The organism is Actinophytocola sp. (genome assembly GCF_036555685.1).
Lineage (GTDB): Bacteria > Actinomycetota > Actinomycetes > Mycobacteriales > Pseudonocardiaceae > Actinophytocola.
The window spans coordinates 56,318-111,758 of the sequence record NZ_DATBKY010000041.1; the positions used below are offsets into that span (position 1 = coordinate 56,318).

Here is a 55,441-nt window from a genome sequence, read left to right on the forward strand (position 1 = left end):
GTGGCCGGCGATCGCGTAGGACAGCGTGGACTTGCCCGAGCCGTTCGGGCCCATGATGGCGTGCGTCTCGCCCGCCTTGATGGTCAGGTCGACCCCGGACAGGATCTCCTTCGCCGTCTCGTCGGTGTTGACCGAGACGTGCAGGCCCTTGATCTCCAGCGTGGCCATCTCGTGCGTTTCTCCTTGTCGCGTAAGTCAGTTCGTGGTGGTGGTGACGTCCACGTGGACCTCACCGTCGCGGATCTCGACGGGGAACACGTCGACCGGTTCGGTGGCCGGCGGCGAGGACGGCGCACCGGTGCGCAGGTCGAAGCAGGACCCGTGCAGCCAGCACTCGATCCCCTTGGGCGTGAGCTCGCCCTCGGACAGCGCCAGCTCGGCGTGCGAGCACTCGTCGCGCAGCGCGTGCACCTGCTCGCCCCGGCGGACGATCACGACCTCGACGTCGTCCACCTCGACGGCGAACGGCTTTCCGTCGTCCAGATCGGACAGTGCACACGCGCGGATCATGCCCCGACCGCCTCGAGCTCTTCCTCGATGGCCGCCTCGAGCCGCTCGCGGATTTCCGGGACGGCGATCTTCATCAGCAGCTCGTGGAAGAAGCCGCGCACGACCAGCCGGCGCGCCGAGTCCTCCGGAATGCCCCGCGCCTGCAGGTAGAACAGCTGCTCGTCGTCGAACCGGCCGGTGGCGCTGGCGTGGCCGGCGCCGGTGATCTCGCCGGTCTCGATCTCCAGGTTCGGCACCGAGTCGGCGCGCGCGCCCTCGGTGAGCACGAGGTTCCGGTTGAGCTCGAACGTTTCGGTGCCCTCGGCCGCCGCGCGGATCAGCACGTCGCCGATCCAGACCGTGCGTGCCTCGGCGCCCTGCAGGGCGCCCTTGTAGACCACATTGGACTTGCAGTGCGGCTGGGCGTGGTCGGCGAACGTGCGCAGCTCGATGTGCTGGCCCGCGTCGGCGAAGTACAGCCCGTTGAGCTCGGCGTCACCGCCCGGGCCCGCGAACACCGCGGTCGGGCTGACCCGCACGAGGTCGCCGCCCAGCGCCACGAGGTGGTGCCTGAGGGTGGCGTCGCGGCCGAGCTTCGCGTGGTGCGCGGAGACCTGGACCGCGTCGTCGGCCCAGTCGTGCACGCTGACGACCGTGAGCTTCGCGCCGTCGCCGACGAGGATCTCGACGTTGTCGGCGACCGTGCCGCTGCCGCGGTGGTCGAGCACGACCACGGCCTCGGCGAACTGCTCGGCGCGCACCTGCAGGTGCCCGTAGGCGACCTGGCCCGCGCCCGGCCCGGTGATCGTCACGGTGGTGACGCCCGCCTTGGTCTCCTTCGGCACGGTCACGACCGTGGCCTTCGTGAACGAGCTGTAGGCCTGCGCGGCGATCCGGTCACCTGGGGTGCCGGCCGCGCCGAGCCGCTCGTCGTCGCGGCCGACGGTCTCGGCCCCGGCCTCGCCCGCGACCTCGACGGTCAGCTCGCCGGTGGCGGCCGCCGTGCCGTCGTGCAACCCGCGCAGGCGGCGCATCGGCGTGAAGCGCCACACCTCCTCGCGGCCGCCGGGGACCTCGAAGGCCTCGACGTCGTAGGAGGTGAACCGCTCCGCGCGGGACGCCTCGGGTACCACCACACCGTGCGAGTGCGGTGTCTGCGTTGCCTGGCTCATTTAGCCGACGGCCCCTTCCATCTGCAGCTCGATGAGCCGGTTCAGCTCCAGCGCGTACTCCATCGGCAGCTCGCGCGCGATCGGTTCGACGAAGCCGCGGACCACCATCGCCATCGCCTCGTCCTCGGTGAGACCCCGGGACATGAGGTAGAACAGCTGGTCCTCGCTCACCTTCGACACCGTGGCCTCGTGGCCCATCGCGACGTCGTCGGTGCGGATGTCCACGTACGGGTAGGTGTCGCTGCGGCTGATCTGGTCGACCAGCAGCGCGTCGCACTTCACCGTGGACTTCGAGTGGTGGGCGCGCTTCGCGACCTTGACCAGGCCCCGGTAGGAGGTCCGGCCGCCGCCGCGGGCCACCGACTTGGACACGATCGTCGAGGACGTGTGCGGCGCCAGGTGCTCCATCTTCGCGCCGGCGTCCTGGTGCTGGCCCTCGCCCGCGAACGCGATCGAGAGGACCTCGCCCTTGGCGTGCTCGCCCATGAGGAACACCGACGGGTACTTCATGGTGACCTTGGAGCCGATGTTGCCGTCGATCCACTCCATGGTCGCGCCCTCTTCGGCCTTGGCGCGCTTGGTGACCAGGTTGTAGACGTTGTTCGACCAGTTCTGGATGGTCGTGTACCGGCAGCGGCCGCCCTTCTTCACGATGATCTCGACGACCGCGGAGTGCAGCGAGTCGGAGGTGTAGATCGGCGCGGTGCAGCCCTCGACGTAGTGCACGTAGGCGCCCTCGTCGACGATGATCAGCGTCCGCTCGAACTGGCCCATGTTCTCCGTGTTGATCCGGAAGTAGGCCTGCAGCGGGATGTCGACGTGCACGCCCGGCGGCACGTAGATGAAGCTCCCGCCGGACCAGACGGCGCCGTTGAGTGCCGAGAACTTGTTGTCCCCGTGCGGGATCACGGAGCCGAAGTACTCACCGAAGAGCTCCGGGTGCTCCTTGAGGCCGGTGTCGGTGTCGAGGAAGATGACGCCCTTCTCCTCGAGGTCCTCACGGATCTTGTGGTAGACGACCTCCGACTCGTACTGCGCGGCGACACCCGCGACGAGGCGCTGCTTCTCCGCCTCGGGGATGCCGAGCTTGTCGTAGGTGTTCTTGATGTCCTCGGGCAGGTCCTCCCAGCTGGCCGCCTGCTTCTCGGTCGAGCGCACGAAGTACTTGATCGTGTCGAAGTCGATGCCGGACAGGTCCGCGCCCCAGTTGGGCATGGGCTTGCGGTCGAACAGCCGCAGCGCCTTCAGCCGCGACTCGAGCATCCACTCCGGCTCGCCCTTCTTGCCCGAGATGTCCCTGACGACGGCCTCGGACAGGCCGCGTTGCGCGCTCGCGCCGGCTGTGTCGGAGTCGGCCCAGCCGAACTGGTACTTGCCCAGCGAGGCGAGCGTCTCCTCCTGGGTCAGCGGCGGCGAGCCCGCGCGCTCCGGGGCGGTGGTCATGAAGGCGTCCCTTCGGTCGTGGTGGGAGCGGTCCGGTCGGGGCCGGTGGTGATCGGCCCGGTCGCGCCCGGCTCGGCGGAGTTCGGGCCGCCGAGCGGTACGTGTGTGGTGCACACGGCGTCGCCGCGTGCGATGGTCGCGAGGCGCTGGACGTGGGTGCCGAGCAGGTCGGCGAACGCCGCCGTCTCCACCTCGCACAGCTGGGGGAACTCCGCGGCGACGTGGGCGACCGGGCAGTGGTGCTGGCAGAGCTGCTCCCCTGTCCCGACGCGCCGCGTCGACGCAGCGTATCCCTCCCGCGTGAGGGCGGCCGCGAGGGCCGTGGCCCGGTCGGTGACCTCGTCGTGCCCGGTCACGGCGGCCCGGTGCCGGTCGACCAGCGTGGCCGCCCGGCGCTCCGCGAAGGCACGCACGGCGGACTCGCCGCCTGCCTCCGCGACGAACCGGATGGCCGCGATGGCCAGGTCGTCGTAGGCGTGACCGAAGCGGGCCCGGCCGGTCTCGGTCAGCAGCCAGAGCTTGGCCGGCCGGCCGCGACCGCGCTGACCGCGCCGGGGGGCGTCGCGGAACTCGGCCTCCCCGTTGGCGACCAGCACGTCCAGGTGCCTGCGCACGGCGGCCGGGCTGAGCCCGAGGGTCTGCGCGACCGCTGCCGTCGTGATCGGTCCCTCCTCCAGCAGCAAGCGCGCCACACCATGCCTGGTGCGGCCCTCGGCCTGCTGCTCGTTTTTCACAACATCAGTGTGTCGTATTTCCGTCCGCCCCGCAAAGGAGGGGCCACCGTGAGGTGAGCGGGCTCACGGTCACCCCCGGTCGATAGTCTTGCGACGTGGTGGCGGGAGACACGGAGCGTCGCGGCCACGGCGGGGAGGTCAACGGCCATCCCGCCGTGCCGCCGGGTTCGAGCGATCCACTGGACGCGCCGCTGGACGAGCCGCTGGACGACCGCGAGCGCAAGCAGCTGGACGTCGTGCGCCGGTTCGGCACGGTCGGCTCGCTGCTTCTCGCCGTGGGCTCGCTCGGCGCGGGCGCGGCCCCGGTGTTCAACCCGGTGTGGAGCCTGCCGTTCTTCAGCATGTTCAGCCGGATGCCGACGGTGTCGATCGCGCTGGCGTTCACCGGCGTGTTCATGATCGTCTTCGCGTGGCTGGGGCTCGGCAGGCTGTCGCTGCCCGGCCGCGAGCGGATGGTGTCCTCGCAGCAGATGGCCCGCACGCTGATCATGTGGGTCACGCCGCTGGTGTTCACCGTCCCGATGTTCTCCAAGGACGTCTACAGCTACCTCGCGCAGAGCGAGATCGCCGCCCGCGGCCTCGACCCGTACACGACCGGGCCTGCAGAGGCGCTGGGCAACGCCGATCCGCTGACCCGCGCGGTGCCCACGATGTGGCGGGACACGCCCTCGCCGTACGGGCCCCTGTTCATCACGATCGGCAAGGGCATCACCTGGATCACCGGCGACCACGTGGTCATGGGGGTGGCCTTCCACCGGCTGCTCGCGCTGATCGGCTTCGCGATGATCGTGTGGGCGCTGCCGCGGCTGGCCCGGCGGTTCGGCATCAACCCGGTCAGCGCGCTGTGGCTCGGTGCGGCCAACCCGCTGGTGCTGTTCCACCTGGTCGTCGGCGTGCACAACGAGGCGCTCGCGATCGGCCTGATGCTCGTCGGGATCGAGCTGGCGCTGCGGCGAATGCCCAGGGTGACGCCGGACGGCCCGTTCCCGCCGTGGCAGCAGGGCGAGCTGCTCTGGTACGCCGTCGGCGCCACGGTGATCACGCTCGCCGCGGCGGTGAAGATTCCGGCGGCGCTCGCGCTCGGCTTCCTCGGCGTGATGATCGCCCGCCGGCTCGGGGGGCGCTGGACGCACCTGTTCGGCACGGCGGCGGTGCTCACGGTGCTGTTCCTGACCGTCCTCACGGCCGCGTCGCTGGGTAGCGGCCTGGGCTACGGCTGGACGGCGACGCTGAACACGGCGAACTCCATCAAGAGCTGGATGGCGCCGATGACCGCGCTCGGGTTCGGCGCGGGCGGGCTCGGCATCCTGCTGGGGCTGGGCAACCACATCGACGCGGCGATCACGGTCAGCCGCATGGTCGGCACGGTGCTCGGCCCGCTGCTCGCGGCGAAGCTGCTGCTGGACAGCTTCCGCTGGCGGCTGCGCCCGATGATCGGGCTGGGCGCGGCGCTCGGTGCCGTGCTGGTTTTCGGTGCGACGGTGCAGCCGTGGTACCTGCTGTGGGCCGCGCTGCCGCTCGCGGTGGCGGCGGGCAACATCAGGTTCCGGACGATGGCGACGGCGATCAGCGCGGGGTTCGCCGTGGCGTTGCCGCCGACCGGGACCACCTTCGACGGGCGTACCTACCAGCTGCCGTACACCTACATCGCGGCCGGGATCGTGGTCGTGCTGGCGCTGTTCCTGGTGCGCAAGCACATCCCGAGCCGCCCGCGGAGCGACGGCGGCCGCAAGCGGCGCGGAATTGTCGGTGCCGCGGCCTAGCCTGCGGCCATGGCCAGCTTCACCGAGTCGGACATCCGCTACGTGATCGCCGAGTACCGGACGTTGGACGAGCTGCTCGACGGTCGAGCACGATCCGACGGCAACCACCAGCCGAGGGACGACACGAGCCGGGGTTCCGCCCGTGTTCGGAGGGCCGAAACGGCGTCCCGGGTCCGTGCGCTGATCGCGGATGGCCGCCTACCGCAGCCGACCTACGTGCTGCCCTCCGGCGAGGCGCGCTTCCCGCCGGACTACTTCGCGCTCGTCGACGAGGCCGGCGGGGTCGACGCGCTGCCCGCCCGGTTCCGCGCCCGCTACCTGGCCGCGGCCACGGCCTCCCCGGCACCCGCGGCCGACGCGGACGAGGACTGGGCGGGCTATCTGTCCGGCCAGTTCGGCGTGTGCCTGCGGTCGGTCACGCCCGAGGCCATGGCGGAGAAGAACCGGCTCATCCGGCTGATCGAGCGGCTCGTCGCCGCGCCGGCGGAGGCCGACCCGGCGTGGCGGTCGGAGTTACGCACGGCGGTGGACGCGCTCGACGCACTCGAGCGGCCGTTCACCGACTTCGACCGGGAGCGGTGGGGCGACACCAGCCGCGGCCGGCACATCGACGGCGTGCGGGCGCGGTACCCCATCGTGTTCGGCAGGGGCGCCGAGGGTCGCGAGCCGGTGGGCAACGCCGCGTCATAGCCTTACCGCGTGAGCGCCAGCAGCCCTGATCCCGTCGTCGACGTGTCGGGCTTGGTACGGCGATTCGGGTCGACCACCGCGGTGGACGGGCTGGACCTCCGGCTGGCGCGCGGCCAGGTGCTCGCGCTGCTCGGACCGAACGGCGCCGGCAAGACGACGACCATCGAGATCTGCGAGGGATTCCTCCGCCGCGACGCGGGTTCCGTGCGCGTGCTCGGCCTCGACCCCGCCACCGACAGCGAGAAGCTGCGCCCGCGCATGGGCGTGATGCCCCAGGGCGGCGGCGCGTATCCGGGGGTGCGCGCGGAGGAGATGCTCGCGCTCGTCGCGGCCTGCGCGGCGAACCCCATCGAGCCGGCCTGGCTGATCGGGGTCTTGGGCCTGGACGCCGCCCGGCGGACGCCGTACAAGCGGTTGTCCGGCGGGCAGCAGCAGCGACTGTCGCTGGCGTGCGCGCTGGTCGGCCGCCCGGAGCTGGTGTTCCTCGACGAGCCGACCTCCGGGTTGGACCCGCAGGCACGCCGGCTGGTGTGGGAGTGCGTGGCGGCCCTGCGGGCGGACGGCGTCTCGGTGCTGCTCACCACGCACGCGATGGAGGAGGCCGAGGAGCTGGCCGACCAGGTCGTGATCATCGACCGGGGCCGGGTCGTGGCCGAGGGCAGCCCGCGCCAGCTCACCGCCGAGCAGCCGGACTCCGCGCAGCTGCGGTTCCGCACGAAGCCGGCGCTGGACACGAGCGAGCTGTACGCCGCGCTGCCGGCCGACTGCCGGATCGACGAGCCGACACCGGGCGCCTACGTGGTGTCGGGCCAGGTCGACCCACACGTGGTGTCGACGGTGACCGCCTGGTGCGCGAAGCAAGGCGTGCTGGCCGAGGAGCTGCACGTGGGCCGGCGGAGCCTGGAGGACGTGTTCCTGGAGCTGACGGGACGAGAGCTGCGCTGATGACCACCTTTCCCGCCGGCACGTTCACCCCGGCCCCCGGGCGCGGCCGGATCGCGCGCATGCTCACCGCGCACGTGCGCACCGAGGCGCTGCTGACCCTGCGCAACAGCGAGCAGATCCTGCTGACGCTGCTGATCCCGCTCGCGCTGCTGATCGGGTTGACGCTGCTGGACGTCTTCGACGTGCCCGAGCCGCGTGTCGACTCGGTGGCCCCGCGGATCTTCGCGCTCGCCGTGATGTCCTCGGCGTTCACGGGGCAGGCGATCGCGCTCGGCTTCGACCGGCGCTACGGCGTGCTCAAGCGGCTCGCGGCCACCGCGCTGCCACGCTGGCTGCTCGTGAGCGGACGGACCATCGCCGGGCTCGTGGTGGTCGTCGTGCAGCTGGTCGTGCTCGGCGTCGTCGCGGTCGTGCTCGGCTGGTCACCGTCCCCGGCCGGCATCGGCTGGGCCGTGCTGCTGGTCGTCGTCGGCACGCTGGCGTTCGGCGCGCTGGGGGTGCTGCTCGGCGGCGCGCTCAAGGCCGAGGTCGTCCTCGCGCTCGCGAACATCGTGTGGTTCGTGCTCCTGCTGGCGGGCGGCATCGCCGTGCCGGCCGCGTCGATGCCCGGCGCGCTCGGCGACATCGTGGGCTACCTGCCCTCCGGTGCGCTCGCGGAGGGCATGCGCACGGCGCTCGTCGACGGCGCCGTGCCCGGCTGGCCGGTGTTCGCCGTGCTGGCCGTCTGGGGCGCCGCCGCGGGCCTGCTGGCCGTGCGCACGACCAGGCTCTCCTGAGCCGGCCGGGAGTCCGCCACCGCGGCGCACGGAGCCCCATCAGGGCTCTCAGGTGGCGCTCCACATACGATCGGACGGTGCCGTTCGCGTCCCTGAAGGCCCGCATCGACCGCCTGCCCAGCCCCAGCCGCCGCCTCCAGCTCGGCGTCGCCGTCGCGGTCGTCGCCACGCAGGCGCTCATCGCGATGACCGGGGCGATCGTGCGGGTCACCGGATCCGGGCTCGGCTGCCCGACGTGGCCGCAGTGCCTGCCGGGCAGCATGGTCCCGGAGAGCCATCCCGAGTACGCCACGCTCAACCAGTGGATCGAGTACGGCAACCGCCTGTTCACCGGCATCGTCGGCCTCATCGCCGTCGCCGCGTTCGTGCTGGCGCTGCTGAACAAGCCGCGCGACCGCCGCTACCTGCGGCTGGCGATCGCCATGCCGGTCGGCGTCGCGGTCCAGGCCGTGCTCGGCGGTATCACCGTGCGCATGGACCTGCTGTGGTGGACCGTCGCGATCCACCTGCTCGCCTCGACCGTCATGGTCTGGCTCGCCACCCTGCTCGTGCACGCCATCCCCCGCGAGGACGCGCGGCCCGGGATCGGCAGCCGCACGATCGGCCGCTGGCTCTACGTCCAGACCGCACTGCTCGCCGGCATCCTCGTCACCGGAACGATGGTCACCGGTGCCGGCCCGCACGGCGGTGACCCGGACACTCCGCGGCTCGCGATCCCGGTCGAGACGCTCGCCCACGTGCACGCGTCGTTCCTCTACGCGTTCCTCGGCTCGCTGGTGCTGCTCGGCTTCTGGCTGCGCGGCGTGGCGGACCCGCCGTGGCGCCGCTACCAGGTGCTCGCCGGCGTCGTGCTCGCGCAGGGCACCATCGGCCTGGTGCAGTTCTGGACGGGTGTCCCGGAGCTGCTCGTCTGCCTGCACGTCCTCGGCGCGATGTCCGTCATCGTCGCGACCGCGTCGCTGTGGTGCGGCATTCGCGGCTACGGCCGGGCGTCAGATGTTCATGAAGTCGAGCCCGTCGCGGTGGCGAACCGTCCGCGGACCACATAACGTGTGGAAGGAACCTACGGCTACGTAACCGTAGGTTACGTTGAGAGGCCGCGTCCCGGCCGAGTTACGAGGTCCCCAAGCTCATCACGTCCACGTTGGCGCCAACGCGCGAAGAACCCCGTCCCAAGCCGAAACCCATGATCGGCCGCCGGCGCTCGCTGCCGGAGGCATTCGTCGTCAAGCTGTTCATCCTCATCCCCTTCCTCGCGCTCGTCGCGGCCGTCCCGATGCTGTGGGGATGGGGTCTCGGCTGGACCGACGTCGGGCTCGCCGCCGCCTTCTATCTCGTCTCGTCCCTCGGCGTGACCGTCGGCTACCACCGCCACTTCACCCACGGCGCCTTCAAGGCGACCCGGCCGCTGCGGATCGCGCTGGCCGTCGCCGGCGGCCTCGCCGCGCAGGGCTCGGTCGTCGCCTGGGTCGCCGACCACCGCCGCCACCACGCGTTCTCCGACCGCGAGGGCGACCCCCACTCCCCGTGGCTGTTCGGCACGTCCCCCGCCGCCATCGCCAAGGGCTTCTGGCACGCGCACATGGGGTGGCTCTTCGAACGCGACCAGACCAACGCCGAGCGCTTCGCCCCCGACCTGCTCGCCGACCGAGACATCCGCTTGCTGGACAAGCTGTTCTTCCCGCTGACGTTCGTCACGATGGTGCTGCCGGGCGTGCTCGGCGGGCTCATCACGTGGTCGGTGTGGGGCGGCGTGACCGCGCTGTTCTGGGCCGGCCTCGTGCGGATCGCGTTCCTGCACCACGTGACCTGGTCGGTCAACTCCATCTGCCACATGATCGGCTCGCGGCCGTTCCAGAGCCGCGACCGGGCGGCGAACTTCTGGCCGCTCGCGATCCTTTCCATGGGCGAGTCCTGGCACAACTCGCACCACGCGGATCCCACCTGCGCGCGGCACGGCGTGCTGCGCGGGCAGCTCGACATCTCCGCGCGGCTCATCTGGATCTTCGAGAAGCTCGGCTGGGCCTACGACGTCCGCTGGCCGAAACCGGAACGGCTGGCCGCGAGACGGACCGCCGCCGCGCGTTAGGGTCCCGCAAGCCTGGACGTGGGAACCGCCTGGACCGAACGCGGAGGATGACGTGGCTGAGGCTGTCGTGGTGCGCACCACCGGTGGACCGGAGGTGCTCGAGCTGGCCCAGGTCGACGTGCCGGCGCCCGGTCCGGGCGAGCTCCTGGTCGACGTGGCCGCGGCCGGCGTCAACTACATCGACATCTACTTCCGCGCGGGCGGCTACGCGAAGGAACTCCCGTTCACGCCGGGCAACGAGGGCGCCGGCACGGTCCGCGAGGTCGGTCCGGACGTCGACGGCATCGCGGTAGGCGACCACGTGGCGTGGGCCGACGTGCCGGGCTCGTACGCGCAGCGGACGGTCGTGCCGGCGGCCAAGGTCGTTCAGGTGCCCGGCGGCATCGACGACGAGACCGCCGCGGCGGCGATGCTCCAGGGACTGACCGCGCACTACCTGGTCACGTCCACGTACCCGGTCAAGCCGGGCGACACGGTGCTGGTGCACGCCGCCGCCGGCGGAGTCGGCCTGCTGCTCGTGCAGGCCGCGAAGTCCCGCGGCGGCAAGGTGATCGGCACCGTGTCGACGCCCGAGAAGGAGGCGCTCGCCCGCGAGGCAGGCGCGGACGAGGTCATCCGCTACACCGAGACCGACTTCGCCGAGGAGATCGCTCGGCTCACCGGCGGCGTGGGTGTCGCGGCCGTGTACGACGGCGTCGGCAAGGACACGTTCGACCGCAGCCTCACCTGCCTCGCCACGCGGGGAATGCTGGTGCTCTACGGCGCGTCCAGCGGCCCGGTGCCACCGGTCGACCCACAGCGGCTCAACTCGGGCGGCTCGCTGTTCCTCACCCGCCCGACGCTCGGCCACCACATCGCCACGCCGGACGAGTTCCGCTGGCGCTGCGACGAGCTGTTCTCGGCGATCTCGGCCGGGCGCATCACCGTCCGGATCGGCGCCCGCCACCCGCTCGCCGACGCCCGCAAGGCCCACGAGGACCTCGCCGGCCGGCGGACCACGGGCAAGCTCCTGCTGATCCCGTGAACCGCCGACCCGAGCGGATCAGGCCGGAGTGACCTTCACGGCGTCGATGACGAACACGAGCGTCTCGTCCTGGAGCTCGTTGCCCGAGCCGGCGTAGGCCAGGTCCGGCGGGGCGACGATCAGCCGCCGGCCGCCCTGCTTCATGCCCACCAGGCCCTGGTTCCACGCCTCGATGAGCCCGGAACCCACGGTCGGCACGTCGAGCGGCTGTTGCCCGTAGGAGGTCTCGACCTCCTTGCCGGTCGACCAGGCGGTCAGCGCGTAGTGAGCCTGCATCTGGGCACCCTTGGCGGCCTCCGGGCCGGTGCCCGGCTTCAGGTCCTCGACGATCAGCTTCGTCGGCGCGGAGCAGTTCTTCGGCACGGTGATCGTCGGGTGCTGGTTCGCCGGGCCGGTCACCTTGATGTCCTTGGCGGTGCACTCCACCGCGGTGCTGACGCCGGAGCTCTCCGGTGCACTCGTGGCCGATCCGGGGGCCGACTCCGGCGCCGACGACTCGGGTGCCGACTCCTCGGGCGAGGTCGGCGGCGGGAAGCTCACGACGTCCCCGGGCGGCTCGCTGGATGCCTGCTCGCTGTTGACGCATCCGGCGAGGCTGGACACGAGTGCCACCGCCACGAGGACCTTGCTCACGTTGCGCATGGTTCGCGAGCTTAAAGGTCGCGTTCCGGCGACGATCAGCGGCTGGCGGTAACCGGCCTGATCACTCTTTTCGCCTATTTCTCCGGCCCGTACTCAGCGGTAGAGTAACTCCCCGCGCTCGATCAAATACACAGAGCACTCGTCCGATCGGGCGCCCGCCAAGGAGGTGAACCAGCTTGCCCGCGGAAGCCAAGGGCCTCCGCAAGAACCCGATTCAAGAGATCTTCTGGACCAGAACCGGACTTCTACTCCTGATCTTGTTGGTGATTTCGGGCTCGGCGATGATCGCCACCAGCGGAATGGCCCCGGGAACAGGTAGGAACCTGCTCACCGCCGTTGCCACCGGCACTCTCGTCTCGGCCGTCGTCGGCTTCGGCCAGACGCTGATCACGGCCACCGCCACCCAGCGCGCGATGCTCACCCCGCTGATCGACGAGAGCCGCCAGGCGCTGCGCGACCTGTCAGCCGAGTACCGAGAGATGAACCAGGAGTTCTTCCCGACCCACATCTTCGAGCCGACGGCCGAGCCCAATCCCGCGCTGAACCGGCTGATGATGCAGGATCTGCAGGCCACCCGGCAGTACCTGTTCCGGGGCTTCTCCGGCCGCCACGCGGCCGCCCGGCTGCTGCTGTCGCGGGCCGAGTGGGAGTTCCGGGCCGTGGTCGCCGACCCGCGCAACGCGAGCGCGATCAGCGGACGGGCCCGCTACCTGCTGCGGCACTCCCCTGCCGAGGCGGACTACGACACCATCCACGAACGGCTGCACGAGGACATCCGCATCGGGCTGGTCGGCCTGTACCTCGCCCGCAGCCGCTGTTCCAGGCTCGAGGTCACGGTGATCTCCGACCCGCCGACCGACCGGCTGGAGATCTTCGACGACAGCATCTGGGTGACGCTCTACAGCGACGCCCGGGCCACCGCGGAGTACCCGCGCACGTTGCGGTTCTCCGAGGGGGCGTTCGTCTACACCATGCAGCGCGCGGAGTTCGCCCGTAACTCCGCGTCACCGCACGCGCACCACCTGGTGATCACGCCGGACACCTCGCGCCAGGACTTCATCAAGCAGTTCCAGAAGATCACCGGCAGCCAGCTGACCGAGGAGCAGTTCCTCGAGCTGAGCGCCGAGTTCTACAACTTCCTCCGGGAGTTCGCCGTCACCGCCGAGTTGGGGAGCTGATATCTCGTGCCCATCAGGGTCTCCGCCCTGGGCGAGCTGGCCGAGCAGCTGAGATCGGCCGAGTTCGACCTGTCCCGTCGCTGGGACACCATCGACAAGTGGTTCGAGGCCTGGGCCGAGCGGCCCGGGCTTCGGGCCGACCTGCGCCGCCACCTGCTGGAGTTACCGAACGAGCAGGCGGCCGCGGTGATCAAGCGGTCCCGCGAGACGACGACCCACTTCGCCTGGTGCCTGCGTGACGTACCGAGCGAGCCGTTCACGTTCTGGCTGCACGAGTACAAGGAGCAGCGGGACTGGCGGCAGGGCTACGCCGACTCCGTGCACAACCACCGCTACCACTTCTGCACGACCATCCTGCGCGGCGGCTACCTGCACGAACGCTATGCCGCGACGATCAACCCGGGGACCGAGCTGATCAGGTCGGCGGAGCTGGTGACCGCCACCCCGTGCCCGGTCGGCTCGTCCGCGTTCCTGCTGGCCTCGGACTTCCACCGGATCCCCCGCGCCACCGACGGCACCATGACGTTCCTCGTGAAGTCCCGCCAGGTCACGCCGTGGAGCCTGTCCTACGACCCCGACACCCATGAGAGCCACCGGCACGTGCCGGTCGAGACGAGGCTGGAACACCTGGCCAGCCGTCTGTGACCGCCCGTGCCGGCCTTGCGGAGGCAGTTCGACAGCAGACACGAGCCGTGCGCGGCGTTTACCATCACACCCGGCGCCCGCCGGTCGGGGCGGGGCCGCTGGGGAGGCTCGATGCACACCGAGGACGCCGCACCGGCCAGAACGACCACCCAGGCCGTGGCGCCGGGGGCCCTGGCCTGCGTCGACGCGCAGGTCCGTGAGCTGTGTGCGCGCTACGCGCAGCGGCTGCCCTTCCACGGCTGGCACCACGTGAGCTTCGTGCGGGCCAAGGCCGTCCAGTTCGCCCGGGTCAACGGCGCCGAGGCCAGCGTCGTCGAGACCGCCGCCCTGGTGCACGACGTCAACTACCTCGTCCGGCGCAACTCCGCCGCCGCGGCCGGCGAGGGGCTGCGGCTGGACGTGCTCGCCCGGGCGGGCGTGCGGGCGGACACCGCGCGCTGGATCGACGAGATCGTGGTCGAGGCCGAGATGGCCAACCGCGGCCCGGACATCTCGGTGGAGGCGCAGGCGCTCTCCGACGCCGACACCCTGTTCAAGGCGTTGCCGGTGACCCCGGTCATGCTCTCGCACCGCTACCTCGCGGAGAACGGCATCACGCTGCGCGAGCTGGCGGACAAGATCGTCGGCGAGCAGCAGGCCGCACACGACGAGGGCTACTACTTCTACAACCCGGAGGCGGCCGCGGCCTACTCGCGGTGGGCGTCGACGAACCTCCTGCTGTGGCAGCACATCCGCGAGTCGCTGGACGACCACGACGTCGCGGAGCTGCTCGACGCCGTGACCGCGCTCGGCATCATCGGGGTGCCGCCCGCGTAGTGGCGGCCAGCAGCTCGGTGAGCCGGTCGAGGCCCTCGCCGAGGCCCCGCCGCATGCCCGAGGAGAGCACCGAGTCGCGGATCTCCTTGCTGGGCCAGCGAATCGTGTTGGTCAGCGTGGTGCGGCCGGCGTGCTCGGTGAAGACCAGCGTGCCGACGGACTCGTGCGCGGCCCGCGCCTCGCAGTCCACATTCGACTCCGTGGCCACGATCCGCTCCGGTTCGACGATCTCGAGGTACGTACCGCGCAGCGTCATCGTCGTGCCGCCCGGGCCGCGCATGAGGTAGTACCAGCAACCGCCCGGACGCAGGTCGATCTCGCAGACCTCGAGGCGCCAGGCGTGCGGGCCGAACCAACGCTTGAGGAGCTCGGGGCGGGTGTGCGCCTCGAACACGAGCCGGCGGGGCGCGGCGAACTCCTTGGTGACCAGGATCTCGCGGTCGGTCGGCGTGGTGATGATCACCGGTCCTCCTGCAGCTCGTCGAGCAGCGACTCCAGCCGCTCGTAGCTCTCGGCCCAGAACCGGCGGTAGCCGGCGAGCCAGGTCGTGGCCTCGCGCAGCGGCTCGGCCTCGAGCCGGCAGGGGCGGCGCTGCGCGTCGCGGCCACGGGAGACGAGTCCCGCGCGCTCCAGCACCTTCAGGTGCTTGGAGATGGCCGGCTGGGTCATCTCGAACGGTTCGGCCAGTTCCTTGACCGATGCCTCGCCGTGCGCGAGCCGGGCGAGGATCGCGCGGCGGGTGGGGTCCGCGAGCGCGGCGAACGTCGCGTCGAGGCGGTCGAGGTCGTCGAGCCGGGCGAGGGTCGCGGTCAGTTCCATCACCTCCGGGTTCAATAACCGGACGGTAATGCTGCCGTGCGCGGCGGGTCAACTACGGTTGACCCATGGTCGCGGCGGTCCTGATCGACATCGACGGCGTCCTTACGGTGTCGTGGGAGCCGGTACCCGGCGCGGTCGAGGCCCTCGGCCGCCTGGACGTGCCGTACGCCCTGGTGACGAACACGACCTCACGCACCCGCGACTGGATCGCGACGACGCTGGCCGACGCCGGCTTCCCGGTGGGTGTGGACGACGTCTTCACCGCGCCCGCGGTGACCGCGGCGTACCTTGCCGAGCACCACCCCGGCGCGCGCTGCGCGCTGCTGAACAGCGGCGACCTCGGCGACGACCTCGCCGGCCTCGCGCTCGCCCCGCTCGATGGGTCCACTGTGGACGTAGTGGTCGTCGGTGGCGCCGGGCCGGAGTTCGGCTACGCGGAGCTCAACGCCGCGTTCGGCCACCTGCAGCGGGGTGCCGCGCTGGTCGCGATGGCGCGCAACCTCTACTGGCGCACCTCCGAGGGCCTGCAGCTGGACGGCGGCGCGTTCCTCCTCGGCCTGGAGGCGGCGGCGGGCACCGAGGCGACCGTGGTCGGCAAGCCGTCGCCCGAGTTCTTCACGACCGCGCTGGCCGCCTTGTCCGCATCACCCGAGCAGGCGCTCATGATCGGCGACGACCTCGAAGCCGACGTGCTGGCCGCCCAGCGCGCGGGCCTGACGGGGGTGCTCGTGCGGACCGGCAAGTTCGAGCAGAAGACACTCGAGGACTCCGCCGAGAAGCCCGACCACGTGCTGGACTCCTTCGCGGACCTGCCGGACCTGCTGCGCGAGCTGGGCTAGTGGCTCAGAACGGCCAGCCGAGCACCGGCAGGCCGAGCGCCGAGTCGACGGCGAGCGCGACGAACACCAGCGTCAGGTAGGTGTTCGACATGTGGAAGAGCTTCATCGGCTTGCCCGGCTCGCCGCGCCGCACGGCCGCGTACAGCCGGTGCGCCACCACGAGGAACCAGGCGCCGGAGATCAGCGCGAAGCCCGCGTAGACCAAGCCCGTCGCGGGGACGAGCAGCATGGTCCACACGACCATCACCCACGAGTAGACGACGATCTGGCGCACCACGCGGTCGGCGGTGGTCACCACGGGCAGCATCGGCACGCCCGCCTTGGCGTAGTCGTCGCGGAACTTCATCGCGAGCGCCCAGAAGTGCGGCGGCGTCCAGAAGAAGATCACGCCGAACATGACCAGCGCCGGCCACTCGATCGACCCGGTGACCGCGGACCAGCCGATCACCACCGGCATGCAGCCGGCCGCGCCGCCCCACACGATGTTCTGCGCGGTCCGGCGCTTGAGGATCATCGTGTAGACGAAGACGTAGAACAGGATCGCGCCGACCGCCATCGACGCGGCCAGCAGGTTCGTCGTGGGCCAGAGCCAGGCGAACGAGGCCACGCCGAGCGCCACGCCGAAGATCAGGGCGTTGCGCCGGGGCACCCGGTGCTTGGGCAGCGGGCGGGAGCGGGTGCGCTTCATGACCGCGTCGATGTCGGCGTCCGCCACGCAGTTCAGCGCGTTGGCCGAGCCGGCCGCCATGGTCCCGCCGAACAGCGTGGCGAAGACCAGCCACGGGGACGGGATCCCGCGCTCGGCGAGCATCATCGCCGGCACCGTGGTCACCAGCAGCAGCTCGATGATCCTGGGTTTGGTCAGCGCGAGGTACGCCGACAGCACGTCCCTGCGGCGTCGGGCGCCGCTGACGGCACGACCCGACTCCGCGGCAGCGCTCACCGGCGGCATGTAGCTCCCTGATTGGTCTGTCTGGGCAACGTCCGAATCGTAGCCGCGTGACCATGACCGGCCGTTCGCGGGTGCCTTCGTTAGTCTTGGCGCTGACGAGGTACTACGAGGTAAGACACGCGCGTCGCACCGGTCGAGGGGGCGCGACACGCGGGCCGCTCGCACGTTTCACGCAGTCGAGTAAATGGGAGCCTTGGTCCGTGTCCATCAGCAGTGACGAAATCACCCGCCTGACGACTCCGCACGTCCCGGACGACTGGACGGATCTCGACAAACGCACCGTCGACACCATCCGGGTACTTGCGGCGGACGCGGTGCAGGAAGCGGGCAACGGCCACCCGGGCACCGCCATGAGCCTCGCGCCCACCGCGTACGCCCTGTTCCAGCGCGTCATGCGGCACGACCCCAACGACCCCGAGTGGATCGGGCGGGACCGCTTCGTGCTGTCCGCCGGCCACTCCAGCCTCACGCTCTACCTGCAGCTCTTCCTCTCCGGCTACGGCCTGGAGATCGACGACATCGCCCAGCTGCGCAAGTGGGGCTCCAAGACGCCCGGCCACCCCGAGCACGGCCACACCCGCGGCGTGGAGATCACCACCGGACCGCTCGGCCAGGGCATCGCCTCCGCGGTTGGCATGGCCATGGCCAACCGCCGCGAGCGCGGGCTGTTCGATCCCGACGCGCCACCCGGCGAGAGTGTTTTCGACCACTTCATCTACGTGATCTGCTCCGACGGCGACATCGAGGAGGGCGTCTCGTCCGAGGCGTCCTCGCTCGCCGGCCGCCAGGAGCTCGGCAACCTCGTGGTCATCTACGACGACAACAAGATCTCCATCGAGGACGACACGAACATCGCGCTGTCCGAGGACACCGCCAAGCGCTACGAGGCCTACGGCTGGCACGTCCAGGTCGTGGACGGCGGCGAGGACGTGACCGCGATGCTCGCCGCGATCGAGGCGGCGAAGGCGGAGACCTCGCGGCCCTCGTTCATCCTGCTGCGGACGGTCATCGGCTATCCGGCGCCGAACAAGATGAACACCGGCAAGGCGCACGGCGCGGCGCTGGGCGCGGAAGAGGTCGCCGAGGTCAAGAAGATCCTCGGCTTCGACCCGGACGAGAAGTTCGTCGTCGAGCCCGAGGTGCTCGCCCACGCGCGGATGGTCGCCGAGCGCGGCAAGCAGGCCCGCGCCGAGTGGGAGGTCCGGTTCGACGCGTGGGCCCGGGCCAACGCCGAGCGCAGGGAGCTGCTCGACCGGGCGACGGCCTACCGGCTGCCGGAGGGCTGGGCGAAGAACCTGCCGAGCTGGGACCCGGACGAGAAGGGCCTGGCCACCCGCAAGGCGTCCGGCGAGGTGCTGAGCGCGCTCGCGGACGTGCTGCCCGAGCTGTGGGGCGGCTCCGCGGACCTGGCGGAGAGCAACAACACCACGATGGCCGGCGCCGACTCGTTCGGCCCGCACAAGGCGTCCACAAAGGAGTGGAATGCCTCCCCGTACGGTCGCACGCTGCACTTCGGCGTCCGCGAGCACGCGATGGGCTCGATCCTCAACGGGATCGTGCTGCACGGCCCGACCCGCCCGTACGGCGCGACGTTCCTGGTGTTCAGCGACTACATGCGCCCACCGGTGCGGCTGGCCGCGCTGCAGCAGCTGCCGGTCACGTACGTGTGGACGCACGACTCGATCGGCCTCGGCGAGGACGGCCCGACCCACCAGCCGATCGAGCACCTCGCCGCGTTGCGGGCGATTCCCGGCCTCGTGATGGTTCGTCCCGGTGACGCCAACGAGACCGCCGCCGCGTGGCGCGCGATCCTCGAGCAGCACTCGCAGCCGGTCGGCATGGCCCTGACCCGGCAGAACCTCCCGGTGCTCGAGGGCACGAAGGATCTGGCCGCGGAGGGCGTGCGCCGGGGCGGCTACGTGCTCGCCGACGCTTCCGACGGGGCACCGAAGGTGGTGCTCATCGCCACCGGCTCGGAGCTGCAGATGGCGGTCGAGGCGCGGAAGATGCTCGAGGCCGACGGCGTTGCCACGAGAGTGGTGTCCATGCCGTCCGTCGAGTGGTTCGACGCGCAGGACCAGGCCTACCGCGACGAGGTGCTGCCGCCGTCGGTGCGCGCCCGGGTCGCCGTCGAGGCCGGCGTGGCGCAACCGTGGTACCGGTTCGTCGGCGACGCGGGTGAGATCGTCTCGATCGAACACTTCGGCGCGTCGGCGGACTACCAGACTCTGTTCCGCGAGTTCGGCTTCACCTCCGAAGCGGTGGTGACGGCGGCTCGCACCTCGCTACGGAAATTGGAGGGGTGACGAATGAGTGAGCCACGCGGCTCCCGACCGCACCCAAGGGGAACGGGACGCAACCCAGCCACAGGTACGTGCCGAAGCACAGGGCGACAAACGATGGTGACCACAAGGGTTAATTCCGGAGAGGCGGAACTGGCATGAGTGACAAACTCGCGCAGCTGTCCGAGGCCGGGGTGTCGATCTGGCTCGACGACGTCTCCCGCCGCCGGCTCAACACCGGCAACCTCGCCGAGCTGATCCGCGACAAGCACGTGGTCGGCGTGACCAGCAACCCGACGATCTTCGCGAAGGCGCTCGCCGACGCGGAGGACTACGACGACCAGGTGCGCGAGCTCGCCGATCGCGGCGCCGACCTGGCCGCCGCGGTCAAGGAGATCACCACCACCGACATCCGCAACGCCTGCGACCTGTTCCGCGACGTCTGGCAGGCCACCGGCAGCATCGACGGCCGGGTGTCCATCGAGGTCGACCCGCGGCTCGCGCACGACGCGGACAAGACCGTGGCTGAGGCGCTGGACCTGTGGAAGACCGTCGACCGGCCGAACCTCTACGTGAAGATCCCCGCCACGGCCGCGGGCATCCCCGCGATCACCCGGACGCTGGCCGAGGGCGTCAACGTCAACGTCACGCTGATCTTCTCGGTCGAGCGCTACCGCGAGGTGATGGACGCGTACGTGGCCGGGCTCGAGCAGGCCGCGGCCAATGGGCACGACGTCGCCTCGATCACCTCGGTCGCCTCCTTCTTCGTGTCCCGTGTGGACACCGAGGTCGACAAGCGGCTGGAGAAGATCGGCACCGACGAGGCGAAGGCCCTGCGCGGCAAGGCGGCCGTGGCCAACGCGCGGCTCGCCTACGCGGCGTTCGAGGAGGTCATCGCCGGCGAGCGGTGGCAGGCGCTGGCCGCGAAGGGCGCGCACCCGCAGCGTCCACTGTGGGCCTCGACCGGCGTGAAGAACCCGGACTACGCCGACACGATGTACGTCGACGACCTCGTGGTGGCCGACACGGTCAACACGATGCCGGAGAACACGCTGCACGCCGTCGCCGATCACGGCAAGATCACTGGCGATACCGTGACCGGCACCGCGGGCGAGGCACAGCAGGTGTTCGACGACCTGTCCGCGGTCGGGATCGACGTTCCCGACGTCTTCCGCACGCTCGAGAGCGAAGGCGTGGAGAAGTTCGAGAAGTCCTGGGAAGAGCTGCTCGAGTCGGTCCAGCAGCAGCTGAACGCGGCACACCCGGCAGGGAGCTGAGCACACAGATGACACAGCCGGACGAACGGCCCGAACAGGTGGCCGGGACGGCACAGGAGCGGCTGATGGCCGAGGCCACGCCGCTGATCGAACAACTCATCGGCGACAAGGTCGCGTCCGGGCTCTTCGCCCAGAACCCCACGCTGTGGGGTCCCGAGGCGGAGCCCGAGGCGTCGATCAGGCTGGGCTGGACCGCCCTGCACGAGACGTCCGTGCCGGTGGTGCACGAGATCGAGGCGCTGCGCGAGGAGCTCCGGGCCGAGGGCCTGGACCGGGTCGTGCTCGCCGGCATGGGCGGCTCGTCGCTCGCGCCGGAGGTGATCGCGAACACCGCCGGCGTGCCGCTGGTGGTGCTCGACACGACCGACCCGGGCCAGGTCGCCGACGCGCTGGAGGGGGACCTGTCCCGCACGGTGCTGGTGGTCTCGTCCAAATCGGGATCCACTGTGGAGACCGACAGCCACCGCCGGATCTTCGAGGAGGCGTTCGCCGCGGCCGGCATCGACGCCGCGTCCCGGATGATCGTCGTCACCGACCCGGGCTCGCCGCTCGAGAAGACCGCGACCGAGGCCGGCTACCGCAAGGTGTTCCGGGCCGACCCGAACGTCGGCGGGCGCTACTCCGCGCTCACGGCGTTCGGCCTGGTGCCCTCCGGGCTCGCCGGCGCGGACCTGCGCCCGCTCCTCGACGACGCGCACTCGTCGGCCCCGAAGCTCGGCAGCGACGTCGAGGACAACCCGGCGCTGGTGCTCGCCGCCGCCCTCGGCGCCGCGCACATCGGCGGCGCGGAGAAGGTCGTGCTCGCCGACACCGGCTCGGGCATCAGCGGCTTCGGCGAGTGGGCCGAGCAGCTGATCGCCGAGTCCACCGGCAAGAACGGCACGGGACTGCTGCCGGTGTCGGTCGAGAGCCCGGAGGCACCCGGCTTCGCCGACGCGAGGTCGGACGCGACGCCGGTCGCCATCGGTCCGCCGCCGCAGGGCGTGCTGCTCGCCACCGAGGGCACCGTCGGCGGCCTGATGCTGGTGTGGGAGGCCGCGATCGCGATCGTCGGCCGGCTGCTCGGCATCAACCCGTTCGACCAGCCGGACGTCGAGGCCGCGAAGAAGGCGGCGCGGGCGCTGCTCGACGGGCCGGCCGTCGACCCCGGCGCGCCGTCCTTTGTGGACGGCCCGGTCGAGGTCTACGCGCCGGCGGGCCTGCTCCCGGACGGCGCCGCCACGCTGGGCGACGCGCTCACCGCGCTCCAGGGCGCGGTCCCGGAGTTCGGCTACCTGTCGGTGCAGGCCTACCTGGACCGCATCGCGGACGCGTCCGCGATCGTGCTGCGCCCCGAGCTCGCCCGGCGCACGGGCGTGCAGACGACGTTCGGCTGGGGCCCGCGGTTCCTGCACTCCACCGGCCAGTACCACAAGGGCGGCCACCAGAACGGCGTCTTCCTGCAGCTGACCGGTGCGGTGACCCAGGACCTCCAGGTGCCGGGCCGGCCCTACACGCTGGGCACGCTGCAGCTCGCACAGGCGCTCGGCGACGGCCAGGTGCTGCTCGAGCGGGGGCGGCCGGTGCTGCGGCTGAACTTCACGGACCGGGCCGCGGGCCTGGCACACCTGGTGAAGGCGGTTCAGGAGGTCGGCTCGTGACCCGCAGCTGGACCAACCCGCTGCGCGACGAGCGGGACAAGCGGCTGCCCACCATCGCCGGGCCGTGCGGCCTGGTGATCTTCGGGGTCACCGGTGACCTGTCGCGCAAGAAGCTGATGCCGGCGATCTACGACCTCGCCAACCGCGGCCTGCTGCCGCCCGGCTTCTCGCTCGTCGGCTTCGCCCGGCGGGACTGGGCGGACGAGGACTTCAGCCAGGTCGTCTACGACGCGGTCAAGGAGCACGCCCGCACGCCGTTCCGGCAGTCGGTCTGGGACCGCCTCGCCGAGGGGTGCCGGTTCGTGCAGGGTTCCTTCGACGACGACGTGGCGTTCGACAACCTCGTCACGACGGTGACCGACCTCGACCGCATCCGGGGCACGGCCGGCAACCACGCGTTCTACCTCTCGATCCCACCGGCCGCGTTCCCGAAGGTGATCGAGCAGCTCGCCCGCACCGGGCTCGCGGCCCCGGCGCCGGACCAGTGGCGCCGAGTGGTCATCGAGAAGCCGTTCGGCCACGACCTCGCGAGCGCGAAGCAGCTGAACAAGATCGTCAACGAGATCTTCCCCGAGGAGTCGGTGTTCCGCATCGACCACTACCTCGGCAAGGAGACCGTGCAGAACATCCTGGCGCTGCGCTTCGCGAACCAGCTGTTCGAGCCGATCTGGAACGCCAACTACGTCGACCACGTGCAGATCACGATGGCCGAGGACATCGGCCTCGGCGGTCGCGCCGGCTACTACGACGGCATCGGCGCGGCACGCGACGTGATCCAGAACCACCTGCTGCAACTGCTCGCGCTCACCGCGATGGAGGAGCCGATCTCCTTCGAGCCGAAGGCGGTCCGCGCGGAGAAGGCGAAGGTGCTCGCGGCCACGACGCCGGTCGGCCCGTTCTCGGAGACGACCGCGCGCGGCCAGTACACCGGTGGTTGGCAAGGCGGGCAGAAGGTGCCCGGCCTGCTCGAGGAGGAGGGCTTCGCCAAGGACTCGACGACCGAGACCTTCGCCGCCATCGAGCTCGCGATCGAGACCCGCCGCTGGGCGGGGGTGCCGTTCTTCCTGCGCACCGGCAAGCGGCTGGGCAGGCGCGTCACCGAGATCGCCGTGGTGTTCAAGCGCGCTCCGCACCTGCCGTTCGACGCGACGGCCACCGAGGAGCTCGGCGAGAACGCGATGGTGTTCCGCGTCCAGCCGGACGAGGGTGTCACCATGCGGTTCGGCTCGAAGGTGCCCGGGTCCAAGATGGAGGTCCGGGACGTCAACATGGACTTCAGCTACGGACACTCCTTCACCGAGTCCTCCCCCGAGGCCTACGAGCGGCTGATCCTGGACGTGCTGCTCGGAGAGCCGTCGCTGTTCCCGATGAACGACGAGGTCGAGCGTTCGTGGGAGATCCTCGACCCCATCATCAAGGCGTGGCACGCCCACGGGAAGCCGGAGCCCTACCAGGCGGGCACCTGGGGCCCCGAGTCGGCCACGCGCATGCTCGCCCGCACCGGCCGGCACTGGAGGCGTCCGTGATCATCGACCTGCCCGCCACCACGACGTCGCAGGTGAACAGCAAGCTGGTCCACCTGCGCGAGCAGGGCGGCGCGAACACGATCGGCCGCGTGCTGACGCTGGTGATCGTCACCGACGACGACCAGCGCACCGAAGAGGTCATCGACGCGGCCAACCACGCGAGCCGCGAGCACCCCTGCCGGGTGATCGTGTTGGCGCGTGGGGCGAAGAAGGCCGCGCCGCGGCTGGACGCGCAGATCCGCGTCGGGGGCGACGCGGGCGCGAGCGAGGTCATCGTGCTGCGGCTCTACGGCGCGCTCGCGAACGAGGGCGCGTCGTGCGTCGTGCCGCTGCTGCTGCCCGACGCGCCGGTCGTGGCGTGGTGGCCGTTCGAGGCGCCGGACGTACCCGCCGACGACTCGATCGGCAGGCTCGCGACACGCCGGATCACCGACTCCGCGACCGCGCGGAACCCGACGAAGGCGCTCGTCGCACGCGCGCAGTCGTACCGGCCCGGCGACACCGACCTCGCGTGGACGCGGCTGACGCTGTGGCGCGCCGTGCTGGCGTCCGCATTGGACCTGCCGCCGTACGAGCGGGTCTCCGCGGCCACGGTCGCGGGCGAGGGCGACTCCCCGTCCGCGGACCTGCTCGCGGCGTGGCTCGCGGCCCGGCTGCGGATGCCCGTGCAACGGCTGAAGGCCCGCTACGGGGAAGGCATCGTCAAGGTGGAGTTCCAGCGCCGGTCCGGCCCGGTCGAGCTGCACCGCCCGGACGGCACGGTCGGCGAGCTGACCCAGCCGGGCCAGCCGCCGCGGCGGGTCGCGCTGCAGCGCCGTCCGGTGCGCGACTGCATCGCCGAGGAGCTGCGCCGGCTCGACGCCGACGAGATCTACGAGCAGGCGTTGAAGGCCCTCCCGAAGGTCGAGCGCCGAGCCCGGGGCACGAGCACCGCACGGAAGAACGGCACCAACGCCGCGGCGGCACGCAAGTCGTCGTCGAGCTCGTCCACGACCGCGGCGAACGAAACGCCGGCCAAGTCCGGTTCGCCGGCCAAGAACACGACGGCGAAGACGGCGAAGACCACGAAGACCAAGGCCGGGGCCAGGTCGTGAGCGCGCCTCAGGTCGTCGCGTACGGCAGCCCCGAGCTGCTCGCTGCGGCGACCGCGGCGCGCCTGGTGACCCGCCTGGTCGACGTGCAGGCGGCCAGCGGTGTGGCCTCGGTGGTGCTCACCGGCGGGCGGACCGGCATCGCGGTGCTGGAGCAGCTGCGTGCCGCGCCGGCCCGCGACGCGATCGACTGGTCGCATGTGGACATGTACTGGGGGGACGAGCGCTTCCTGCCGGCCGGGCATCCGGACCGCAACGACACGCAGGCACGCGCGGCACTGCTCGACCACGTGCCGCTGAACCCCGCGCGGGTGCACCCGATGCCGCCGTCGGACGCGGTGCCGACCCCGGAGGAGTCGGCCGAGGGCTACGCGGAGCTGCTCGCCGGAGCCGCGCAGCCGCAGGACCACTACCCGGTGCCGAGCTTCGACGTGTGCCTGCTCGGCGTCGGCGAGGAGGGCCACACGGCGTCGATCTTCCCGGACTCGCCCGCGGTCTACGAGACGGACCGCTCGGTCGTCGCGGTGCACGGCTGCCCGAAGCCGCCGCCGGTGCGCGTCTCGCTCACGCTGCCGGCGATCCACCGGGCGACCGAGGTGTGGCTGATCACGAGCGGCGAGAGCAAGGCCGCGGCCGTGAACATGGCGCTGAGCGGCGCCGGCGAGGTCGCGATCCCCGCCGCCGGCGCGCGCGGGCAGCGGCGCACGCTCTGGCTATTGGACAAGGCGGCCGCCGCGAAGGTCCCGGGACTGCCCTCCCTGCCGGCGAGCTGACCGCCCGCGAGCCGCATTCGGCCATCGAAACGATTAATCGAACACGGAATGTCATATTCCTGACCGGCACGTGGCCGAAATCGGGTTCTCGACGCCCTTATGTGCCTGTTGACCAGCGAAAACGCGCTGACCCGATCGGCCCAACCACGCTCACCGTTTCGGCCCTCGCGCGCGTCCGAATGACGCAAACCGGTAACTGGTGATTTGCTCCAGCACAGTTATCTGTAATGAAACGTCCCATGGAAGCGATGCTTCTGTCTTCAATGGTGCGGAGCAAAACTCCGGAGGGAGGTCGAGAGATGTCGCAACGGCAACAGCACCACCCTGCCACAGCGCGCCACAGCGCGCTCACGGGGATGGAGCTGCCGCGACAACGTGCCGGTTCCCGCGAGCTGCCCGTTCGAGACGCCGCGGAGGGAGAGACCGGCACCCCGGAAGGAGGTAGCGCCCTGGTCACCTCAACGCTGACCCCACCGATCGACGAGTTCCGGCTCATTCCCCGACCGCAGCTGGTGACGCGCGCACTGCCCGGCTGGGTCAAGAGGTTCCGTGCCAACCCCAGAGCCAAGAACATCACGTCCGACGTCGTCGCGGTGGTGCTCGCCGTGCTCGACGTGTGGCTGGTGATCCCCGAGGACGCGCCCGGTTACTCCTTGCCCCTGTCCGGCGCCGCGGTGGCCGCCATGGTCATGCGGCGGCACTGGCCGTTCCTCGCCGTCCTCGTCACCGTCCCCGGCTTCCTCACCGGCTGGTCGCAGCTGGCCGCGATGGTCGCGCTGGGCACGCTGGCCAAGCGCCGTGGCTGGAACTGGCAGCTGGTCGTCGGTTCCATCCTCGTGTTCCTCTGCTACGTGATCATCTGGCCGCTCAGCGACTTCGTGACGATGACCTGGCGCGAGCACGCCCTCGACGTGATCTGGGGCGTCATCGTGGCCGGCATGCCGGTCGCCATCGGCCTGCTGATCACGGCCCGCAAGGAGCTCTCCGCGCGCATCACCGAGCTGGCCAACAGCCGGGAGCGGGAGAAGGCCCTCTACGCGGAGACCGTGCGGGCCGCCGAGCGGACCAAGCTCGCCCGCGAGATGCACGACGTCGTGTCCCACCAGGTCACGCTGATCGCCATGCAGGCGGGTGCGCTGCAGGTCGCCGCGAACGACGAGCGCTCCAAGGAGACCGCCACCACGATCCGCAGGCTGTCCACGCGCACGCTCGAGGAGCTGCGCAGTCTGGTCGGCGTGCTGCGGTCGGGCGTCGGCGGCGAGGGCCAGCAGCCCGGCCTGGAGCGGTTGCCCGACCTGGTGAGCAACTTCCGCAGCGACGCGGTCCCGGTGGCACTCGACATGAAGGCCGAGCCGTCCCGCTTACCCCGCTCCGTCTCGCACGCGGTCTACCGCACCGTGCAGGAGGCGCTGACGAACGTGCGCAAGCACGCGGGGGGTGCGCGCGCTTCGGTCAAGGTGACGGCCCAGAAGGACATCCTCGTCGTCGAGGTGCGCAACGAGCGAGCCGGTGGACGCAGCCCGGTACTGCCGTCCGGCGGACACGGACTGATCGGTCTCCGGGAGCGAGCGGGACTCCTCGGCGGCACCTTCCAGGCGGGCCCCACCTCCGAGGGCGGGTTCCGCGTGTCGGCCACGTACCCACTGGCCGGCTGACAGACACGGGCCCCGGCAGCTGGTCCTCCCCCTCACCGGCTGCCGGGGCCCGCTCCACACGTGCGGAAGGCCGCCGCACGGACGAACCCGTGCGGCGGCCTTCTGCGTGCTTCTGTGGCGCTTCTGCGCGCTCTCAGCCCTCGCGCTGCTTGCGCAGCTTCGCCAGCGCCTCGGCGAGGATGGCCTCGCCGTCGGCGTCCGAGCGGCGCTCCTTCACGTACGCGAGGTGCGTCTTGTACGGCTCGTTGCGCGGAGCCTTCGGCGGCTCCTGCTCGTCCCGGCCACCGGGCAGCCCGCAGCGTGGGCAGTCCCACGACTCAGGCTCCTCGGCGTCGAGCGCGAACGACGGGCGCGACTCGTGCCCGTTCGCGCACCAGTAGGAGACGCGGCGGCGCGGCGCTGCCTCGCCGCGCTCCGACTCGCCCATGGGACCGGCGCCGACCCGAGTACCTCGAATCGCACTACCACCAGCCATTGACTCTCACACCCCCAACAAGGTGTCCACTGCCCGGAAAATGCCTGGTAAAGAGATGTGCGGAAGCCGCACCAAAGCGTGCGTGCGGGTCGCCGGTCAGGCGACCTTGATCAGCAGGCCCAGTCCGATCACACAGATTAGCCAGATGGCGCCGATGAACAGCGTCGCCCGGTCGAGGTTCTTCTCCGCGACGCTCGAGCCGGCCAGGCTCGACTGCATGCCGCCGCCGAACAGCGACGACAGACCGCCACCCCGGCCCCGGTGCAGCAGCACCAGCAGAATCAGCAGCACGCTGGTGACGATCAGCACGATCTGCAGCGCTAGAACCATCTCATCCTCGCTGTCGAACCCGACGTCCGCGTTCGCGGTGAAGCCACAGGCTACCTGGTGGCCGGAGATCGTCCGACGGTGCCCCCGGCCGGTCCTGAAGGAAATTGTTGCGCAGGGGAACAAATTGGTCAATACTCGACGAACAGCTGGTCGGCCCTTCGGGACAAGGGACGGCAAAGGGAACCGCGTGGCCTTCACTGTCCAACTTGGACAGCCGACAACGATGCCGGAAAGAAGGAGAGCGGTTCCCATGATCACGCGACGAACGTTTCTCGGAGGGCTGGCGGTCGCGGCTGCCGGCGTTCCACTCGCCGCGAACGGCGTCCTCGCCGCCGGGCGGCCGGGCACGACGGCGGCCATGTCGCTGACCCTGGCCGACGAGTCCGGCCGGGGACCGGTGTGGACGTACGTGGTCGGCACGGACCTCGCGACCGGACGGCAGTGCCGGCTCTCGGCGGAGGGCCGGCTCCTCGCGGTGTCGGAAGCCGACAACGGGCCGGACGGCTACACCGACTACTCGATCCCGGTCGAGGGCGGCGGCACGACACTGTCGCTGCCGCAGGGCATGTCCGGCCGGATCTACCTGGCGATCGGCGAGAAGCTGAAGTTCCGTTGCAACCCGGGCAACGCGCTCGCCTACCCCGCCGGCTGGGTGTCGTCGGATCCGAACTACCCGGTCCTGCACGACTGCGCGGAGTTCACCTACGACGGCGCCGGCATGCACTGCAACACGACGATGGTCGACATGCTGTCGGTGCCGCTCGCGATCTCACTGACCGGCTCCCGCCAGCAGACCACCGGGCGACTGCGCGACGGCGGCCGCGCCGCGGTGTTCTCCGCGTTGGCCGGGCAGGCCGGGTTCGGCGGCCTGGTGCTCGAGGACCTGCGGGTCATCTCTCCCGGTCACGGCATCGACGCCGGCCGGTTCGCGGCCGACTACCTCGCCGGCTACGTCGACGAGGTGTGGGCGCATTACGCCGCGAACACGATGACCGTGACCGCCGGGGCGAACACGTTCACCGGCCAGGTGTCGGGCGGGCAGTTCGTGTTCTCCGGCGGCGTCCGCCCGTTCAGCAAACCGTCCACACGCGACGTGGTGTTCTGCGACGGCGCGCTGGCCGCACCCAACGACGGCGTCACGGGTCCGGTCGCGGCCGCGCTCGGCGCCGGGTTCAACCGGGGCGTGCTGACCGACACCGGTGCGCAGCCGGTCGCCGGCGCGGGGACCTACTACCGGCGCGGCGCCACCAACCACTACTCGCGCGTGATGCACGAGAACACCGTGGACGGTGACGCGTACGGGTTCGCCTTCGACGACGTGTGCGAGCACGCGTCCTACATCGAGGACCCGGCCCCGACGTCGATGACCGTGACGATCACGCCGTTCTAGCGCAAGCCTTCGCGGACGCATGGGTCCGCAGGGGCGAGGCGAGTCCTACACGACCGCACCCAAGGGGAACGGGACGCAACCCAGAGTCCAGCCAACGCAACCAAACGTGTTAGTTCCGGGGAGGCGGTCAGGGCAGCGGGCCGCCGGCGGCCAGGGCGCAGAGCTTGGTGAACTCCTCGGCGTCCAGGCTCGCCCCGCCGACGAGCGCGCCGTCGATGTCGTCCTGCTTCACCAGCTCGCCGATGTTGTTCGACTTCACCGAGCCGCCGTAGAGGATCCGCACGCCGTCCGCGACGTTCTGGCCGTACTTCTCCGCGAGCCTCGCCCGCAGCGCGCCGCACACCTCCTGCGCGTCGGCCGGCGTGGCGACCCGGCCGGTGCCGATCGCCCACACCGGCTCGTAGGCCAGCACGACTTTCGGCACCTGCTCGGTCTTGAGCCCCTTGAGGCCGGCGATCAGCTGCGCGGTCGTGTGCTCGACGTGCTCGCCCGCCTCGCGGACCTCGAGCTTCTCGCCGACACACAGGATCGGCGACATCTCGTGCTTGAGCGCCGCCTTCACCTTGGCGTTGACCAGATCATCGTCCTCGTGGTGGTACTCGCGGCGCTCGGAGTGGCCGACCACGACGTACGTGCAGCCGAGCTTGGCGAGCATCGGCCCGGACACGTCGCCGGTATAGGCGCCCGAGTCGTACCGCGAGACGTCCTGCGCGCCGTAGCGCAGCAGCAGCTTGTCGCCGTCCACCAGCGTCTGCACGCTGCGGATCGAGGTGAACGGCGGCAGCACCGCGACCTCGACCTTGGCGAAGTACTTCTCCGGCAACGAGAACGCGATCTTCTGGACCAGCGCGATGGCCTCGAGGTGGTTGAGGTTCATCTTCCAGTTGCCGGCGACCAGCACCTGCCGAGTCATGCACGCTCCAATACGGCGATGCCCGGAAGTTCCTTGCCTTCCAGGAACTCCAGCGACGCGCCGCCGCCGGTGGAGATGTGGGAGAAGCCGTCCTCGGGCAGGCCGAGCGCGCGCACCGCGGCCGCGGAGTCGCCGCCGCCGACCACGCTGTACGCGTTCGAGTCCACAATGTCCTGTGCGACCTGGGCGGTGCCCACCGCGAACGGCGGCAGCTCGAACACGCCCATGGGCCCGTTCCAAAAGATCGTGCGGGCCTCCGCGATCACCTGGCCGTACCGCTCGGCCGTGATCGGGCCGATGTCGAGGCCCTTCCAGCCCTCCCACATCTGGGCGGCCAGCACGGTGTGCGTCGGCGCGTCCGCGGTGACCTCCTCGGCCATCACGACATCGGCCGGCACCATGATCTTGTCGCCGGACTCGGCGAGCAGCCGCTTGCAGGTGTCGATCATCTCGGCCTCGAGCAGCGAGTCGCCGACACCCAGGCCCTCGGCGGCCATGAACGTGAAGCACATGCCGCCGCCGACGAGCAGCCTGTCGACCCTCGGCAGCAGCGACTCGATCACCGCGAGCTTGTCGGAGACCTTCGAGCCGCCGAGCACCACGACGTACGGCTGCTCGGGGTCGCCGGTCAGCCTGCGCAGCACCTCGATCTCGGCGAGCACCAGCTGGCCCGCGTAGCCGGGCAGCACACGCGCCACGTCGAACACCGACGCCTGCTTGCGGTGCACCACGCCGAACCCGTCGGATACGAACGCGCCGGACTCCCCCACCAGCGCGGCCAGCTCGCCCGCGAGCCCGCCGCGCTCGGCGTCGTCCTTGCTCGTCTCGCGCGGGTCGAACCGGACGTTCTCGAGCAGCGCGACGCCGCCGTCCGCCAGGCTGTCCACAATGGACCTGGCGGACGGCCCGGTGACGTCCTCGGCGAGCCGGACGCCCGTGCCGAGCAGCTCGCCGAGCCGGGCCGCGACCGGCCGCAGCGAGTACCTCGGGTCGGGTGCGCCCTTGGGCCGGCCGAGATGCGCGGTCACCACGACCCGTGCGCCGGCGTCGGCGAGCCGGCGCAGGGTCGGCAGCGACGCGCGGATGCGGCCGTCGTCGGTGATGGTCTCGCCTGCGCCGTTGTCACCGAGCGGGACGTTCAGGTCGGAGCGCACGAGCACGCGCCGGCCCGAGACACCCTCGGCGAGCAGATCGTCGAGAGTCTTCACGTTCGGTTCCCCTACAGCTTCGAGGCGACGAGGGCGGTCAGGTCCGCGAGGCGGTTGGAGTAGCCCCACTCGTTGTCGTACCAGCCGTACACCTTGACCTGGTTGCCGATGACCTTGGTGATCGGCGCGTCGTAGATGCACGACGCCGGGTCGGTGACGATGTCGCTGGACACGATCGGCTCGTCGCTGTAGCGCAGGATGCCCTTGAGCGGTCCGTCGGCGGCCGTGCGGTACGCGGCGTTGACCTCGTCCACGGTGACCTCCTTGGCGAGGTCGACGGTGAGGTCGGTGATCGACCCGGTCGGCACCGGAACGCGCAGCGAGTAGCCGTCGAGCTTGCCGTTGAGCTCGGGCAGGACGAGGCCGATGGCCTTGGCGGCGCCGGTGGAGGTCGGGACGACGTTCAGCGCGGCGGCGCGGGCGCGGCGCAGGTCCTTGTGCGGGCCGTCCTGCAGGTTCTGGTCCTGCGTGTACGCGTGGATCGTGGTCATCAGGCCCTTCTCGATGGTGAACGCATCGTGGAGGACCTTGGCCAGCGGGGCCAGGCAGTTGGTGGTGCAGGAGGCGTTGGAGATGATCGTCTGGGAGCCGTCGTAGAGCTGCTCGTTGGCACCGATGACGACGGTCAGGTCCTCGCCCTTGGCGGGCGCGGAGATGATGACCTTCTTGGCGCCGCCCTCGTCGACGTGCCGGCGGGCGTCCTCCGCCTTGGTGAAGAACCCGGTCGACTCGATCACGACGTCGACGTCGAGGTCCTTCCACGGCAGCTTGCCCGGATCGCGCTCGGCGAGCCCCTTGATCAGCGTGCCGTCCACCTCGATGCCCTCGCCGGTGGCCCGAACCTCGTTCGGCAGTCGGCCGAGGACGCTGTCGTACTTCAGCAGGTGCGCCATGGTCTTGACGTCACCGAGGTCGTTGAAGGCGACGACCTCGACGTCATGGTCGCTTGCCTGCACCGCGCGCCAGAAGTTGCGGCCGATGCGACCGAACCCGTTGACGCCTACTCGAACCGTCACCGTGCGTCTCCTCGTGCTCGTGTTGTTGGACCGCCCAGCCACCCTATCGCCCACCGCACCATGGCCGCGGATCGTGGGAGCGACCTAACTGTATCGAATCAGATGGATCATGCCCCGCCGGGTGCATGGTCGCCTTCCTGCGAATACCCACATTTCAGAGGTTCACCGAAGGAATTTCCGACCGGGGTCGTATCTGGGTAGCGGGCCCCTGCTCTTGTCTAGGTGTAGGGGGGCGCTGGGACGGGCGGCGAGAGGGGGATGCTCGCCACCCGGGGGGACGCGGCACCCGAGAAGGGGACCCGCCTGACTGCGTGGGGGTCAGTCAGGCGGGTTCATTCTTTTGCTCGTTCTCGGCTTTGGCCGGCCCGCTGTCCGGCTTCGTGGTCTCGTGCCGGCCTGCCCGGCCTGTCGCTCAGGGGTCGGGGCCGCCGGCGGCCCGACCTCTTTCAGCTCGAGCCGGTGCGTTGTCGTGCGCCTCGTGCTCGCTCGCCTGTCAGACCTCTGCTTCGAGCATCTCGGGCGTCACCGCGGACTCCGTGTCCGGAATGCCCAGCTCCTTGGCACGCTTGTCGGCCATCGCCAGGAGGCGGCGGATCCGGCCGGCCACCGCGTCCTTCGTCATCGGCGGGTCGCTCAGCTGGCCCAGCTCCTCCAGCGACGCCTGGCGGTTCTCCAGGCGGAGCTTGCCCGCGGCGCTCAGGTGATCCGGTGCCGTGTCGCCCAGGATCTCCATGGCGCGCTGGACCCGGGCGGCCGCCGCGACGGCCGCCCGGGCCGAGCGGCGCAGGTTCGCGTCGTCGAAGTTGGCCAGGCGGTTGGCCGTCGCACGGACCTCGCGGCGCATGCGCCGCTCTTCCCAGGCCAGGACGCTCGAGTGGGCGCCCAGCCTGGTCAGCATCGCGCCGATGGCGTCGCCGTCGCGGACCACCACCCGGTCGGCACCACGCACCTCGCGGGACTTCGCCTGGATGCCCATCCGCCGCGCGGCGCCGACCAGGGCCAGCGCCGCCTCCGGACCCGGGCAGGTGATCTCCAACGCCGACGAGCGGCCCGGCTCGGTCAGGGAGCCGTGCGCGAGGAACGCCCCGCGCCACGCCGCCTCGGCGTCGCACACCCCGCCGGACACGACCGGTGCCGGCAGCCCGCGCACCGGCCGGCCGCGCGGGTCGAGCAGGCCCGTCTGCCGGGCCAGGCCGTCACCGTCCTTGACCACCCGCACGACATACCTGGTGCCCTTGCGCAGCCCACCCGACGCGAGCACGTGCACGTCCGCGTAGTGGCCGTAGAGATCGTGGATCTCCTTGCGCAGCCGCCGCGCCGCCGCGCCCGTGTCCAGCTCCGCCTCCACCACGACCCGTCCGCCGACGATGTGCAACCCGCCCGCGAAGCGCAGCAGGGAGGACACCTCCGACCGCCGGCAACAGGTCTTCGACACCGCCAGCCTGCTCAGTTCGTCCTTGACCGCCGCGGTCATCGCCACGAGGCCCCTCCTCTCCAAGAACGACTCGGCCGCGCGGCCGGCATCCCTCCCACCGGAGCCACCCACGTCGCCGGGTACATCCCACCATCAACGCGCCTCGCGCGCCCTTTCATCGCGCATCGACCGCCACCAAGGCGTCCCGCAGGCTCTCCGCGAGTGCGTGCGGATCATGCCGCTCCCGTGCCTTGGCCGACGCCACCCCGTCCAGTCGCATACTTGCCCCGAGCGCCTCCGCCGCCCGCCGCAGCCGGTCGGGGGTCGACACCGAGTCGGCGTCGGCGATCACCGCGTCGACCCGGAGACGTGGTGCGTGCTCGCAGAGTACGTCCAGATGCCGCTCCGGGGAGAATCCCGCGGTCTCCCCCGGCTGCGGAACGAGGTTGAGCACCACGATCCGGGACGCCGTGGTCTCGATCAGCGCCTCGTGCAGCTCCGGCACCAGCAGGTGCGGCAGGACGCTGGTGAACCACGAGCCGGGCCCGAGCAGCACCACGTCCGCCTCGAGCACGGCCCGCACCGCCGCCGGGCACGCGGTCGGCACGGAGTCGGGCATGCCGGCCGTGTACAGCCGGATCCGCTGGACCTGGCCGGGCGTCGTGGCGATCGCGACCTGGCCGCGGATGCGGCGCACGGCCGTCGTGTCCTCGTCGAGCCCGATGACGTCCGCCTCGATGTCGAGCGGCTCGGTAGACATCGGCAGCACGCGGCCACGCAGGCCGAGCAGCCGCGCGGCTTCGTCGAGCGCCGTCACCGGGTCGGGCATGATCTCGAACAGGCCGGCCAGGACGAGGTTGCCGACGGCGTGGCCGGCGAGCGCGCCGGTTCCGCCGAAGCGGTGCTGGAACAGCGTGCGCCACAACGAGTTCATCTCGTCCTCGCCGGCGAGCGCGGCGAGCGCCTTGCGCAGGTCGCCGGGCGGGAGCAGGCCGAGCTCGCGGCGCAGCCGGCCGGACGAGCCGCCGTCGTCGGCGACCGTGACCACGGCGGTCACGTCGTCGGTGATCCGGCGCAGCGCGCTCAGCGTCGCGTGCAGCCCCTGGCCACCGCCGAGCGCGACCGCCCGCACCTCACTCCCTCCCCAGGTCGCGGTGCACGACCTTGACGGCGACGCGGTCCTCGTCGGCGAGCCGGCGCGCGAGCTCCTCGGAGATCGTCACGCTGCGGTGCTTGCCACCGGTGCAACCGATCGCGACCGTGAGGTAGCGCTTGCCCTCCCGGCGGTAGCCGGCGCCGATCAGCCGCAGCAGCTCGTGGTAGCGGTCGAGGAACTCCTCCGCGCCCTCCTGGGTGAGCACGTAGTTGCGCACGTCGGCGTCGCGGCCGGTGAGGTCCTTGAGCTCGGGGATCCAGAACGGGTTGGGCAGGAAGCGGACGTCCATGACGAGGTCGGCGTCCATGGGGATGCCGTACTTGTAGCCGAACGACAGCACGGTGACCCGGGTCGTCGTGCTGGCCTCGGTGCCGAACGTGTCCTCGATCTTGGCGCGCAGCTGGTGGACCGACAGCGTGCTGGTGTCGAGCACGAGATCGGCGTCCGAGCGCAGCGGGGCGAGCAGGTCGCGCTCGGCCTTGATACCGTCGATCAGCCGGCCGTCGCCCTGCAGCGGGTGGCCGCGGCGGACCTGCTCGAAGCGGCGGATCAGCACCTCGTCGGTGGCCTCGAGGAACAGCACGCGCGGCTTGTACCCGCCGGCGTCCAGCTCGCGGATGATCGACGCGAGGTCCTCGGTGAACGCCCGGCTGCGCACGTCCATGACCACGGCGACCTTGGTGACCGCGCCCTGTGCCTTCGCGCCCAGCTCGACCATCGTCGAGATCAGCTCGGGCGGCAGGTTGTCCACCACGAACCAGCCGAGGTCCTCCAGGCACTTGGCCGCGGTGCTGCGGCCGGCGCCGGACAGCCCGGTCACCACGGTGACCTCCACGCCCTGCCCGTGGTCGGCCGGATCGATCGTCACGTCTTGCTCTCCTTCTCGGTCTCGCCTGCCAGCGCACTGTGTACCAGCGCGGCCGTGTGCGCGCCGATTCCCGGTACACCGCTGATGTCGTCCACGCTCGCCTGGCGTAACCGTTTGAGCGAACCGAAGTGCTTGAGCAAAGCGGACTTGCGGCTCTGGCCGAGTCCGGGGATGTCGTCGAGCGCCGACGTGGTCATCCGCTTCGAGCGCTTCTTGCGGTGGTAGGCGATGGCGAAGCGGTGTGCCTCGTCGCGGACGCGCTGCAGCAGGTAGAGCGCCTCGCTGGTGCGGGAGAGGATGGTCGGCTCGGGGTCGGCCGGCAGCCAGACCTCCTCCAGCCGCTTGGCGAGACCGATGACCGCGACGTCCTGGATGCCCATCTCGGCGAGCACGTCGGCGGCCGCGTTGGCCTGCGGCCCGGCGCCGTCGACGACGAGCAGGTTCGGCGGGTAGGCGAACTTCTTCGGCCGGCCGGTCTCCGGGTCGATGCCGGGCGTGGTCTCCGGCTGCTGCCCGTTCGCGTGGCCGCCCGCCTCACCGGTCGTGTCGCCGTTCGCCCCGGCGGGGGCCCCGCCGTTGGTGCCGCCGTTGGTGCCGCCGTTGGTCTCGGCCAGGTAGCGGTGGAAGCGGCGGCGGACGACCTCGGCGATCGAGGCGACGTCGCCCTCCGTCGCGGCCTGCTTGATGGCGAACCGGCGGTACTCGGACTTGCGGGCGAGTCCGTCCTCGAACACCACGAGCGAGGCCACGACGTCGCTGCCCTGGATGTGGCTGATGTCGATGCACTCGATCCGCAGCGGGGCGGAGTCGAGGCCGAGCTGGTCCTGCAGCTCCTGCAGCGCGGCCGAGCGCGCGGTCAGGTCGCCGGCGCGGCGGAGCTTGTGCTGGGCGAACGCCTCCTTGGCGTTGCGCTGCACGGTCTCCATGAGCGCACGCTTGTCGCCCCGCTGCGGGACACGCAGCTGGACGCGCGAGCCGCGCAGGCCGGTGAGCCAGGCGCTGACGGCGGCGGCGTCCTCGGGCAGGGCGGGGACGAGCAGCTCGCGCGGCACCGGGCTGGCGTCGCCCTCCTCGGCGAGGTCGGCCTGGGAGCCGTAGAACTGGGAGAGGAACTGGTCGACGAGGGCGGCCTCGTCCATCTCCTCGATCTTGTCGATCACCCAGCCGCGCTGGCCGCGGACCCGGCCGCCGCGGACGTGGAAGACCTGGACGGCGGCCTCGAGCTCGTCGTGCGCGAACGCCACGACGTCGGCGTCGGTGCCGTCACCGAGGACGACCGCCTGCTTCTCCATGGCGCGGCGCAGCGCGGCGAGGTCGTCGCGCAGCCGGGCGGCGCGCTCGAACTCGAGCTCGCTCGCGGCGTTGTTCATCTCGCGCTCGAGGCGGCGCATCATCTTGTCGGTGTGGCCGGCGAGGAAGTCGCAGAAGTCCTCGACGATGGCGCGGTGCTCGTCGGCGCTCACCCGCCCGACGCACGGGGCGGAGCACTTGCCGATGTAGCCGAGCAGGCAGGGGCGGCCGATCTGGCCGTGGCGCTTGAAGACGCCGCCCGAGCAGGTGCGCGCGGGGAAGACCCGCAGCAGCAGGTCGAGCGTCTCGCGGATGGCCCAGGCGTGCGCGTAGGGGCCGAAGTAGCGCACGCCCTTGCGGCGCGGACCGCGGTAGACGTGCAGCCGGGGGTACTCCTCGTTGAGCGTGACCGCGAGGACCGGGTAGGACTTGTCGTCCCGGTAGCGGACGTTGAAGCGCGGGTCGAACTCCTTGATCCAGTTGTACTCGAGCTGGAGGGCCTCGACCTCGGTGGACACGACCGTCCACTCGACCGCGCCCGCGGTGGTGACCATCTGCCGGGTGCGCGGGTGCAGCAGCGTGAGGTCGGCGAAGTAGGAGTTCAGCCTGCTACGCAGGCTCTTCGCCTTCCCGACGTAGATCACCCGGCCGCCTGAGTCCCGGAACTTGTACACCCCAGGCGCATCGGGAATCGTGCCCGGCGACGGACGATATGTCGCTGGATCTGCCACGCCGCCAGCCTACGGCGGGGTACCGACACCGCAACGCCCGGTCACGGCGCGCCGCGGCACATGGGAAGGCCACCCTCGCCGTGGCTGAGGACGAGGGTGGCCTTCCGGGCGGGGCGGGCGTCCCCGCCCCGACTACGACCGCGGTGCGGGACTCACACCGCGTGCAGATTGCCGTCCGCGCCGACGACGCAGGCCGCGGAGCCGGCCCCGGAGTTGACGAACTCCGTGACGCAGCGGCCGAGCTGCTCGTGGCCGCGGGCGTTGGGGTGGAAGGACTGCTGGGCCATGTGCATGCCGATCGCGTCGAGCCCGCCGGTGACCCAGGCCCACGGGTCGACCGTCACGCGGTTCTGCCACTCGGTCGACGAGTCGCCGCCGCCGCTGCACGCCTCGTGGCCCTCGGAGCCGCGGGAGAAGTCGAGGAACTTGACCCCGGTCCGGCTCGCGACCCCGCGCAGCGCCTCGGACAGCTGCGGAACCGCGACCGTGCGGCCGAACTTCGCGTCGGCGATCTTGAACGGGCAGCCCTGCGGGCCGTGCAGCACGCTGTCCATGTGCTCGGTCAGCGGCGAGGCGTACGACGTGAGGACGAAGTCGTAGTCGCCCTCGGCGTAGCCGGCCTGGCTCATCGCCGACTTCACATCCGCCACCGCGGCCTCGACCTTCGGCGCCATCGCGGTCAAGCGCTGCGGCCACTCCGTCGCGAGCTCGCCCCGGCAGCCGGAGCCGAAGGGGTCGAACCAGGCGAGGATGCAGTCGACCATGGTGTCCGCGAACTGCGGGTCGTCGTTCGCGCCGATCTGGAGGAGCACGGTGGTGACCTTGTACTGCCGCGCCAGGTCGATCAGGCGCTTGGCCTGGCTGCCCTCGGTGTAGTGCACCGTGTCGGCGAGCGAGACGTTCGAGGAGTCCGCCCCCGAGCAGGCGAGGTTGATGGTCTTGTCGGCCACCGCGGTCCGGTGCACCAGCGCGTTCGCGGAGCGGTGGCACCAGTCGCCGTTCTCGCCGTTGGTGCCCGGCTCGTAGTTCCCGGCGCCCTCGCCGGAGATCGCGCTGTCGCCGAGCGAGACGATCGCGGTCTGCCGGTCGTCGGCGGCGCCCTGGCCCGCCGGCTGGTCCGCATTGGCCGCCGGCACGGCCACCGCCAGTCCCGCTACGAGCAGCGCACCCAGCGCCACCCCGAACATGCGCACCCTCGCAGGGATCGATCGCATGGCCTTCTCCCGGAGCACACGGCGGTTACCGCCTGGTATGGATGATAAAAATCACCCTAACCAGCCGGTAACCCGTGAAGCTATAACCCGAACGGCCCTCGTATTTGGCCGTTCGGCTCACCCCGGACGACGGGTTCGATCAACGTTCGCCGCTGCGCTCCGCGAGCTTGTCTCACGCCAGGACGACCTGGTCGCCCTTCACCTGGACGCCGATCTTCTGCAGGGGCTTCGTAGCCGGTCCGTTGACGACCTTGCCGTTGTCGCCGACGTCGAACTTGCTGCCGTGGTTGGGGCAGGTCGAGACCCCGTTCTCGGGCACGCCGACGATGCTGCCCATGTGCGTGCAGGACGCGTTGTACGCCTTGACCTCCGACCCGTTGCGGACGAGCAACGCCTTGCCGCCGGTCGGGTTGTCGACGACGAGCCCGCCGCCGTCGGGGATGTCGGCGAGCGGTGTCGTGCCGTCGCCCTTGCCGCCCCCGTCCGCCGAACCGGAGTCGTCGCTGCTACACGCCGCGACCAGCGCGCCCGGCGCGATCAATGCGACCGCGAGCCCGCACAGCACGTCTCGGCGCGAGCGATCCCGCTGGGGCTTGTCGGTGGGTCCGGTGCTGGCAGTCAAGACCAGAGCCTCCTGGGTTCTCTCGGCGGCATACACGTGGACTAACGCAGCCTCCCGCCAAGAGGTTCAATCATCAACATCTTGGGAGTGCATTCTCAGGAAGCGCTCAGAGTGCCAGATGCGTGCGCAGCGCGCCGTCCAGGTGGGCCAGCGACTCCGGCGGCACCCGGCCGGCCTTCTTCCAGAGCCGGTCCATGGCGACCGTGCGCACCTGTTCGGCCTGCGCCTTCGAGTCCGCGGCAAGCCCGCAGTCGGCCGCGCGCAGCAGCACCTGGAAGGGGTAGACGCGACCCACATTCGACGTGATCGGCACGACCGTGACCACGCCACGGCCGGTCCGCCGGGCCGCGCGGTTGGCGGCGTCGTTACTGACGATCACCGCGGGGCGGACCTTGTTGGCCTCCGAGCCGCGCACGGGCTCGAGGTCGACCCAGTAGACGTCACCGCGCCTCATCGGCCAGCCCGTCGGCGGCCGCCCGGTCCCATGCCCGCGACTCCGCGTCCGCCCACTCGTCGAACGCCGAGGCGTAGTCCTCCTCGAGCTCGGCCACCCGCAGCAGCCCGATGGCACGCTGGATCACCGACGAGCGCGACGGCTCACCGGTGCGCTCGCCGTACTCGTCGACGAACGCCACGTCCTCCGCGGGCAGGCTGACGCTGAGCTTCACACCATCGATGCTACCGGCGGTGCTACCCGAGTGGCTACCCGAGTGGCTACCCGCGGGCTACTCCGTGGGCTCCGCGGGCGGCGCGGCCGAGAGCTCCGGCCGCGCCTCGGCGACCTCGCGGCGGACCCGCCGCAGCTCCCGCATCGCGGTGACCGCGCGCTCCCCGTCCATCGCCTGGATCGCGAGCACCGGCACGTACTCGTCGTGCGGCAGCTCCAGCCGCGCCCACGGCGAGCCGTCCGGAAAGCTCACCTGCTCGACCTGCGACCACGGGAACCGGCGCGCGCCGAGCATGTTGCGCACCTCGACGCCCTCGCGGTCGACACGCACCCGCGGCCGGGTGAACCACAACGCGCCCAGTGCCAGGAGGATCCCGATGCCGAACATCGCGATCTGGTCCGACAGCGTGAAGTTCGCCCCCGTGTCGCTCTCCGGCAGGAACACACCGGCGACCGCGAACATGGCGAACAGGACCGCCGCGGCGATGCCGGCGAACAGCCGCACCCGCCGTGGGCGTACCTCGAAGCTCACGACGACCCCTCGCAGGCTCGGTGTCGCCGCTCGCGGTCGCCCTGTGTTTGCTGGTTCGCTCCGCAAGCTCCGCTCACTGTTTGCCGGTTCGCTCCGCAAGCTCCGCTCACTTGAAGGTCCGATCCGTCCACGGCTGGCGCAGCCCGCGCACCACCATCGCGGTGTCCAGCGCCGCCACGCACGCCTCGAAGCCCTTGTCCTCGCTCGATCCCGGGAGCCCGCAGCGGTCGAGCGCCTGCTCCTCGTCGTTGACGGTCAGCACGCCGTTGCCCACCGGGGTCGACTCGTCCAGCGCCACCCGGGTCAGGCCCGCGGTCACCGCGTCGCACACGTACTCGAAGTGCGGGGTGCCGCCGCGGATCACGACGCCCAGCGCGACTACGGCCTCGTGGTGCTTGGCCAGCGCCTGGCACACGACCGGCAGCTCGACCGCGCCCGGTACCCGCACGACCGTCGGCTCCTCGATGCCCGCCTGCTTCGCCGCCGCGAGCGCGCGCTCCAGCAGCGTGTCGGTGATCCTGGCGTGCCAGCGGGTCGCCGCGATCGCGAGCCGGATGCCCTCACACTCCGGGACCTCGACGTCCGGCCGGCCCTCACCGCTCATGCCTGCTCGACCCCGTCGAGCAGCTCGAGGTCGCCGAGCTCGTGGCCCATCCGGTCGCGCTTCGTGCGCAGGTACCGCAGGTTCTCCGCATTGGGGCGGACCGGCAGCGGCACGCGGTCGGCGATCCGCAGCCCGTAGCCGTCCAGGCCGACGCGCTTGGCCGGGTTGTTCGTGAGCAGCCGCATCGACTTCACGCCGAGGTCGACCAGGATCTGCGCGCCCTGCCCGTAGTCGCGGGCGTCGGCCGGGACGCCGAGCGCGAGGTTGGCGTCGACGGTGTCGTGGCCGTCGTCCTGCAGCTGGTAGGCCTGCAGCTTGTGCATCAGGCCGATGCCGCGGCCCTCGTGCCCGCGCATGTAGAGCACGATGCCCCGGCCCTCGGTGGCGACCGCCTCGAGCGCGGCGTCCAGCTGCGGGCCGCAGTCGCAGCGCAGCGAGCCGAACACGTCGCCGGTCAGGCACTCGGAGTGCACCCGGACGAGCACGTTCTCCCCGTCGCCGATGTCGCCGTAGACCAGCGCGATGTGCTCGATGCCGTCGAGCTTGGAGTCGTAGCCGACCGCGCGGAAGGTGCCGGCCGCGGTGGGGATGCGGGCCTCCGCGACCCGGACGACCTGGACCTCCTTGCGGCGGCGGTAGTCGATGAGGTCGGCGATCGAGATGATCGCCAGCTCGTGCTCGGCCGCGAACACCTCGAGCTCTTCGCGGCGGGCCATGTCGCCCTCGTCCTTCTGGGACACGATCTCGCACAGCACGCCGGCCGGGCGCAGCCCCGCCATCCGCGCGAGGTCGACCGCAGCCTCGGTGTGCCCGGGCCGGCGTAGCACGCCGCCTTCCTTGGCACGCAACGGAACCACGTGGCCGGGGCGGTTGAAGTCCTCGGCGCCGGATTTCTGGTCGGCCAGCGTGCGGATCGTGTGGGCGCGGTCGGCGGCGGAGATCCCCGTGCTCACGCCCTCCTTGGCGTCGACGGTGACCGTGTACGCGGTGCCCCGGACGTCCTGGTTTGTGTGGAACATCGGTGGCAGGTCGAGCCGGTTGCAGTCGGCCTCGGTCAGCGGCACGCAGATGTAGCCGGAGGTGTAGCGGACCATGAACGCGAGCAGCTCGGGTGTCGCCTTCTCGGCCGCGAAGATCAGGTCGCCCTCGTTCTCCCGGTCCTCGTCGTCGACCACGATGACCGGCCGACCGGCCTTGATATCCGCGACGGCACGCTCGATGCCCTGTATGTCGCTCACGACGCCTCCTCGCTGGTGCGTCCATTGTGCGCCGACCCGGGTCGAGCGGCGGACAAGTGTGGCGCGGCCAACCTCTCCACGTACTTGGCGACCACGTCCACCTCGAGGTTCACCCGGTCGCCCGGCTGCCGGGTACCCAGCGTGGTGGCCCGCAACGTCTCGGGGATGAGGCTCACGGTGAACTCGGCGCCGCGCTGGCTGTCGGAGACCTCGACAACCGTGAGGGAGACGCCGTCGACCGTGATCGAGCCCTTCTCCACGAGGTAGCGGGCCAGTTGCGCGGGCAGGCCGACGCGCACGAGGTCCCAGTGCTCCGACGGCCGCCGGGAGAGGATCACGCCCGTGCCGTCGACGTGGCCCTGCACGATGTGCCCGCCGAACCGCTTGCCCACCTCCGCGGCGCGCTCCAGGTTGACCTGGTCCCCCACGGCGACCTTGTCGAGGCTGCTGCGCACCAGCGTCTCGCGCATGACGTCGGCCGTGAACGCCCCGCCGGAGACGTCGACGACGGTCAGGCACACGCCGTTGACCGCGATCGAGTCGCCTTGCCGCGCGTCACCCGTGACCAGCGCGCCGGCGACGGTGATCCGTGCCGCGTCCGGCAGGTCCTGCACGGCCACCACCTCGCCGCGCTCCTCCACGATCCCCGTGAACACTCAGCTCTCCCCCGTCTTCCGCGCTGCCGCCAGCGCCCGCAGCCGCTCGACCGCCCGCGCCGGGTCGTCCGCGCCGTACACCGCCGACCCCGCTACGAAGCAGTCCACGCCGGCCTCGGCGGCCTGCACGATCGTCTCGGCGTTGATGCCGCCGTCGATCTCTACCAGCACGTCGAGCTCGTGGCGCTTCGCCGTCCGCACCTTGTCGAGGACCTCGGGAATGAACTCCTGGCCCCCGAACCCCGGCTCGACCGACATCACGAGCAACGTGTCGTAGTGGTCCAGCAATTCCAGGTAGGGCTCGAGCGGGGTGCCCGGCTTGACCGACAACCCGGCCTTCGCGCCCGCCGCGCGCAGGTCCTTGGCGATCTTCACCGGGTCGCGCGCCGCCTCGACATGCACAGTCACATTGTGCGCGCCCGCATCGGCGTAGCCGGGCGCCCAGCGGTCCGGGTCATCGATCATCAGGTGGCAGTCGACCGGGATGTCAGTGGCCCGCAAGAGGGCCTCCACCACCGGCAGCCCGATGGTGAGGTTCGGGACGAAGTGCCCGTCCATGACGTCGACATGCAGCCAGTCCGCCCCGCCCACGGCGGCCGCCTCCTCGGCCAACCGCGCGAAGTCGGCGGACAGGATGCTCGGCGCGATCATGGGGGTTCCGGACACGGATGGGAGCTTATGCCCGGTCAACGGAACAGCTCGAACGCGGCCGCGATGGCGGGCTTGTCCGCACCCGTGGCCAGCAGCAGCTGCAGCAGGACCCGGGCCTTGGCCGGGTCGAGGAACCCGGAGTGGATCAGGCCGCGCTCGAGCAGGTCGCGCTCGGAGCCGGCGTAGCCGTAGGTCTGGCGCAGCACCGAGCCCGCGCCCGTCCGGGTGGACAGGACGACCGGCACGCGGGCGGCATGCGCGGCGACGAGCGGCACCAACGCGGCCGGCACGTGGCCCGCGCCCAGCCCCGCGATCACGAGCCCGTCGAACGCGTCGTCCGCCAGGCGCAGCAACGTGCCGTCGTCGCCCAGGGCCATCGTGATCATGGCGACGCGGCGGTCGGCCACGCGTGGGTCGGCCGGCAGCGTGAGGCCGGTGCGGGCGGCGCCACGGATGCGCGGGTCACCCTCCACGACCAGGCCGAGCGGGCCGAACCCGGGCGAGACGAACGCGCCGGTGCTGGACGTGTGGCTCTTGCGCACGAACCGCGCGCCGTGCACCTCGTCGGACATCACCACGAGGCAGCCGAGCCCGCGCGCCGCGGGCGAGGTGGCCACCCGGATCGCGGCGTACAGGTTCGCCGGGCCGTCCGCACCGGCCGCCTCGGGGTGGCGCATCGCCCCGGTCAGCACGACCGGGGCGTCGTCGGGCACGGTGAGGTCGAGGAAGAACGCCGTCTCCTCGATGGTGTCCGTGCCGTGGGTGATCACCACGCCGTCCGCACCGGCGGCCAGCTCCGCGCGGACGCGGCCGGACAGCGCGACGAGGTCCGCGAAGCCCAGCGACGGGCTCGGCAGCGCGCGCAGCGTGATCGCGGTGATCCGGAGGTCGAGGTCCACGAGGCCGGGTACGGACGCCACGAGGTCGTCGGCCGCCAGCGAGGGCACGATGCCGCCGGAGGCGCTGGGCGCCATGGCAATCGTGCCGCCCATGCCGATGACCGTCACCGCCTTCCCGGAACTAACCCTTGCGGTCACGTTGGTAGATCCTGTCCGGCTTGGCGCGTACTCGTGGCTGATCTGCGTCCCGTTCCCGGTAGGCGCGGTTGGGTGCCGCCCCGGGTAGGCGTGTCATTTGCGCAGCAGCGCGCAGAACATCGCGTCGGTGCCGTGCCGATGCGGCCACAGCTGCACGTACGGGCCGTCGCCGAGCGCGGGCATGTCCGCCGGGAACGACTCGCGGGCGTCGAGCGCGGTCACGCCGGTGCGCCGCACGACGTCCGCCACGACGCCGACCGTCTCCGACAGGTGCGGCGTGCAGACGACGTAGCCCACGACCCCGCCGGGGCGCACCAGGTCGACCGCCGAGAGCAGCAGCTCGCGCTGCAGCTTGGTCAGCTCGCCCACGTCCGAGGGCTGGCGGCGCCAGCGTGCCTCGGGGCGGCGGCGCAGCGAGCCCAGCCCGGTGCACGGCGCGTCCACGAGGATCCGGTCGAACGTGCCCGGCGCGAAGCCGAGCGACGCGGGCTGGCGCCCGTCGCCGGTGTGCACGGCGACCGGCAAGCCCTCGGTGGACCGCTCGACGAGCCGGGCCCGGTGCGGGGCCTTCTCGACCGCGTCGAGCCGGCCACCGGAGATGGCGAGCAGCGCGGCGAGCAACGCGGTCTTGCCACCCGGGCCCGCGCACAGGTCCAGCCAGCGCTCGTCGGTCCCGGTGCCGGCATCGCCGATCTCCGGCCGCGTCAGTGCGAGAGCGCACAACTGGCTGCCCTCGTCCTGCACGGACGCGAGCCGCTCCCGCACCGGTTCCAGACCAGCGGGGTCGCCCGCGCCGGCCGCGAGCCGCACCCCGTACGGCGAGTACGGCGCGACCTCGCCGCCGGTCATCGCGGCCAGCTCGTCCGCGGTGATCTCGCCGGGCCGGGCCACGAGGTGCACGGCGGGCCGCTCGTTGTCGGCGGCGAGTGCGTTCTTCAGCTCCTCGCCGGTGCTGCCGAGCGAGTCGGCGAACGCGCGGGCCACCCAGCGGGGGTGCGCCTCGCGCATGGCGAGGTTGCCGATGGGGTCCTCGGCCGGGTCGGGGGCGAGCTCGGCGAGCCAGGCCTCCTCGTCACGTTCGGAAACCTTGCGCAGCACGGCGTTCACGAAGCCGGTGACCCGCGAGCCCTGCTCCGCGCGGACCAGGTCGACCGTGGAGTCGACGGCCGCGTGCGGCGGGATCCGGGTCCGCAGCAGCTGGTAGCAACCGAGCCGCAGCACGTCCAGCAGCCCTGGCTCCACTTTGGACAGCGGGCGTTCGAGGCACGCGTCGAGCACCTGGTCCAGCAGCCCGATGCAGCGGCAGGCGCCGTAGGCCAGCTCGGTGGCCAGTGCCGCGTCCCGGCCGGTGATCCGCCGTTCCCGCAGCAGCTGCGGCAGCAGCAGGTTGGCGTAGGCGTCGCGAGCGCGGACCTCGCGCAGCGTGTCCAGCGCGGCCCGGCGCGCCGGGTCCTCCACCGGCGGGCGGCTCGGGCCCATGCGCCGCTTCGGCGGGTGGGGCGCCCGCGGCCGGGAGAACCTCGCCGGGCGCCGTCCTTGTTGCGTCACGTCAGCCGCTCCCCTGGCTCGACGCGTGCGCCGCGCGCCCAGTCCGTCGCCGCCATCCGTTTCTTGCCGGGTGCCTGCACGTCGCCGAGCGCGACCGGCGCGGTCGCGGTGCCGACCAGCACCCGCTTGCGCTCGACGTGCACCTCGCCCGGCTTGAGCGAGTCCGCGCCCACCCGGGTCACCGGGCCGAGCTTGATCCGCTCGCCGCGGAACTCCGCCCACGCGCCGGGATCCGGCGTCACCGCGCGCACGTGCCGGTCGACGGCGAGCGCGGGCACGCTGAAGTCGACCTTCGCGTCGTCGGTGGTCACCTTGGGCGCGTAGCTCGCGCCGTCCGGAGGCTGCTCCTGCGCCCGCAGCGTGCCGTCCTCGATGCCGTCGATCGTCGACACCAGCAGCCCCGCGCCGGCCTCGGCGAGCCGGTCGAGGAGCGTGCCCGCGGTGTCGTCGGCCCGCACGTTCTCGGTCACCACGCCGAACACCGGGCCGGCGTCGAGCTCCTTGACGATGCGGAACGTGCTCGCACCGGTGATCTCGTCGCCCGCCCGCAGCGCCGCCTGGACGGGGGCCGCGCCACGCCACGCGGGCAGCACCGAGAAGTGCAGGTTGACCCAGCCGTGCGGCGGGATGTCCAGCGCCTTCTGCGGGAGCAGCGCGCCATAGGCCACGACCGGGCAGCAGTCCGGCGCGATCGCGCGCAGCCGGTCGAGGAAGTCGGGGTCGGCCGCCTTGCGCGGGGTCAGCACCTCGATGCCGTGCTCGTCGGCCAGCGCGCCGACGGGCGAGCGGACGAGGTGCCGGCCGCGGCCAGCGGGTGCGTCGGGGCGGGTGACGACGGCCGCCACCTCGTGCCGGCCGCTGTCGAGCAGGGCGCGCAGCGACGGCAGCGCCACCTCGGGGGTACCGGCGAATACCAGACGCATCGTCAGACGGCCCCACCGAAGATCGAGTGCGGGCTCTGCTTGATCGTGGGCACGCCGCCGTCGAACCACTCGGCCTGGCGGATCTCCTTCATGGCCGCCTTGCGTGTCTCCGGGGTGAGCCGGTCGAGGAACAGCACGCCGTCCAGGTGGTCGGTCTCATGCTGCAGGCAGCGGGCCAGCATCTCGCTGCCCTCGATCTCCACGGGCTCGCCGTGCATGTTCCAGCCGCTGGCGACGACGTTCAGGTGCCGGCGACAGTCGAGGTACACGCCCGGGATCGACAGGCAGCCCTCCTCGCCGTCCTGGTACTCGTCGTCCAGCGCGGTCCAGGTCGGGTTCACCAGGTGCCCGGCGGCGCCGTCACAGTGGTAGGTGAACACCCGCAGGCCGACGCCGAGCTGCGGCGCGGCCAGACCCGCGCCACCCTCGGACTCCATCGTGTCCCAGAGGTCCTTGACGAGGGTGTGCAGCTCCTTGTCGAAGTCCACGACCTCCACGGCAGGAGTGCGCAGCACCGGATCGCCGAAGAGCCGGATGGGCTGGACTGTCACGGTTCTCCATTCGGGTCGGGGTCCGCCCCGCCAGTCTATTCAGTGCCGGGGAGTGCCCGGCCGGGCCGCGTCAGATCAGCTCCAGGGGGTCGAGCCGGACCCTGATCGAGTCGGGCTCCTTGCGCGCGGTGCGCACGTGCTGTGCGGTGGCGAGGGCGGTGGCCAGGGCCCGGCCGTCCTTGCGCGACGTGCGGACGAGCGCGCGCTCGGCGTCCCCGACCTGCACCGGTCCGAGGATCTCGCCGGACGGCGGCAGCTCGAGCTCGTCGAGGAACGTGGCGAGCGCGTCGGCCGGCCCGTCGGCGGAGGCCATCCGGACCGCGGGCGGGAAGCCGAGCTCCTCGCGGGCGGCGAGCTCCTGGCGGGCGTGCCAGACAGGGTCCCACCGCACCAGCGCCTGCACGGGGGCGAGCGCGGACTCGGCGGCAACGACGACGCGGCCGCCGTCGTTGCCGGGCCGGACGAGCGCGGCGGCGAGCATCCAGCGGCGCAGCGCCTCCTCGCCCGCGCGCAGATCTGCTCGGCCGAGCAAGGCCCAGCCGTCGAGCAGCAGGGCGGCGCCGTACCCGCCGCGCGCCACGGGTTCGGCCCCCGGGGTGGCGACGACGAGCGCCGCCCGGTCCGGTACCTCGGCGAGCACCTCGCTTGCGCCGGAGCTCAACACGGGCACGTCGGCGAACGCCCGGCCGAGCTCCTCGGCGGTCCGCTTCGCCCCGACCACGATCGCCCGCAGTCGCCGCGACCCGCATGCCCCGCACCGGAAGGCGGTGTCGGGCACGCCGCACCACCGGCAGGTGGGCGGCCGCGCCGTCCCGTCCGCACCACCGGGCGCGTGGTCCGTGCCGTTCCGGCCACCACCGGCGCCGCCCGGCCCCTCCCACCTGCCCACCGCACCGCCCGGGGCGTCGGGCAGGCCACCCGCGCCGGGCGCGCGGTCAGCCGGCACGCCGACGTGGCCGCGGCGTGCGGGCTCGTCCGGGCCGGCGTCGAAGAGGCTGCCGGGCGCGCCGATCCGTTCGGCCCGTTCGGGTGCGGTGCGACCCACCGCCGCCCGCGCCTCACCCGCACGGCGAGCGGCGGACCGCACGTCGCCGGCGGGCCGCGCCGCCGCGCGGCCGGCGGTCGGCAGGCCGAGGGGGCCCGCACAGCGCCGGCAACGCGCCGGGGTCCGGCACTGCTGGCACGCCAGCGCCGGCACGTAGCCGCCTCGCGGCACCTGCACCAGCACCGGCCGGCCGCCGGCCAGCGCGGCCCGGGCCGCCTCGAACGCCACCGTCGGGATGCGGGCCGCGCGGGCGGCCGGGTCGCGCGCGAGCTGGAAGTCGGTCTCCCCCAGCGCCACGATCCGCGGGGACGCGACCCGCAGCTCCGCCCGTGCCGCGACGATCTCCGGCGCCCACCCCGAGTCCACGAGCAGCTGCGCCTCCGCCGTCCGCGCGAAGCCCGCCACCACCAGCGACGCGCCCGCCGCGTGCGCCCGCTGGATCAGCACGTCCCGCACGTGCGGGTACGGCGCGTGCGGGTCGGCATGCAGGTCGTCGCCGTCGTCCCACACCACGAACACGCCGGGGCGGTGCACCGGTGCGAAGACGCTCGCCCGCGTGCCAACGACGATCCGCGCCCCGCCGCGCAGCACCGACAGCCACCGCCGGTACCGCTTGGCCGGCCCGGCGTCCGCGGACAGCGCCACCACCGCCTCCTCGCCGGCGAGCGCCACGCACGCGGCGTGCACCCGGGCCACGTCGCGGTAGTCCGGCACCACGAGCACCGCGCCCCGCTCGCCCGCCGCCGCGGTCGTGGCGAGCTCGGCCAGCCGGACGGGCCAGTCCTCCCCCGGCAGCGCCTGCCACACCGCGTGCGCCTGCCGGCCGGCCCGCACGGCCTCGAGGAACGCGGGCCCGCGCGGATACCGCCGCCACGCCGCCGGGTCCGGTGCGCCGGGCACCGGCGACGGCTCCGGCGGCGGCTCGGCCTCGACCCGGGCGTGCCGCGGCGGGATCGCCAGGCGCAGGACGTCGATCATCGTCCCCGCGTAGCGGTCGGCCACCGCGCGGGCCAGCGCCGCGATCTCGGGCGCGAGCACGGGTTCCGGCGACACGACCTTCGACAGGAACCCGAGCCTGCCGCCGAAGTCGGACTCCGCGACCCGCTCGGCGAGGAACCCGTCGACCTGCTGCCCGGCGAAGCGCACTCGCACGCGGCAACCCGGCACGGCCGTCTCGGCCAGCTGCGCGGGCACCAGGTAGTCGAACGGCCGGTCCAGGTGCGCGAGCGGAACGTCGACCCACACCCGGGCGACCGGAAGCGTGGCCGCCGGCCGCTGCTCCCCCTTGCGCGCGGTCATGCGCGCTGTCTATCACGGCCCCCTGTCGCCCGCCGCGCAGACCACTCGCCACCGGATGCTCGTGCGGCGCACGTATCCCACGGCGCGACAGCCGGCCAGCCGCGCCCGGCGCCGCGTTCATGGCACGAACGCGGCGCCGGGCGTGACCAGGCAGCGCGAGGTCGTCGACACGCGTCCCCGCGGCGTCCCGCGAGGGCGACTTCCAGGCGCTGCCCTCCCTCCCCGATCCGGTCCTGGTGCTCCGGGTGGACTCGGCGACGTCCGGATGGGTGGTGCCGAACCCGAGGCGGTTGGTGGGCGGGGGCCCGGGGCGGTGTGGCGGTGGGAGGCACGCCGCGCGTGTGTGCACCTTCCCGATCGCCGGGCGCCGGATCGTGGCGATCGAGATGCACGCCGACCCCGAGCCGCCGGCCGAGCGGAGATCAGCCGCTGACGTGCACGTGGCCGGCGCCCCACACCGACCCGAGCACCGCGAGCGGCCAGATCACCAGCAGCGGCACGAACCCCGCCCCGGCTACGAGAAGTACGACGGCGGACAGCACGGTGGCGATGAGCCCCGCGCGCGCCGAGAGGTAGCACAGCCCGACGGGTCCGAGGAGCATGCTCAGCACGAACGCGACTCCGGCCGACTTCGGTCGCGGCTGGTTGACCGGGATACGCCCCGGGCCGGCCTGCAGCTCCGGGTGCGGCTGGATGGCCACCGGGATCGACGCGTAGCTTCGGGTCCACTCGGAGTTCAGCACGGGCGTGATAGTCGGGTTGCTCATCGTCCGCCTCCCCAATTTTTTGGCTGCAGAGCCATACTCGCCGGGTTGGCGGCCGGGTACCGTGTCAAATGAAACACCCGGGACGGGGCTGGGGAGAATCGAACAATGGGGCCGTCGGAGACCGGTAACGGCGAGCGACGCGCGTGGCACCGGTTGACTGTCGCCGAGCAGAACGCATTGACGACGCCCGGTCAGCAGCGCATCTGGCAGTCCGGGGAATTCCTTGCCATGCAGGGCAGTCCGCCCAGCAGCATGTTCGTGATCATCCGGGGCTGGGTGAAGATCACCGCGACCAACTACCGTGGCGACAACGCGCCACTCGCCGCCCGTGGCCCGGGCGAGATCGTGGGTGAGCTGGCGCCGATCAGCGGTCTGCCCCGGGGCGCCACGATCCAGGCGATGGACGAGGTGTGCGCGTGGGTCATCACGGCCGAGCGGCTGCTCGCCGTACTGAGCCGCAATCCCCGGATAGCAATGGAGTTACTCCGGTCGCTGGCATTTCGCCTCCAGCAATCGGATCGGCTGCGCCTGGAGTCCGGCGGAACGGAATTTCCGCAACGGTTGGCCGCGCTTCTTCTGGAACTCGCGCTGCAATACGACCCGGACTGGGCGGCGGCGAGCGAGGTGGTTCTCCACCAAACGCAGGAAGATCTGGCCAGCTTCGCCCGGGTTTCGCGGAGCACGCTGATTCGCGGCTTGGACGAGCTGAAAAGAATCGGCGTGGTGAAGACGGCCCGCCACCGCGTGACGATCATCCGCCCGGACATTCTCCGCGACCTGGCCGCCGGCCGACCGGCCCCCTGAGAGCCCGGCCGGCACGAAGCCGGCCGACGTCTCGCGGCAACGCGGCTTCCTAGGGCTGGTAGTAGGCCGTGTAGATGACGGCCAGATCCGCGCGTTCGTCCACAGTAGACTCTTCGCGGATCTTGCGGTTCAGGCCCACGGGGAAGCCGTGCTTGATCAGGCGGCGTTCACAGGCGTCCTCGAGGAACGCCAGGGAGAAGTAGATCGACAGCAGGTAGCCCAGCGCCACCATCGAGAACCGCAGCGGCCACGGGCCCGGGGCGAGCAGCGCGAGCCACCACCAGAGGAACATCACCTGCACCCGTGCGAAGTGCCGCAGCACCCACGTCCGGCAGGTGAGGTCGTAGAGCACCCAACCGTGGTACGCGGTCGGCAGCGTGCCGCCGACCGCGTACCACAGCCACCGTATGGGGCCGGGCCGGATCAGGCTCCGGCGAGGGCCTTCAGCGCGTCGGCGCGGTCGGTGCGCTCCCATGGCAGGTCCAGCTCAGGACGGCCGAAGTGGCCGTACGCGGCGGTCTGAGCATAGATGGGACGCAGCAGGTCGAGGTCGCGGATGATGGCCGCGGGCCGCAGGTCGAAGACCTGGCTGATCGCCTGCTGGATCTTGGTGGGGTCGACGGTCTCGGTGCCGAAGGTCTCGACGAACAGGCCCACCGGCGCCGCCTTGCCGATCGCGTACGCGACCTGCACCTCGAGGTGGGTGGCGAGGCCCGCGGCGACGGCGTTCTTGGCGACCCAGCGCATCGCGTACGCGGCCGAGCGGTCGACCTTCGACGGGTCCTTGCCGGAGAACGCGCCGCCGCCGTGCCGGGCCATGCCGCCGTAGCTGTCGACGATGATCTTCCGGCCGGTCAGGCCCGCGTCACCCATCGGACCGCCGACGACGAACCTGCCGGTCGGGTTCACCAGCAGCCGCACGTTCTCGGAGTCCAGGTCCAGCTGGGCGATCTCGGGCTTGACGACCTGCTCGAGCACGTCGACGGTCAGCAGCTTCTCGAGGTCGACGCCGTCGGCGTGCTGCGAGGACACCACCACGGTGTCGAGCCGCACGGCCTGGTCGCCCGCGTACTCGATCGTGACCTGCGTCTTGCCGTCCGGCCGCAGGTAGGGCAGCGTGCCGTTCTTGCGCACGTCGGTCAGCCGCTTGGCCAGGCGATGGGCGAGCGCGATCGGCAGCGGCATCAGCTCCGGCGTGTCCGTGCACGCGTAGCCGAACATCAGGCCCTGGTCGCCGGCGCCCTGCTTGGCGATCTCGTCCTCTTCGTGCTCGACCCGCGACTCGTAGGCGGTGTCGACACCCTGGGCGATGTCGGGCGACTGCGACCCGATCGCGATGTTGACGCCGCAGGAGTTGCCGTCGAAGCCCTTGGCGGACGAGTCGTAGCCGATGCCGAGGATCGTCTCGCGCACGATCGTCGGCATGTCCGCGTACGCCTCGGTCGTCACCTCGCCGGCGACGTGCACCTGGCCGGTCGTGACCATGGTCTCCACCGCCACACGCGACCGCGGGTCCTTGGACAGCAACGCGTCCAGGATCGAGTCGCTGATCGCGTCACAAATCTTGTCTGGGTGCCCCTCGGTCACCGACTCGCTGGTGAACAGCCTGCTCGCGGACTCCGTCACGACGTACCTACCCAATTCATCGCCTGGTTGTTGTGGAAAGCGTACTGATAGCACTGGAGAACCAGTTCAAGACCGTTTGAAGGCCACCACCGCATCCCATACATCGGAAGCCATCCGCGACTTGCTACCCAGCGCGATGGCTCGTTCCGATCCGTCGGCGGACAGTAGCCAACCGGCGTTGTCCTCCATCTCGAAGGCCTTGCCCTCGCCGACCGCGTTGACGACCAGCAGGTCGCACCCCTTGCGCTTGAGCTTGGCCCGCGCGTGCTCGAGCACGTCGCCGGTGCTATCCCCCGTCTCGGCCGCGAAACCCACGATGACCTGCTCGGACGTCCGGCTCGCGACCAGCTCGGCGAGCACGTCCGGGTTGCGGGTCAGCGCGACCGGGTCCGGGTCGCGGCCGGTCTTCTTGATCTTGTACTCGGCCCGGTCGACGGGCCGGAAGTCGGCCACCGCGGCGGCCATCACCACGACGTCGGCGCCGGCCGACACCTCGTGCATGGCGTCGCGCAGTTCTTCGGCCGTGCCGACCCGGACGATCTCGGCGCCGGCCGGCTCGGCCAGCGCCACCGTGTGCGCGGACACGAGGGTGACCTGCGCGCCGCGCTGCACGGCGGTGCGGGCGAGCGCGTAGCCCTGCTTGCCGGACGAGCGGTTGCCGAGGTACCGCACGGGGTCGAGCGGTTCTCGCGTGCCACCCGCGGACACGACGATCCGCACGCCCTCGAGGTCGCGCGGCAGCGCGTCTGGCCGGGCGAGCAGCAGGCGCGCGAGGTCGACGATCTCGGCCGGGTCGGCGAGGCGGCCCTTGCCGGTGTCGACGCCGGTGAGCCGTCCGCTCGCCGGCTCGCTGACGATCACACCGCGGCGGCGCAGGGTGGCCACGTTGTCGCGGGTGGCGGGGTGCTCCCACATCTCGGTGTGCATGGCGGGCGCCATCAGCACCGGGCAGCGAGCGGTGAGCAGCGTGTTGGTAAGGAGGTCGTCGGCGAGGCCGTGCGCGGCCTTGGCGAGCAGGTCGGCGGTGGCGGGCACGACGAGCACGAGGTCGGCGGACTGCCCGATGCGCACGTGCGGCACCTCGGGCACGTCGTCGAAGACCTCGGTGCGCACGGAATTGCCGGACAGCGCTTCGAACGTGGCGGCGCCGACGAACCGTAGCGCGGCGGCCGTCGGCAGCACGCGGACGTCGTGCCCGGACTCGGTGAGGCGGCGAAGAACCTCGCACGCCTTGTAGGCCGCGATCCCACCGCCCACACCGAGTACGACGCGGGGGCGGCGATCGGCCTCGGTCACTCGCCTTCGGTGTGTTCGAGCAGGCCGGCGTGGATCTCGCGGAGCGCGATGGACAGCGGCTTCTCGCGCGGGCCCGGCTCGACCAGCGGACCGACGTACTCGAGCAGGCCCTCGCCGAGCTGCGCGTAGTAGTCGTTGATCTGGCGGGCGCGCTTGGCTGCGTAGATCACCAGGGCGTACTTCGAGCTGACCTTGTCGAGCAGGTCGTCGATCGGGGGGTTCGTGATGCCTTCGAGCTGCGGGCTCGTCGGGTCACCCAGTGCGCCCAACTCGGTGGGGGTGATCACTCGTGTTTCTCCAGCTGGTCAGA

General features: G+C 71.5%; 57 protein-coding genes (1 of these 57 only partly in view). 20 read left to right on the forward strand and 37 right to left on the reverse strand.

Translation table 11 applies throughout. The features are described from left to right. The 5 genes in view from sufC to VH969_RS04355 are tightly spaced (at most 27 nt apart) and all read right to left on the reverse strand, a layout consistent with a single transcriptional unit that may run on beyond the window. Positions 1 to 168, reverse strand: partial view of a Fe-S cluster assembly ATPase SufC gene (gene sufC, locus VH969_RS04335; RefSeq protein WP_331970703.1) — the beginning only. 606 nt of this gene lie to the left of the window's left edge; only the first 168 of its 774 coding nucleotides appear in the window; its start codon is at positions 166 to 168; the stop codon falls past the left edge of the window. Positions 169 to 195: 27 nt separating this feature from the next. Beyond that, on the reverse strand, positions 196 to 510 hold the full coding sequence (locus VH969_RS04340) for a non-heme iron oxygenase ferredoxin subunit (RefSeq protein ID WP_331970706.1): 315 nt from the start codon (positions 508 to 510) through the stop codon (positions 196 to 198). Further along, entirely contained in the window at positions 507 to 1,661 is a 1,155-nt protein-coding gene (sufD, locus tag VH969_RS04345) for a Fe-S cluster assembly protein SufD (protein ID WP_331970709.1), read from the reverse strand. Before sufD ends, VH969_RS04340 begins: the two co-directional genes overlap by 4 nt. After that, on the reverse strand, positions 1,662 to 3,104 hold the full coding sequence (gene sufB / locus VH969_RS04350) for a Fe-S cluster assembly protein SufB (RefSeq protein WP_331970712.1): 1,443 nt from the start codon (positions 3,102 to 3,104) through the stop codon (positions 1,662 to 1,664). Then, the gene (locus VH969_RS04355) at positions 3,101 to 3,838 is read right to left on the reverse strand and encodes a helix-turn-helix transcriptional regulator (protein WP_331970715.1); all 738 of its coding nucleotides are present in this window, start codon (positions 3,836 to 3,838) and stop codon (positions 3,101 to 3,103) included. The genes sufB and VH969_RS04355 overlap by 4 nt, the downstream gene beginning before the upstream one ends. Positions 3,839 to 3,933: 95 nt before the next feature. Between VH969_RS04355 and mptB the strand changes: the two genes are divergently transcribed. The 7 genes from mptB to VH969_RS04390 all read left to right on the forward strand — a co-directional run bounded on the left by mptB (position 3,934) and on the right by VH969_RS04390 (position 11,125). Continuing rightward, positions 3,934 to 5,601, forward strand: a complete 1,668-nt coding sequence (gene mptB, locus VH969_RS04360) for a polyprenol phosphomannose-dependent alpha 1,6 mannosyltransferase MptB (RefSeq protein WP_331970718.1) — start codon at positions 3,934 to 3,936, stop codon at positions 5,599 to 5,601. Positions 5,602 to 5,610: 9 nt separating this feature from the next. Then, positions 5,611 to 6,291 (forward strand): DUF6058 family natural product biosynthesis protein, encoded by a 681-nt coding sequence (locus tag VH969_RS04365; protein ID WP_331970720.1) that lies wholly within the window; start codon positions 5,611 to 5,613, stop codon positions 6,289 to 6,291. A gap of 9 nt (positions 6,292 to 6,300) precedes the next feature. Further along, positions 6,301 to 7,236, forward strand: coding sequence for an ABC transporter ATP-binding protein (locus VH969_RS04370; protein WP_331970723.1), 936 nt, complete (start codon positions 6,301 to 6,303; stop codon positions 7,234 to 7,236). Beyond that, positions 7,236 to 8,012, forward strand: coding sequence for an ABC transporter permease (locus tag VH969_RS04375; RefSeq protein WP_331970727.1), 777 nt, complete (start codon positions 7,236 to 7,238; stop codon positions 8,010 to 8,012). Before VH969_RS04370 ends, VH969_RS04375 begins: the two co-directional genes overlap by 1 nt. Positions 8,013 to 8,089: 77 nt before the next feature. Continuing rightward, a complete protein-coding gene (locus VH969_RS04380) occupies positions 8,090 to 9,061 on the forward strand; it encodes a COX15/CtaA family protein (protein WP_331970730.1) in 972 nt (323 codons plus the stop codon). A 137-nt stretch (positions 9,062 to 9,198) separates the two neighbouring features. Continuing rightward, entirely contained in the window at positions 9,199 to 10,101 is a 903-nt protein-coding gene (locus tag VH969_RS04385) for an acyl-CoA desaturase (protein WP_331970732.1), read from the forward strand. Positions 10,102 to 10,153: 52 nt separating this feature from the next. Then, the gene (locus VH969_RS04390) at positions 10,154 to 11,125 is read left to right on the forward strand and encodes a quinone oxidoreductase family protein (protein ID WP_331970735.1); all 972 of its coding nucleotides are present in this window, start codon (positions 10,154 to 10,156) and stop codon (positions 11,123 to 11,125) included. Between the two features lie 18 nt (positions 11,126 to 11,143). Here the strand turns inward: VH969_RS04390 and VH969_RS04395 are convergent, their stop codons facing one another. Further along, a complete protein-coding gene (locus VH969_RS04395; protein WP_331970737.1) occupies positions 11,144 to 11,767 on the reverse strand; it encodes an FKBP-type peptidyl-prolyl cis-trans isomerase in 624 nt (207 codons plus the stop codon). A 257-nt stretch (positions 11,768 to 12,024) separates the two neighbouring features. Here VH969_RS04395 and VH969_RS04400 point away from each other — a divergent pair, with 257 nt between their 5' ends. From VH969_RS04400 to VH969_RS04410, 3 genes are all read left to right on the forward strand, one after another. Next, positions 12,025 to 12,945: a hypothetical protein gene (locus tag VH969_RS04400; RefSeq protein ID WP_331970739.1), complete on the forward strand. Its 921-nt coding sequence runs from the start codon at positions 12,025 to 12,027 to the stop codon at positions 12,943 to 12,945. 6 nt (positions 12,946 to 12,951) lie between these two features. Further along, positions 12,952 to 13,590, forward strand: a complete 639-nt coding sequence (locus VH969_RS04405; protein ID WP_331970742.1) for a hypothetical protein — start codon at positions 12,952 to 12,954, stop codon at positions 13,588 to 13,590. 111 nt (positions 13,591 to 13,701) lie between these two features. Beyond that, the gene (locus VH969_RS04410; RefSeq protein WP_331970745.1) at positions 13,702 to 14,406 is read left to right on the forward strand and encodes an HD domain-containing protein; all 705 of its coding nucleotides are present in this window, start codon (positions 13,702 to 13,704) and stop codon (positions 14,404 to 14,406) included. On the opposite strand, the gene VH969_RS04415 is transcribed toward VH969_RS04410, so the two are convergent. Then, a complete protein-coding gene (locus VH969_RS04415) occupies positions 14,384 to 14,869 on the reverse strand; it encodes an SRPBCC family protein (RefSeq protein ID WP_331970748.1) in 486 nt (161 codons plus the stop codon). The genes VH969_RS04410 and VH969_RS04415 overlap by 23 nt on opposite strands. Beyond that, positions 14,866 to 15,225 (reverse strand): ArsR/SmtB family transcription factor, encoded by a 360-nt coding sequence (locus VH969_RS04420; RefSeq protein ID WP_331970845.1) that lies wholly within the window; start codon positions 15,223 to 15,225, stop codon positions 14,866 to 14,868. The genes VH969_RS04415 and VH969_RS04420 overlap by 4 nt, the downstream gene beginning before the upstream one ends. 65 nt (positions 15,226 to 15,290) lie before the next feature. On the opposite strand from VH969_RS04420, the gene VH969_RS04425 reads away from it, so the two are divergent. Beyond that, positions 15,291 to 16,064 (forward strand): HAD-IIA family hydrolase, encoded by a 774-nt coding sequence (locus tag VH969_RS04425; RefSeq protein ID WP_331970751.1) that lies wholly within the window; start codon positions 15,291 to 15,293, stop codon positions 16,062 to 16,064. Positions 16,065 to 16,068: 4 nt separating this feature from the next. On the opposite strand, the gene VH969_RS04430 is transcribed toward VH969_RS04425, so the two are convergent. Further along, on the reverse strand, positions 16,069 to 17,016 hold the full coding sequence (locus VH969_RS04430) for a heme o synthase (RefSeq protein WP_331970753.1): 948 nt from the start codon (positions 17,014 to 17,016) through the stop codon (positions 16,069 to 16,071). A 200-nt stretch (positions 17,017 to 17,216) separates the two neighbouring features. On the opposite strand from VH969_RS04430, the gene tkt reads away from it, so the two are divergent. The 7 genes from tkt to VH969_RS04465 all read left to right on the forward strand — a co-directional run bounded on the left by tkt (position 17,217) and on the right by VH969_RS04465 (position 27,260). Then, complete coding sequence (gene tkt / locus VH969_RS04435; protein ID WP_331970756.1) at positions 17,217 to 19,322, forward strand: transketolase; 2,106 nt, start codon at positions 17,217 to 17,219, stop codon at positions 19,320 to 19,322. A gap of 134 nt (positions 19,323 to 19,456) precedes the next feature. Continuing rightward, the gene (gene tal, locus VH969_RS04440; RefSeq protein WP_331970759.1) at positions 19,457 to 20,575 is read left to right on the forward strand and encodes a transaldolase; all 1,119 of its coding nucleotides are present in this window, start codon (positions 19,457 to 19,459) and stop codon (positions 20,573 to 20,575) included. An 8-nt stretch (positions 20,576 to 20,583) separates the two neighbouring features. Continuing rightward, positions 20,584 to 22,215, forward strand: coding sequence for a phosphoglucose isomerase-related protein (locus tag VH969_RS04445; RefSeq protein ID WP_414638424.1), 1,632 nt, complete (start codon positions 20,584 to 20,586; stop codon positions 22,213 to 22,215). Next, positions 22,212 to 23,741: a glucose-6-phosphate dehydrogenase gene (gene zwf, locus VH969_RS04450; RefSeq protein ID WP_331970762.1), complete on the forward strand. Its 1,530-nt coding sequence runs from the start codon at positions 22,212 to 22,214 to the stop codon at positions 23,739 to 23,741. The genes VH969_RS04445 and zwf overlap by 4 nt, the downstream gene beginning before the upstream one ends. Next, on the forward strand, positions 23,738 to 24,835 hold the full coding sequence (gene opcA / locus VH969_RS04455; RefSeq protein WP_331970765.1) for a glucose-6-phosphate dehydrogenase assembly protein OpcA: 1,098 nt from the start codon (positions 23,738 to 23,740) through the stop codon (positions 24,833 to 24,835). Before zwf ends, opcA begins: the two co-directional genes overlap by 4 nt. Beyond that, positions 24,832 to 25,605, forward strand: coding sequence for a 6-phosphogluconolactonase (gene pgl / locus VH969_RS04460; protein ID WP_331970768.1), 774 nt, complete (start codon positions 24,832 to 24,834; stop codon positions 25,603 to 25,605). The genes opcA and pgl overlap by 4 nt, the downstream gene beginning before the upstream one ends. A 356-nt stretch (positions 25,606 to 25,961) precedes the next feature. Beyond that, the gene (locus VH969_RS04465) at positions 25,962 to 27,260 is read left to right on the forward strand and encodes a sensor histidine kinase (RefSeq protein ID WP_331970770.1); all 1,299 of its coding nucleotides are present in this window, start codon (positions 25,962 to 25,964) and stop codon (positions 27,258 to 27,260) included. Positions 27,261 to 27,393: 133 nt separating this feature from the next. On the opposite strand, the gene VH969_RS04470 is transcribed toward VH969_RS04465, so the two are convergent. Continuing rightward, on the reverse strand, positions 27,394 to 27,735 hold the full coding sequence (locus VH969_RS04470; protein ID WP_331970773.1) for an RNA polymerase-binding protein RbpA: 342 nt from the start codon (positions 27,733 to 27,735) through the stop codon (positions 27,394 to 27,396). 96 nt (positions 27,736 to 27,831) lie between these two features. Next, the gene (gene secG, locus VH969_RS04475) at positions 27,832 to 28,065 is read right to left on the reverse strand and encodes a preprotein translocase subunit SecG (RefSeq protein WP_331970776.1); all 234 of its coding nucleotides are present in this window, start codon (positions 28,063 to 28,065) and stop codon (positions 27,832 to 27,834) included. Between the two features lie 250 nt (positions 28,066 to 28,315). On the opposite strand from secG, the gene VH969_RS04480 reads away from it, so the two are divergent. Further along, positions 28,316 to 29,455, forward strand: coding sequence for a beta-1,3-glucanase family protein (locus VH969_RS04480; RefSeq protein WP_331970779.1), 1,140 nt, complete (start codon positions 28,316 to 28,318; stop codon positions 29,453 to 29,455). A 127-nt stretch (positions 29,456 to 29,582) separates the two neighbouring features. Here the strand turns inward: VH969_RS04480 and tpiA are convergent, their stop codons facing one another. The 22 genes from tpiA to VH969_RS04590 all read right to left on the reverse strand — a co-directional run bounded on the left by tpiA (position 29,583) and on the right by VH969_RS04590 (position 51,405). Beyond that, complete coding sequence (gene tpiA, locus VH969_RS04485) at positions 29,583 to 30,368, reverse strand: triose-phosphate isomerase (RefSeq protein WP_331970782.1); 786 nt, start codon at positions 30,366 to 30,368, stop codon at positions 29,583 to 29,585. Beyond that, a complete protein-coding gene (locus VH969_RS04490; protein ID WP_331970785.1) occupies positions 30,365 to 31,576 on the reverse strand; it encodes a phosphoglycerate kinase in 1,212 nt (403 codons plus the stop codon). The genes tpiA and VH969_RS04490 overlap by 4 nt, the downstream gene beginning before the upstream one ends. Before the next feature lie 11 nt (positions 31,577 to 31,587). Next, complete coding sequence (gap, locus tag VH969_RS04495) at positions 31,588 to 32,592, reverse strand: type I glyceraldehyde-3-phosphate dehydrogenase (RefSeq protein WP_331970788.1); 1,005 nt, start codon at positions 32,590 to 32,592, stop codon at positions 31,588 to 31,590. Positions 32,593 to 33,085: 493 nt separating this feature from the next. Continuing rightward, positions 33,086 to 34,072: a DNA-binding protein WhiA gene (gene whiA / locus VH969_RS04500; RefSeq protein WP_331970791.1), complete on the reverse strand. Its 987-nt coding sequence runs from the start codon at positions 34,070 to 34,072 to the stop codon at positions 33,086 to 33,088. A 109-nt stretch (positions 34,073 to 34,181) separates the two neighbouring features. Next, the gene (locus VH969_RS04505; protein WP_331970794.1) at positions 34,182 to 35,138 is read right to left on the reverse strand and encodes a gluconeogenesis factor YvcK family protein; all 957 of its coding nucleotides are present in this window, start codon (positions 35,136 to 35,138) and stop codon (positions 34,182 to 34,184) included. Position 35,139: 1 nt separating this feature from the next. Beyond that, the gene (gene rapZ / locus VH969_RS04510) at positions 35,140 to 36,030 is read right to left on the reverse strand and encodes an RNase adapter RapZ (RefSeq protein ID WP_331970797.1); all 891 of its coding nucleotides are present in this window, start codon (positions 36,028 to 36,030) and stop codon (positions 35,140 to 35,142) included. After that, positions 36,027 to 38,051: an excinuclease ABC subunit UvrC gene (uvrC, locus tag VH969_RS04515; RefSeq protein ID WP_331970800.1), complete on the reverse strand. Its 2,025-nt coding sequence runs from the start codon at positions 38,049 to 38,051 to the stop codon at positions 36,027 to 36,029. Before uvrC ends, rapZ begins: the two co-directional genes overlap by 4 nt. Positions 38,052 to 38,203: 152 nt before the next feature. After that, entirely contained in the window at positions 38,204 to 39,265 is a 1,062-nt protein-coding gene (locus tag VH969_RS04520; RefSeq protein WP_331970802.1) for a GDSL-type esterase/lipase family protein, read from the reverse strand. Positions 39,266 to 39,437: 172 nt separating this feature from the next. Next, positions 39,438 to 39,887 carry a Rieske (2Fe-2S) protein gene (locus tag VH969_RS04525; protein WP_331970805.1) on the reverse strand — a complete coding sequence of 150 codons (450 nt, stop codon included), beginning with the start codon at positions 39,885 to 39,887 and terminating at the stop codon, positions 39,438 to 39,440. 106 nt (positions 39,888 to 39,993) lie between these two features. Beyond that, positions 39,994 to 40,341 carry a type II toxin-antitoxin system PemK/MazF family toxin gene (locus VH969_RS04530; RefSeq protein WP_331970808.1) on the reverse strand — a complete coding sequence of 116 codons (348 nt, stop codon included), beginning with the start codon at positions 40,339 to 40,341 and terminating at the stop codon, positions 39,994 to 39,996. Continuing rightward, the gene (locus tag VH969_RS04535) at positions 40,328 to 40,555 is read right to left on the reverse strand and encodes an antitoxin (RefSeq protein WP_331970811.1); all 228 of its coding nucleotides are present in this window, start codon (positions 40,553 to 40,555) and stop codon (positions 40,328 to 40,330) included. The genes VH969_RS04530 and VH969_RS04535 overlap by 14 nt, the downstream gene beginning before the upstream one ends. A gap of 57 nt (positions 40,556 to 40,612) precedes the next feature. After that, the gene (locus VH969_RS04540; RefSeq protein ID WP_331970814.1) at positions 40,613 to 41,086 is read right to left on the reverse strand and encodes a PH domain-containing protein; all 474 of its coding nucleotides are present in this window, start codon (positions 41,084 to 41,086) and stop codon (positions 40,613 to 40,615) included. A 106-nt stretch (positions 41,087 to 41,192) separates the two neighbouring features. Then, complete coding sequence (gene ribH / locus VH969_RS04545) at positions 41,193 to 41,690, reverse strand: 6,7-dimethyl-8-ribityllumazine synthase (RefSeq protein ID WP_331970816.1); 498 nt, start codon at positions 41,688 to 41,690, stop codon at positions 41,193 to 41,195. Then, positions 41,687 to 42,928 (reverse strand): bifunctional 3,4-dihydroxy-2-butanone-4-phosphate synthase/GTP cyclohydrolase II, encoded by a 1,242-nt coding sequence (locus tag VH969_RS04550; protein ID WP_331970818.1) that lies wholly within the window; start codon positions 42,926 to 42,928, stop codon positions 41,687 to 41,689. The genes ribH and VH969_RS04550 overlap by 4 nt, the downstream gene beginning before the upstream one ends. Next, positions 42,925 to 43,584 (reverse strand): riboflavin synthase, encoded by a 660-nt coding sequence (locus VH969_RS04555; protein WP_331970820.1) that lies wholly within the window; start codon positions 43,582 to 43,584, stop codon positions 42,925 to 42,927. The genes VH969_RS04550 and VH969_RS04555 overlap by 4 nt, the downstream gene beginning before the upstream one ends. Next, a complete protein-coding gene (gene rpe, locus VH969_RS04560) occupies positions 43,585 to 44,235 on the reverse strand; it encodes a ribulose-phosphate 3-epimerase (RefSeq protein WP_331970849.1) in 651 nt (216 codons plus the stop codon). Between the two features lie 35 nt (positions 44,236 to 44,270). Then, positions 44,271 to 45,272: an asparaginase gene (locus VH969_RS04565; protein ID WP_331970822.1), complete on the reverse strand. Its 1,002-nt coding sequence runs from the start codon at positions 45,270 to 45,272 to the stop codon at positions 44,271 to 44,273. A gap of 93 nt (positions 45,273 to 45,365) precedes the next feature. Continuing rightward, positions 45,366 to 46,751, reverse strand: coding sequence for an RsmB/NOP family class I SAM-dependent RNA methyltransferase (locus tag VH969_RS04570; RefSeq protein ID WP_331970851.1), 1,386 nt, complete (start codon positions 46,749 to 46,751; stop codon positions 45,366 to 45,368). A 65-nt stretch (positions 46,752 to 46,816) separates the two neighbouring features. After that, the gene (gene fmt / locus VH969_RS04575) at positions 46,817 to 47,743 is read right to left on the reverse strand and encodes a methionyl-tRNA formyltransferase (RefSeq protein ID WP_331970824.1); all 927 of its coding nucleotides are present in this window, start codon (positions 47,741 to 47,743) and stop codon (positions 46,817 to 46,819) included. Between the two features lie 2 nt (positions 47,744 to 47,745). Continuing rightward, positions 47,746 to 48,294, reverse strand: coding sequence for a peptide deformylase (def, locus tag VH969_RS04580; protein WP_331970826.1), 549 nt, complete (start codon positions 48,292 to 48,294; stop codon positions 47,746 to 47,748). Positions 48,295 to 48,364: 70 nt separating this feature from the next. After that, positions 48,365 to 50,638 carry a primosomal protein N' gene (locus tag VH969_RS04585; protein WP_331970828.1) on the reverse strand — a complete coding sequence of 758 codons (2,274 nt, stop codon included), beginning with the start codon at positions 50,636 to 50,638 and terminating at the stop codon, positions 48,365 to 48,367. 422 nt (positions 50,639 to 51,060) lie between these two features. Then, positions 51,061 to 51,405, reverse strand: a complete 345-nt coding sequence (locus VH969_RS04590) for a hypothetical protein (RefSeq protein WP_331970830.1) — start codon at positions 51,403 to 51,405, stop codon at positions 51,061 to 51,063. A 105-nt stretch (positions 51,406 to 51,510) separates the two neighbouring features. On the opposite strand from VH969_RS04590, the gene VH969_RS04595 reads away from it, so the two are divergent. Continuing rightward, positions 51,511 to 52,209: a Crp/Fnr family transcriptional regulator gene (locus VH969_RS04595; RefSeq protein ID WP_331970831.1), complete on the forward strand. Its 699-nt coding sequence runs from the start codon at positions 51,511 to 51,513 to the stop codon at positions 52,207 to 52,209. 49 nt (positions 52,210 to 52,258) lie between these two features. Here VH969_RS04595 and VH969_RS04600 read toward each other — a convergent pair whose 3' ends face one another. The 4 genes from VH969_RS04600 to rpoZ form a co-directional block, all read right to left on the reverse strand. After that, positions 52,259 to 52,684 (reverse strand): DUF5313 family protein, encoded by a 426-nt coding sequence (locus VH969_RS04600; protein WP_331970833.1) that lies wholly within the window; start codon positions 52,682 to 52,684, stop codon positions 52,259 to 52,261. After that, positions 52,633 to 53,835 carry a methionine adenosyltransferase gene (gene metK / locus VH969_RS04605; protein WP_331970835.1) on the reverse strand — a complete coding sequence of 401 codons (1,203 nt, stop codon included), beginning with the start codon at positions 53,833 to 53,835 and terminating at the stop codon, positions 52,633 to 52,635. Before metK ends, VH969_RS04600 begins: the two co-directional genes overlap by 52 nt. A gap of 66 nt (positions 53,836 to 53,901) precedes the next feature. Further along, positions 53,902 to 55,131, reverse strand: a complete 1,230-nt coding sequence (gene coaBC / locus VH969_RS04610; RefSeq protein ID WP_331970837.1) for a bifunctional phosphopantothenoylcysteine decarboxylase/phosphopantothenate--cysteine ligase CoaBC — start codon at positions 55,129 to 55,131, stop codon at positions 53,902 to 53,904. Beyond that, complete coding sequence (rpoZ, locus tag VH969_RS04615) at positions 55,128 to 55,418, reverse strand: DNA-directed RNA polymerase subunit omega (protein ID WP_075123567.1); 291 nt, start codon at positions 55,416 to 55,418, stop codon at positions 55,128 to 55,130. Before rpoZ ends, coaBC begins: the two co-directional genes overlap by 4 nt. Positions 55,419 to 55,441 lie beyond the last annotated feature (23 nt).

Bases quoted from the DNA above. Each gene is read 5' to 3' on its own strand.
- VH969_RS04530 (WP_331970808.1), bottom strand. From the start codon at position 40,341: ATGAGGCGCGGTGACGTCTACTGGGTCGACCTCGAGCCCGTGCGCGGC.
- tpiA (WP_331970782.1), bottom strand. From the start codon at position 30,368: ATGACTCGGCAGGTGCTGGTCGCCGGCAACTGGAAGATGAACCTCAAC.
- VH969_RS04480 (WP_331970779.1), top strand. From the start codon at position 28,316: ATGATCACGCGACGAACGTTTCTCGGAGGGCTGGCGGTCGCGGCTGCC.
- ribH (WP_331970816.1), bottom strand. From the start codon at position 41,690: ATGAGCGGTGAGGGCCGGCCGGACGTCGAGGTCCCGGAGTGTGAGGGC.
- VH969_RS04470 (WP_331970773.1), bottom strand. From the start codon at position 27,735: ATGGCTGGTGGTAGTGCGATTCGAGGTACTCGGGTCGGCGCCGGTCCC.
- VH969_RS04590 (WP_331970830.1), bottom strand. From the start codon at position 51,405: ATGAGCAACCCGACTATCACGCCCGTGCTGAACTCCGAGTGGACCCGA.
- VH969_RS04385 (WP_331970732.1), top strand. From the start codon at position 9,199: ATGATCGGCCGCCGGCGCTCGCTGCCGGAGGCATTCGTCGTCAAGCTG.
- VH969_RS04445 (WP_414638424.1), top strand. From the start codon at position 20,584: ATGACACAGCCGGACGAACGGCCCGAACAGGTGGCCGGGACGGCACAG.
- VH969_RS04570 (WP_331970851.1), bottom strand. From the start codon at position 46,751: ATGGGCCCGAGCCGCCCGCCGGTGGAGGACCCGGCGCGCCGGGCCGCG.
- tal (WP_331970759.1), top strand. From the start codon at position 19,457: ATGAGTGACAAACTCGCGCAGCTGTCCGAGGCCGGGGTGTCGATCTGG.
- sufB (WP_331970712.1), bottom strand. From the start codon at position 3,104: ATGACCACCGCCCCGGAGCGCGCGGGCTCGCCGCCGCTGACCCAGGAG.
- fmt (WP_331970824.1), bottom strand. From the start codon at position 47,743: ATGCGTCTGGTATTCGCCGGTACCCCCGAGGTGGCGCTGCCGTCGCTG.
- VH969_RS04340 (WP_331970706.1), bottom strand. From the start codon at position 510: ATGATCCGCGCGTGTGCACTGTCCGATCTGGACGACGGAAAGCCGTTC.
- secG (WP_331970776.1), bottom strand. From the start codon at position 28,065: ATGGTTCTAGCGCTGCAGATCGTGCTGATCGTCACCAGCGTGCTGCTG.
- VH969_RS04375 (WP_331970727.1), top strand. From the start codon at position 7,236: ATGACCACCTTTCCCGCCGGCACGTTCACCCCGGCCCCCGGGCGCGGC.
- VH969_RS04520 (WP_331970802.1), bottom strand. From the start codon at position 39,265: ATGCGATCGATCCCTGCGAGGGTGCGCATGTTCGGGGTGGCGCTGGGT.
- VH969_RS04430 (WP_331970753.1), bottom strand. From the start codon at position 17,016: ATGCCGCCGGTGAGCGCTGCCGCGGAGTCGGGTCGTGCCGTCAGCGGC.
- VH969_RS04600 (WP_331970833.1), bottom strand. From the start codon at position 52,684: ATGGGAGCGCACCGACCGCGCCGACGCGCTGAAGGCCCTCGCCGGAGC.
- VH969_RS04585 (WP_331970828.1), bottom strand. From the start codon at position 50,638: ATGACCGCGCGCAAGGGGGAGCAGCGGCCGGCGGCCACGCTTCCGGTC.
- VH969_RS04410 (WP_331970745.1), top strand. From the start codon at position 13,702: ATGCACACCGAGGACGCCGCACCGGCCAGAACGACCACCCAGGCCGTG.
- VH969_RS04395 (WP_331970737.1), bottom strand. From the start codon at position 11,767: ATGCGCAACGTGAGCAAGGTCCTCGTGGCGGTGGCACTCGTGTCCAGC.
- rpe (WP_331970849.1), bottom strand. From the start codon at position 44,235: ATGATCGCGCCGAGCATCCTGTCCGCCGACTTCGCGCGGTTGGCCGAG.
- VH969_RS04595 (WP_331970831.1), top strand. From the start codon at position 51,511: ATGGGGCCGTCGGAGACCGGTAACGGCGAGCGACGCGCGTGGCACCGG.
- VH969_RS04425 (WP_331970751.1), top strand. From the start codon at position 15,291: ATGGTCGCGGCGGTCCTGATCGACATCGACGGCGTCCTTACGGTGTCG.
- VH969_RS04365 (WP_331970720.1), top strand. From the start codon at position 5,611: ATGGCCAGCTTCACCGAGTCGGACATCCGCTACGTGATCGCCGAGTAC.
- VH969_RS04420 (WP_331970845.1), bottom strand. From the start codon at position 15,225: ATGGAACTGACCGCGACCCTCGCCCGGCTCGACGACCTCGACCGCCTC.
- VH969_RS04465 (WP_331970770.1), top strand. From the start codon at position 25,962: ATGGAGCTGCCGCGACAACGTGCCGGTTCCCGCGAGCTGCCCGTTCGA.
- sufD (WP_331970709.1), bottom strand. From the start codon at position 1,661: ATGAGCCAGGCAACGCAGACACCGCACTCGCACGGTGTGGTGGTACCC.